This window comes from Bradyrhizobium sp. USDA 10063, assembly GCF_054063735.1.
On sequence record NZ_JBSSGP010000002.1, the window covers coordinates 1,523,049 to 1,577,633 of the forward strand.

Here is a 54,585-nt window from a genome sequence, read left to right on the forward strand (position 1 = left end):
GGGCCTATGATCACTGCCTGGCCACCCTGCGCAAGATGGAAGCCGACGCGGCCGGCGTGCCGGTGCCGGTGCGACCGATCCGTAAAATAGCCAAGGCCGGTACCATTGCCAAGGCGGTCGACATCTATCGGGCGTCGGATACCTTCGATCGCCTCAAGCCGAAGACGCAGCGGGTCTACGTCACGATCCTGGACGTCATCAAGCGGGAGATCGGCGACAACGAATTGCGCCACCTCGACCGCGACGCGCTGGAGGATTTTACCGGCCTGGTCTTTCAGGACGGCACCCCGACGTTCACCGATCCCAATCAGCGCATGCACCAGGGCAGCGATTCGATGGCGGATCTTTACGTCACCGTGGTCAACAACATCTGGAAGGAGGTCCGCAAGGATGAGCAGTTCGGGGTCCGCAAGCTCGCCAACCCGACCATCGAGATCGAGCGTCGCCACAAAGACCGCAATGCCAAGCCGCATTTGAAATGGAGCGAGGAAGTGCAGGACGAGTTCGTCGCCACCGCGCCGCCATATCTTCAACTCGCCAAGCATGTGCTGCACTTCACGGCGCAGCGCGGCGGCGACGCGGTCCGCATCAAGTGGACACATTACGACGGCAAGGGAATCAAGATCTGGCCGGAAAAGACCACCGCCAAGGGCGCGGTGCTCGACCCGCAATACCATCTGCTGCCGCGCCCACTGATCAAGCTGCTCGACGCGGCCAAGGAGACCGCGCAGTCCGACTTCATCCTGGTCAACCAGTGGGGCAAGCCATGGGCGTCGTCGAACACGCTGAGTCAGGCGATCCGCCGCCACCTGGAAGCGATTGGCGTGCGTCAGAAGGGCGTCAAGGGTCCGTCGATGCATGGGCTGCGTCATACCGCCGGCAGCGACGTCGCGGCACTGCCTGGCGTCGGGATCAAGGGCATCATGTCGGCCGGCGGCTGGAGGTCGGAACGGCAGGCGATGAAGTACGCCGCGCAAGCCGACAAGGAGCGGATCAACGCCCACATGGTGGCGACGTGGAGCGACGAGCTGGAAGCCAAGGAGAAGGCGCGCACCGCCAAGCGGCGCGCGAAGCGGGCGTCGCTCAAGGTGGTGAAGTAACCGTTAACGCGGCGACGTGCGTAACCGCTCCGGCGCGGATCAGCGTGGACAACAGTGGAAAAAGTGGGAAATTTTGCCGCGGGAAGCCATTGAAATTGCTGCGTTGCCTTTTACCCAATCATTAACCACAAGTTACCCACGTAACCGTTTGTTCCGATTTCTCCCCTAATCCGTGACGCGGGGCAATTCCGCAGCGGCCTCTGCATCCCCATGTGCGGCCGCAAAAGCATGATCCGGAAAAGTGGGCACCGGTTTTCCGAAAAGATCATGCTCAGACAACGGACGTGACGACGTGGAACCGATGAACGCACGCTCGATGCTGGATGCGGCAGCGACCGCCGGTGGCGGCCATCCGCCCGTTGAACGGCGCCGCAGGCTGTCGCCCGCAGCGCTCGCCATTGCCAATGACAAGGTCCGCGGCGCCTATTCGCCGGTCGTCATCACCGGCATCGTTCGCCTCGTCGATTTCACCCTGCTGAGCCTGGTCGGCGTCGCGCTGTATCTTTGGTACGTGATGCCACTCTCCGGCTTTCGCTGGGAATATGTCGCGGCGATCCTCGCCATGACGATATCGGCGGTGGTCTGCTTTCAGGCCGCGGATCTCTACGAAGTCCAGATGTTCCGCGGACAGTTGCGGCAGACGACGCGGATGATCTCGTCCTGGGCGATCGTGTTCCTGCTGTTCATCGGCGTGTCGTTCCTGGTCAAGCTCGGCAGCGAGGTCTCGCGGGTATGGCTGACGGCCTTCTTCTTCGTGGGGCTTGCGGCCTTGATCGTCGAGCGACTGATCCTGCGCGGCCTGGTGCGGCGCTGGGCGCGCGACGGCCGGCTCGACCGCCGCACCGTGATCGTCGGCGCAGACGAGAATGGCGAGCAGCTCGTCGAAGCGCTCAAGGCACAGTCCGACACCGATATCCGCGTGCTCGGCGTGTTCGACGACCGTAACGATGATCGCGCGCTCGCCACCTGCGCCGGCAGCCCGAAGCTCGGCAAGGTCGACGACATCGTCGAGTTTGCCCGCCGCACCCGCATCGACCTCGTGCTGTTCGCGCTGCCGATCTCGGCGGAGACCCGTATTCTTGAAATGTTGAAGAAGCTCTGGGTGCTGCCGGTCGATATCCGCCTGTCGGCGCACACCAACAGGCTGCGCTTCCGCCCACGCTCCTATTCCTATCTCGGCAAGGTGCCGACACTCGACGTGTTCGAGGCGCCGATCACCGACTGGGACCTGGTGATGAAATGGCTGTTCGACCGAATCGTCGGCGGCCTGATCCTCATCGCCGCGCTGCCGGTGATGGGGCTGGTCGCGCTCGCGGTGAAGCTCGACAGTCCGGGCCCGGTGCTGTTCCGCCAGAAGCGCTTCGGCTTCAACAATGAGCGGATCGACGTCTACAAGTTCCGCTCGCTCTACCACCATCAGGCCGATCCCACTGCCTCGAAGGTCGTCACCAAGGGCGATCCTCGCGTTACCCGTGTCGGCCGCTTCATCCGCAAGAGCAGCCTCGACGAACTGCCGCAGCTCTTCAACGTCGTGCTGAAGGGCAATCTCTCCCTGGTCGGCCCGCGCCCGCATGCGGTGCAGGGCAAATTGCAGAACCGCCTGTTTGACGAGGCCGTCGACGGCTATTTCGCCCGCCACCGCGTCAAGCCCGGCATCACCGGCTGGGCGCAGATCAACGGCTGGCGCGGCGAAGTCGACACCGACGAGAAGATCCAGAAGCGCGTCGAGTTCGATCTCTATTACATCGAGAACTGGTCGGTGCTGTTCGACCTCTACATCCTCCTGAAGACGCCGTTCTCGCTGCTGACCAAGAACGAGAACGCGTATTGATGATCAAGTCGCCGCCACGACGGAGCTCGGCCCCCTCTCCCGCTTGCGGGGGAGGGCTGGGGTGGGGGTGCCTCCGCGATTCATGCTGTCCGAGCGTGGGGAGAGAGCCCCCACCCGGCGCGTACGCGCCGACCTCCCCCGCAAGCGGGAGAGGTGAAACGCGTTTGCGGACGGACTGTTCGTGATGGCCTACGCCGCAACAGCAGGCACCTCCCTACCGCAAGCCGCGGCCCCGCCCGGCGTGCTGGCGCTGCAGCGCGCGATGGTGTGGCTGGCGGGTGCCTCCGGCGCCATCGTCTTCATCGAGCCGAGCCCTTACGAGCTGGTCACGCTGACGGCCGCCGTGATCTTCTTCGCCACCGGCCTGCGGATGCGGCTCGCCTTCATGCCGCTGCTTCTGATGCTCGTCGTGCTCAATGTCGGCTACAGCATCGGCGCCATCCCGGTCCTCGACAGGCCGGAGATCGCGACCTGGATCGCGACATCCTGGTACATGGCGGTCACCGTAGTGTTCTTCGCCATGGTCATCTGCGAGGATACCGAGGCGCGGCTCGACATGCTTCGGCGCGGCCTGGTCGTCGGCGGGATGATCGCATCGCTCGCGGCGATCGGCGGCTATTTCCATCTCGTGCCCGGCGGCTACGATCTCCTGACCCTGTATGGCCGTGCCCGCGGCACGTTCAAGGATCCGAACGTGCTCGGCGCCTTCCTGATCCTGCCGGCGCTGTTCTCGCTGCAGAGCGTCGTCTCGGATCCTTTCGGCAAGGCATTCCGCAACGTCGTCGCCTTCGGCATCATGTCGCTGGCGATTCTGCTCGCGTTCTCGCGCGCGGCTTGGGGCGGCCTCGTCATCACGGCGGCCTTCATGCTGGCGCTGATGGTGTTGACCAGCCGCTCGCAGTCGGAGCGCTCGCGCATCATCGTGATGGCGCTCGTTGCCGCCGTCCTCGCGGTCGCGCTGGTCGCGATCCTGTTGTCGTTCGACTCGACCGCGCAGATGTTCAAGCAGCGCGCGAGCTTCGACCAGAGCTATGACGAAGGCCGCTTCGGCCGGTTCGGGCGCCACATCCTCGGCGCCCAGATGGCACTCGATCTGCCCTTCGGAATCGGGCCGCTGCAGTTCCGCAACTACTTCCCCGAAGATACCCACAATTCCTACCTGAATGCGTTCATGTCAGGCGGCTGGATCTCCGGCCTCGTCTATCCGGCGCTGGTCTTCGTCACGGTCATGACGGGCTTCCGCTACATCTTTCTTCCCCTGCCCTGGCAGCGGACTTATCTCGCGATCTTCTCGGCCTTCCTCGGCACCGTCGGCGAGAGCTTCATCATCGACACCGACCACTGGCGGCACTTCTGGATGATGCTGGGGGCGATGTGGGGCATGTATGCCGCCGCGGCGCGTTACCGCGCGACTTCCGAACCGGCGCTCACCGCCGAGGCGGCCGCCCGCGCTTCTTAGCCGGTTTCTCCTCGGGCATATCGAGCAGCCCCTTGAGCTTCTCGGTCGCTTCCAGAACGGCCCCGTAGCCTTCGCTGGCGAAGCGCAGCAGCAGTTGCAGTTCCGCTTCCGAATACGTGCTCCAAAGCCGGTGCATCGCCTCCTGCATCGGTACGTAGTAGCGCCCGATCCTGGCGGTGTTCTCGGGCACAGTCACGATGAAGACCTTGCGGCGGTCAATCTCATCACGCTCGCGACGGACGAAACCGGCCTTCTCCAGGCGGTCGACCACGCCGGTGATGGCGCCGGTGGTGAGCCCGGTGACCTCCGCGAGCCGGCCCGCCGTCACGCGGCCTTCGAGGATCAGGAAGTCGAGGCATTCGAGATCGGAACCGGAAATTCCCGCCACGTTGGCAACGGCTTGCCCATACAGCACGCCCTGTGCGGACGACCGCCGCATTGCCTCTTCCAGTTCCTGCATCAACGCCACGCGCGGTTTCAACCTTGACAAGGCCTCTCCTGTCTCTTACCAGATATATATCTTACCGTCTAAGATAATTAGCAACTGATCTTTCGTAACCCACGCAACCGAACGGAGCAAGGCATGCCCCGCCGTCCCCGCAAGGCCCTGATCATTGGCGGCGGCATCGCTGGCCCGGTCGCTGCGATCTTCCTCAAGCGTACCGGCTATGACGTCGAGATCTACGAGGGCCGGCCGCATGCGAGCGGCATCGGCGGCGGCCTGCAGATCGCGCCGAACGGCATGCATGTGATGGCCGAGCTCGGCCTCGCCGACGAACTGATCCGTCAGGGCTCGATCGCCGAATCCTTCGATTTCTATTCGCAGTCGGGCAGGAAGCTCGGCTCGATCAACCGTGACATGGAGAAGCGCTTTGGCCAGCCGGCTGTGAATCTGCGTCGCGCCACACTGCAGGAGATCCTCTTCAACAAAGCCTGGTGCTCGAATGCCGAGCTCTATTTCGAGAAGCGCCTGGTCAAGATCATCGACCGGCCCGACCAGCCGATCGTCGCCTATTTCGCCGACGGCACGACCGCCGAAGGCGATTTCCTGATCGGCGCCGACGGCGTGCACTCGAAGGTGCGGCGCCATGTGGTTCCCGACGGGCCAGAACCCTTTGACACTGGCCTGATCGGTTTCGGCGGCTTCGTGCCCCGCTCTGCGCTCGAAGCCAGATCGATCGGCGGGCGGGTCGAGACCACGTTCGGCCAAAGCGGCTTCTTCGGTTACGGCTTCTGCAGCTCCGATCCCGCCGACGGCGCGATGTGGTGGAGCACGCAGCCTTCGCATGGTGTCGACGCCGCGACGTTCCGCGCCATGGATCATGCGGCGCTGAAGCAGCATTTGCACGACTTCCATAGCGGGTGGCACGACCCAATCCCGCGCATCATCGAGGCCGCCGACAACATCGTGGTGACCGATACGCTCGACGTCGCGAGCTTGCCGACCTGGTCGCGCAAGCGCTCGCTCCTGATCGGCGACGCCGCGCATGCCACCAGCCCGCATGCCGGCCAGGGAGCTTCGCTGGCGCTGGAAGACGCGATGCGGCTCGGCAAGCTCATGCTGGACGGGCAGGAACTCGGCCTCACCTTCCAGAATTTCGAGCACGAGCGCCGCCCGCGCGCGGAAAAGATCGTCGCGATCGCCCGCCGCAACGGCAACAGCAAGCGCGAATTCAGCGCCGCGGGAGCGTGGGTTCGCGATCACGTACTGAGTCTGCTACTGCCGGTGACCTCGCGATGCATGGACTTCATGTACGTCTACGATCCACGGGCGGCGTAAATCGTAGGGTGGGCAAAGCGCAGCGTGCCCACCTTTCTTGCACCGATCGTGGATGGTGGGCACGCTGGGCTTTGCCCACCCTACAATCCGAGATTAATTCTCCACCGCAAACGTCAGGCCGGCGTGATCGACCAATCGCTTGATGAGCTTGTCCTTCATCGCAGCGCCCGGCGTCCAGATGCCGGCGGGAACGTCCGGCGCATCGCGCAACAGACAGATCGCGCATTCCGAGATCATCTTCGACGTCGATCCATAGCCGGGATCGCGGTCGCCCTTCACCGAGGCGCGCACCTGGCGGCCGTCGGGTGCAATCGCGACGTACAATAGATCATAGCGACCGTTTTCGCGTTCTTCCTTCGAGGGCCCCTCGCCCGGCTTCGGCGCGTTCGGACCGGTCTTCTCGGTATTCGCCGCCATCACCCGCTTGGCGTTGGCTTCGCCTTTTTCGCCGGGACCGGTCAGCACCATTTCGTCGTAGATGAATTCCTTACCGTAAGGAAAACCCATCAGCATGTTGGAGCGATGGACGTTGCGCGTGTTGATCAGCGCCATCATGAACGGCGCCGCCCAGGACTGCAGGTCTTCCTCGTAAGCCGGCCTGTTGCCTCGCGGTTGCTTTGGCCCCGCAAATCCTGGCGTCAGCGCAAACGGATCGTTCAGGATGGCCACCAGGCTGAGATCCTTGGCGACTGCATCGAAGGTCGCCTTGGCGCTGGCCGCGGTGCCGCCGGAGAGCGTGCCGCGCATGTCGCGCACGCGCCCCTTGACGCGCGATGCCGGTGCACCGAACACGCGCTTCGCTTCCTCCTGCACGAAGAACGCGCCGAGCTCGAACGGCAGCGAGTCGAACCCGCATGAAAACACAATCCGCGCGCCGCTCGCCTTCGCCGCGGCCTCGTGCTTGTCGATGATCTGCCGCATCCAGACCGGCTCGCCGCAGAGATCGAAATAATCGACACCCGCTTCCACGCAAGCTGCGACGAGGTCGTTGCCATAGAGCTGATACGGGCCGACCGTGCTGATCACGGACTTGGCCTGCCCAACCATGGCTTTCAGCGACGCGACGTCATTTGAATCGGCGACGATCAGCGGCGTGTCCGCGGGCGCGCCGATGGCGTCGCGCACCGAGGCAAGCTTCTCCTTGCTACGCCCGGCCATCGCCCATTTCAGGCTATCGCCCTTGTAATGATCGGCGAGATATTCGGCGACGAGCTGGCCGGTGAAGCCGGTTGCGCCATAAACAACGATGTCGAATTTCGACGACATAGGATGAGTTTCCCTGCAACGAACCATTGGCCCTTCTTGTCATTGCGAGCGCAGCGAAGCAATCCATTTCACCACTTGTGGAGACATGGATTGCTTCGTCGCTTTCGCTCCTCGCAATGACGGCAGGAGTTCCTATTTCTTGGCATACGAGACGCCCATGCCAGCGCGCACGTCGGCCTGGATGCCGTACGGCGCGATCGGATAGCGTAGGCCGTTCTTCGCGAGTTGCTTCATGCCGGCAATCGCCTTGGCGAGATCGGCCGGCGGCAGCGCCATCAGCATCTCCTCATCGGGCACGCCGCCATAGCGCCGCTCGGCAAAGCAAGGCAGCGACAGCGACGGCTCGCGCGTCTTCAGCGCCCTTCCCCAGGAATCAGCACACGCTGTTTCGCCGACCACGCCCCATTCGAACTTCCTGTAGCCGGTATATTGCAGGCCGTTGATCAGGATGATCATCTGCCCCGGCGTCGCATAAACGAGGCAGATGTCAGGCGGGTTGAGCCGGCCGCTCGCCAGCGGGCTCGCCACGAACGCCTTGTATTGGCCATAGGGCACCACATCCAGCGCCTCCTGCCGCTTGCGCGCATCTTCCGCCGTGCCATGCCAGACACCGACATAGGATTCACCCGCAAGCCATTTCTCGTCTTGTGGCGCGAGCCCGATCACGGCGCGACATTGCGCGCCGACGAGATCGTCAGCAGTGACGCCGACGGTCCAACCGAGGCGCGAAGCCATGCTGACGATCTGATCGGTGGTGTGGATCGCGGTCGGGCGCCGGATCTTCGGAATCGCCATCATGTCCTCGACCTGCTCGAACAGCTTCAAGCCGATCACGGTCGTCTTCAGCCGGAGCAGGCTGTTGAGATCGGCCACCATCGTGGCCGGATCGAATTGTTCCGGCGGTGTCTGCTGCTGCATGGCGTAAGCTCCCGGGCTTGTTTTGCCCGATCTTAGCCCGATCGACAGCCGGTTGCGACCCGCGTTCTAGGGCGGGGCCTCATTGAGACGCGGCCACCGCCGTATCGACACGAGAGCGGCAGCGATGCGGGCGGACATCGCCGACTTACATGACATCACTACGGCGGATAGACGAGTGATACGCCGTCCTCGCGCGCCGCGGCGGTCATCCGGGCAATTTCAGCGTGCGCCGCCCCCATCAAGTGGAAGACATCTCGTCGTCCATGGTGGAGCAGGTGATCGGCGACGAACCGTCGATGGCAACGCCACCAGACGGCTTCCGATCGGCATCATGCAAACGGAGATCGGACGGCGTTGCTTCACACGATGAAGATAGACCGCTAGAATGCGTTTGGTAGTGGCCTGTACTGTTCGCCAGACAAGGAGGCTGCGGATGGCTGAACGATTCAAGGTCGGCGATCGAGTCCGGTGGAACTCGGAAGCTGGACATGTCAGCGGCACGATCATCCGGGTTCATGTCAAGGATTTCAACTACAAGGGCCATACGCATCACGCGAGCCCGGAATCACCGCAGTACGAGATCAAGAGCAGCAAGACAGACCATATCGCCGCTCATAAGGGGGAGGCACTTACCAAGCTGTCTGAGTAAGCGGCTTGGCGTGCACGGCCCAGAGCGCGATGCCTAACAATGGGATCGTGGCACAAGTTTCGCGTCTCTCCCGGATTTGCGAGCATGCGCCCTAGTTGGCTGACGGCCCCGGCAGCAAATCCTCGGTTCGGCCTACGGCGCGATAGGCGATCAGGCCCATCCACTCGCGCACCGCAAGATCGGTCCGCGACAATCCATCGAGTGCGATGTTGGTGAACCAGAAGATATCGTTGCCCGTCCCGACCCGCCAGTCGACAGGATAAGGTTCAACCGGAAATCCCACTTTCCGGAACAGTCCAACGGATCGCGGCATGTGGAACGCCGAAGTCACCAGCAGCCAGCGCTCGCCCGGTTTCGGCGCCACCAGTGCCTTGGAAAATTGGGCGTTCTCCCACGTGTTGCGCGATTGCCGCTCCATGATCAGCCGCGATTTCGCGATGCCGAGGCCCTCGAAGATTGCCGCAACGTAATCGGCCTCCTTGGCGTCATTGGAAATCAGGTTGGCGCTGCCGCCGGAAAACACCACGCGCGCGTTCGGATATTTTCGCGCGAGTTCAGCCGCGGCGATGATGCGGTCGGCTGCATTGCGCACGATCGGCGTATCGTGTGAGGCCGAAACATCGGAATCGACCGAGCCGCCAAGCACGATGATGCCGTCGGGCGTGCCTTGCGCCGGATTCCATGGCGGAAAGCGCGCCTCTAGCGGATAGAGCAACAGATTCCCGAGCGGCGAGAACCCGGCCACGACAAGCAGCACCATGACTGCGACCAGAAGCTTGCGGCCGAGCGCGGCAAACCGCGTCGCGAGCAGCATGGCGCCGAGCACGCCGATGCCGATCAGGAAATTGGCCGGCAGCAGCATGATGCCGAGCGTCTTCGACAGCACAAAAAACACCCGAGGCGGCCTCCGATCCGTTCAAGCTGGGGAGCGCCATAGCAGCAAACGGGCCGGCGTTCCATCTCGCGTGGATCCGGATGGCACCGATCCGCTTCATCGCCCGCGGGCACATGCAACGATTTCCGCTGGATGTGATCCGGCGACGATTGATCTGACTGCAAAAGCCCCTTCAAAATGCGACGCACGTCACACATTACATGCTCGCCCGAGAATCCCATGACACATCATCATCTTCCTGCGAGCCCCGAGACCTGCCACTGGGGCTTCTTCGAGGCAAAACTCAAGCCGGTGCTCGCGATCGCAAGCGGCGATGAGGTCACCATCGACACCGTCAGCGGCGGGCCCGATGTGGTGCCTGACAGAGCCAAGTTTCACGTCCCGCCGGAGCTTGCCGACATCCATGCGAGGTCCGAGCGGATGCTGCCCGGTCACATCCTCACCGGCCCGATCGCTGTCGAGGGGGCCGAGCCCGGCGATGTGCTGGAGGTCGATATCCTCGATGTCGGGCTGCGGCAGGACTGGGGCTATAACCTGATCCGCCCGCTCTCCGGCACCCTGCCCGACGACTTCCACGAACCGCGCATCCTCAACATCCCGCTCGACCGCGAACGCATGATCGGCCGCCTACCCTGGGGATTGGAGCTGCCGCTAAAACCGTTCTTCGGCGTGATGGGCGTGGCACCGCCGCCGGCCTGGGGCCGCATCACCTCGCTGATTCCACGCGCCATGGGTGGCAATCTCGACAACAAGGAGCTCGGCCCCGGCGCCAAGCTGTATTTGCCGGTGTTCGTGCCCGGCGCGCTGTTCTCCTGCGGCGACGGCCATGGCGTGCAGGGAGACGGCGAGGTCTGCGTCACCGCGATCGAGACCGCGCTGCAGGGCCGCTTCAAATTGACGCTGCGGAAAGACCTGCGTCTCAACTATCCCCGCGCCGAGACATCAGATCACTACATGACGATGGCGATGGACCCGGACCTCGACCAATGCGTGGTGCGCGCGCTCCGCGACATGATCGCATTGCTCGGGGAGAAGCGGAATCTGTCGCGCGAGGATGCTTACACGCTGTGCAGCCTCGCGGCCGATCTGCGCGTGACGCAAACCGTGAACGGCTCAAAAGGCATCCACTGCATGATCGCAAAGGCCATCGTGCACGGCTAACAAGCGGTCGTGACGCCGCACTTGTGTTTGATAACGACCGCTCGATACAATCTCCCTCAACAAAAAGGAGAGGGAGAGACATGCTCAAGGAAAGACTATCGCCGGCGGAAGAAGCCGCCCGCGAACAGGAAATGCGGGAAGAGCTCGCCGCCTGCCCGCGCATCCTCGATTTGATCGCCCGCGGTCCGCTCGGCGATCCCAACGCGGAAGGCGTCATCTATCTGCGCTCGCCGCTCGATCCCAATCCGGTGATCCTGTCGAACGATCAGCTCATGGGCGCGGTCAAGGCGGCGGAGAACTTCTTCCGCCGCGAGGGCATCGGCAAGGAGGATGCGGTCGCGATCCTGTTGCCGAGTTGCCCCGCTGCGGTCGCCGCGATCTGGGGCGCGGCCGCCTGCGGTATCGCCGAGCCGCTCAATCTGTTGTTCACGCGCGAAGCCATCATCGCCCAGCTCAATGCCATCAAGGCGAAACTGTTGCTGGCGCCGCCACCGGGCATGCCGGGCGGGCTTTACGAGAAGATCGAAGGCCTGCAGCGCGATGTGCCGTCGCTGAAGCGCATCGTGATCGTGCCGCTCGACGGCACCATCTCGTTCGATGGTGAAACCTTGAAACCCGATCCGGCCTGGCGCGGCGATTACGGCCGGTCGAAGGATTTTTCCGAAGCCGACCGCGTCGCCGTGATGCTGCCGACCGGCGGCACCACCGGCCATCCCAAGGTGGCGCGGCTCACCAACCGCGCGATGGTCGCCTCCACCGTCTCCTCGCGCATGGCGCTGGACTTCCGAAAGGGCGAGCGCTGCATGATCACGCTGCCGCTGTTCCATGTCGGCGGCCTGTTCTGCACCGTCGCCAACTGCCTGTCGGCCGGCGCGACCATGTTCATCCCCGGCCCCGCCGGCGCGCGCGATCCGGCGCTGATCACGAATTTCTGGAAGATCGTCGAGAAATACCGGGTCAACATCAACGGTAATGTGCCGACGGCACTCGGCGCCATCGCCGGCGTCCCGGTCGGCGACGCCGATATCTCGTCCTTGCGCGTGACCGCCACCGGCGCCTCGATCTGCCCGCTGGAGATCGAGCGTCGCTATCTTGCAACCTGGGGCGGCCCCTGCATCCAGCAGCTCTACGGCATGACCGAACTTGCCGGCGCCATCACCCACGACGTTCACGGCATCAAGCCGCGTCCCGAAGCCGTCGGCATCCGCAATCCGCTGGTCGAGCTTGCGATCCTCGCGGGTGGCAAGCTGCACACAGGCCCGTGGCCCTCACCGGTCGGCGAACTCTTGACCCGTGGGCCGCAGGTCTTCGCGGGCTATGTCGACAAGAAGCAGACCGACGACGCCTTCCACGACGGCTGGCTGCGCACCGGCGACATCTGCCGGATCGACGCCGACGGTTTCGTCTACATCATGGGCCGAGCGAAGGACGTCATCATCCGCGGCGGCCACAATATCGATCCGCGCGCGATCGAGGATGCGGCGCTGCAATTTCCCGGCGTCGCGCTCGCCGCGGCGGTCGGGCGACCCGATGCTTACGCGGGCGAGGTGCCGATGCTGTTCGTCTCGACCCAGCCCGGGGTCCACGTCGATCCGCAGGCGCTCGCCGCTTTCGTGCAGGAGAACATCCCGGAGCCTCCGGCGCGGCCACGCGCAGTCTCGGTGATCCCGGAAATGCCGGTGACGCCGGTCGGCAAGATCTTCAAGCCGAAGCTGCGCGAGATCGCTGCCGGAGACGCCGCGCGCGAATTGCTGGCCGCGGAAGGCCTTGCCAAGGAGGTGGACGTGGAAGCGATCACCGATCCGTCGCGCGGGCTCTATCTGCGCGTCAACGCCGCGCCCGACAAGGCGGAGACGGCCGGTCGGCTGCTGCAGAAATTCCCTGTGAAGGTCGAAGTCGAGGCGTCCCGCGCCTCATAGCTTCGATCGCAGCATCAGCCGGGCGACGAACATGACGCTGGTCTTTCCGACCAGCGCCGTTCCGCTCACCTGCGCGCTGTCGGCCGAATAGAGCCCGGTGAAGCCGCAGGTCACATCGCGCCCGCCGAACAGCGGCAATACGCCGGCGGACTTGGTGTGCTCGCTGGTGGTGAGCTCGCCGCGCCATTTGCCGCGATCGGCGCTGTAGGAGCCCGAATAGTAGAAATACGAATCTCCGCCCGCGATCCTGCCGTCGTGCAGCACGATGACGCCGTTGGCACGGCCCTGCCCGCCCTCGGTCATCTCGATCTGAATGGTGTAGAGCCCGTTCGTTACTGCCATCGCGCCCGCATTTCCTGGCGCATCATCGTCGGCCCAGGCGGCAGCAAGCAATCCCATAAATCGCGCAATCCTTGCGCGTTTCGCCGCGCCCTCGCCGCCGGCAGACCGAGCGTTGTACTGGGGTGGCGCGCGTTATCCCCAAGGCGAAGGACTGCTTTCCTATGACTTTCCAAAGGGATAGCGCATGAAAAGCGAATCAATTTGACTCACTGGTGCAAAACTAAATAGAGTCTGAATAGATACTTTTCTGTACACGCGTAAAAGGCTAGCGTTTTGCATGGCCACGGAGAAAGCCGAGACCGATCGCATTCCCGTCACTTTGGCGCTCTCGACCATCGCTTACATGGAGAAGCTGGTGAGACAGGGCACCCATGGCACCAGCGTCCCCGGCGTCGCCCGGACCCTGATCGAGGAAGGCATCCGCCTCGCGATCAAGGATGGGCTGTTGTCGATCCGCGACAACGGCAAGCCGTGAAGCGAGGCGTCTGACGGTCCGGCTGAAGGGTGGTCAAGCCAACCCGGACACCATCCGGCAACCTGGGACCACCGCCATGACCGCCATCCTATCGATCTGGACTCCCGAGCGCGTCGAACAGTTGAAGCGCTGCTTCGATGCCGGACTGACCTGCCGCGAGATCGCCGCCGACATCGGCATCAGCCGCAACGCCGTGATCGGCAAGCTCTCGCGCCTCAACCTGACACGGGAACCGCGCGACGACGCCGCCCGGCCGGCGCGAAAGGCCTCTCCCCGCTCGCCGCGCGGAAGGACAGTGAGGCATCAGATCCGGATGCTGCAGGCCGAGTACGGCGAGGCGCCGCCGGAGGAGCCGATCGCGAACGGCCATTGCTGTTCGCTGCTCGAGCTCGACGAGCAGCGTTGCCGCTGGCCGGTCGAGACGCCTGACGCCAGCGACTTCCGCTTCTGCGGCAACCGGCCGGTCGACGGCCTGCCCTATTGCGCAGGCCACGCCCGGCTCGCTTATCAGCCCAACTCTCGTCCGCGCGTGGCGCGGGGATAAGACCACATCTAGCCGAGACGCCAGCCGACGTCCGCCTTGATGCGCTCGAAGAATTCCGGCGTGTAGGCCTGTTCCGGCGTCTGGCGCACGCGCTCGTCCAGCAGATGAGCGTCGTCGCCTACCAGGATGCGCCAGCGATCGGCCTTGACGCCGTCGAGGATGATCCTGGCCGCGGCGGCCGCCGTGGTCGGCGCATCATCGTGGAACGTCCGCGCGCGATCGAGCGCGGCCTGCTGGATCTCCTCGTCCGCCATCGCGTCGACATCGATGCCTGCGCCCTTCATGCGCTGTCGTGCCTGCAGGATCTCCTGTTCCGTCAGCCGGTCGGACTCCGTGCCGATCTGCACCTTCCGCGAATTGGAGACGATCGAGGTGCCGATATGGCCGGGCATCACGACCGAGCACTTGATATGCGGCGCGTTCAGCCGGAGGTCGTTGATCAGCGCCTCGGTGAATCCTTTCACCGCGAATTTCGCCGCGCTGTAGGCAGTGTGCGACACGCCCATGCCGACGCTCGCCCAGAATCCGTTGACGCTGGAGGTATTGACGATATGCGCCTCGTCCGCCTTCACGAGCAGCGGCAGGAAAGTGCGGACGCCGAGATAGACGCCGCCCCAGCAGATGTTGAAGGTGCGCTCCCATTGCTCGCGCGTGTTGGTGAATAGGCTGCCACCGCCGCCGATGCCGGCATTGTTGAACAGGAGGTGGATCTTGTCGGTCGCCTGCTGCTCGATCACCTCGTCGCGAAAGCGCTTGAAATGATCCTCGATCGAGACGTCGGCAACATGGGTGGTGACGCGTAGTCCCTGCGGCAGCTTCTCCGTCTCGCACAGCCGCTTCGTCTCCGCCATCGCCTCGAGCGAGACGTCGCACATCGCGACGTTGCATCCCTCGGCCACGAGCTGCCGCGCCAGCTCCCGCCCCATGCCCGTGCCGCCGCCCGTGATCACGGCAATCTTTCCGGCAAATTCCTTCATTGGAGACGCTGCCCCCTTGTTCTTTTTGTTGGCTGATGCGCCCCATTCCACAAGGCGGGAAATCGACGCCCCGGCGTTTCCTGTGCCGGTGGCGGCGAGGCTAGCGAATGTCGAAGCCGTGATCCAGTGGCGGCGTGTCTGCGCTCCCTCTCCCGCTTGCGGGAGAGGTGGAAGCGAGTTTGCGTCTAGCCGCTGCGGCGCCTTGAGATCAGCCTCAGCCACGGCCTCAAATGGAACGCGGTCATCAGTACGTACATCGGGACCATTCCCGCGAACGGTGACGCAGTCGAGCAGAGCGTATCGGGCGCGCCGCCGACGCCAGTAAGTAGCGCCATGACCACGAAGGTCGGCGCGGCTGCAAGCGATAGCCAGTCGGCTGCGGACATCTTCGTCACAACCGTCGAACGAGCATCAACCTCGAGCTTCGGGCAGTGTATCGTCATCACCATGCTCACCTCTCGGTATCTTCGGTCGAGTGGCCGGGGCCGACGGTCAGCACCGTGACGACGGCCTCCGCCCACTCCACCGTGGCGGTGAGGAATGTTGGGGAAAGGATCGTCCAGTCGACCATGGCTTGGCCTCCTCTTGCCGTCTCGCTGCGTACTGGTCTGTAACGGTGAGGTAGACTAGGACCTGATGCCGAAGGGGTGAGAGTGACAAGTGTGACGGGATTCCGATGGACTCGCTGATCACGGCCGCCGCGCGTGCGCTCGCGATGGGCGATCCCCTCGGCGCATTGAACCGCGTCGCGCTGCGCGAGGACGCAGCGGCGCTGGCGCTTCGCGGCATCGCGATGGCGCAGCTTGGCGATTTCATCCGCGCCAAGGCACTGCTGCGCAGCGCCGCGCGCGCCTTCGGCCCGAAGGAGGCGATCGCGCGTGCCAGATGCGTCGTCGCGGAGGCCGAGATCGCGCTCGCCTCCCGCGACCTCGGCTTCCCAGCCAAGGCGCTCGACGCCGCGCGGGCGACCCTCGAAGCACACGGCGACTTCGTCAATGCCGCGCATGCGCGCTATCTCGAGATCCGGCGCCTGCTCCTGATCGGACGCCTCGACGAAGCCGAGCGCAGGCTTGCCGACCTCGATCCAGCGCCCTTCCCGCCGGCCTCGAGGGCCGCGCACGAATTGGTCGTTGCGGGCATCGCGATGCGCCGCCTGCGTACCAAGCCGGCCCGCGCGGCGCTGGCGCGGGCCGAGGCCGCGGCGCGGCAGGCCCGCATCCCTGCGCTGACGGCCGAGGTCGAAAGCGCAGCCCTTCTGCTCGGCACGCCCGCGGCGCGCCTCATTGCGCGCGGCGAGGAACGCCCGATCCTGCTCGATGAGGTCGAAGCGTTGCTGGCGTCGACGTCGCTGGTCGTGGATGCCTGCCGCTATGTCGTGCGAGAGACGGACACGACGGTCTCGCTCGCCACGCGTCCGGTCCTGTTCGCGCTCGCCCGCGCGCTGGCCGAAGCCTGGCCCAACGACGTAACCAGGGAGACGCTGGTCGCGCGGGCGTTCCGCGGCAAGCATGCCGATGAATCGCATCGCGCCCGGCTGCGGGTCGAGATCGGGCGGCTTCGCAGCATGCTGCGCACGCTCGCCGAGGTCAGCGCGACCAGACAAGGGTTTGCGCTGGTGCCGCACCACGCACGCGACATCGTCGTGCTGGCGCGCCCGGTCGAGGAGGCGCATGCGGAGGTGCTCGCCTTTCTCGCCGACGGGGAGTCGTGGTCGAGCTCGGCGCTGGCGCTGGCGCTCGGCGCCAGTCAGCGCACCGTGCAGCGGGCGCTCGACGAGCTTGCGGCAAAGGACAAGGTGCAGTCGTTTGGTCGCGGGCGTGCGCGCCGCTGGATGACCCCGCCTTTGCCGGGATTCGCGACGACCTTGTTACTCACCGCGCCGCTGCCGAATGGCTAGGGTGCCCTCACTTTCGAGCAACGAGGAGGAACCATGATCACGTCAGAAGCCGAAATCATCCGCGAATATGGCCCGTTCCCGGGCGTCGACCACGTTCATGGGCTGACATACGACGGCAAGCTGGTCTGGTTCGCGTCCGGCGACCGGATCAACGCCATGGACCCGGCGAGCGGGGACACCGTGCGCTCGATCGACGTGCCTGCGCATGCGGGAACGGCGTTCGACGGCGAGCACCTCTTCCAGATCGCCGAGGATCGCATCCAGAAGATCGATCCGAAGAGCGGCCGCGTGCTCGCCACGATCCCCTCGCCCGGCGGCGGCGCAGACTCGGGGCTGGCCTGGGCCGAAGGCACGCTCTGGGTCGGGCAGTACCGGGAGCGGAAGATCCACCAGATCGATCCGAAAACCGGTGCGATCCTCCGCACCATCCAGTCCAACCGCTTCGTCACCGGCGTCACCTGGATCGACGGCGAGCTCTGGCACGGCACCTGGGAAGGCGACGAAGGCGATCTGAGCCGAATTGATCCCAAGACCGGCGAGGTCCTGGAGCGCCTCGCGCTGCCGTCCGGCGTCAGCGTGTCGGGGCTGGAATCCGACGGACGCGATCAGTTCTTCTGCGGCGGCGGCACCAGCGGCAAGGTCCGGGCAGTCCGCAAGCCCAAGCGGGGCTCGCGGTAGACACGGCCGCCAACTCGCGGCTTGCTTGGGGTATTCCAGCCTGGATGCGGCGCAGAACACCTGCGCCGCATTTCGCGTTTTTGAACCTTGAACCGTCTGCGGCGACCTATTTCCGGGAGGCAATGGATGGAGGCCGTCATGACGTATTGGCGCGATACCATGGTCGATCAGCCCGAGACCGACAGCGGGACGTATGTCACCGGCTGGACCATCAGCGGGCTCGCCGTGCTCGGCACCATCGTCGCCGTTTGGGTGCTGGGTATTTAAGCCGGCCTCGTCACGACGTCTTGCTGAGGCGGCGACCGCCCTGCTTCCGTCGCCTGCGCAAGCTTCAGCCATTCCTCCGAAAGCCGATGCCACTGCTCTTTCTCAACAGCGCCCACCACGCTGGCGGCGTGCCGACGGCATTCTTCGGCTTGCTTGCGGAATCTGTTTGCGTCGTCTGCCATGACCGAAGCTGCACTGCTCCAACCGTTGCTGCCTAAACGCCGCGCGTTCCGGTTCACAGGTTGTCCGGCGTCTTCAGCTCATGCTGTATCTGCTCTTCCTTGAGCTGGCGTTCCGCTTCGTGCCAGAAGCGCTCTTGTTCACCTTCGGGACTTCCCGCCGCTTCCCACAACCGATAGGCGCGCGCCCGGATCGCCTGCTCGTCTATCATCATTTGCCCAGCTCCTTCCGGACCGTGGCAGCGCTGTTGCCAACCTTGTCGACAGCCTTCTGGAGCTGTTCTCTCGTTACCCCAAGTTCTCTGGTCCAGTACTTGACCTCGAAGGCCTCGTGCATGTTGATCTTCGAGCGGTCGCGTTGATCCCTCTTGGTCAGACTATCCATGGCAAGCCCTCTTCCTGCGGATAGAACGCCGGAGCGCGTTGCATGTTCCTGGTGGATCGCGATGGCCTTTCGCCAGCATCACCGGACGCCTTTCTCCCCGCTTGATCTGTGCCTCGATTGCATCCAGCAGGATGACTGCGGACGCGTCCGGTTGATCCAGCTCGCCAGCCTTTTCGAGATAGGTCCAGGCAGTAAAGAACGCGCTGTCGACGAGCGAACGTATCGACTCCATAGGCTGCAAAACCCAGCCTGCGCAGGCGCGTTCCACCACCACTCGCGGCTGATCGTCTCCGGCTTGACAGCCGCTGCCTGCGCGCCGAGGTTGCGACGCCGAGAGATAACGCGACCGGTGGAATGCTGGCGGTTTGATTGCGGCGATCTCCAGCCGGCCCGATCGCCGCACGCCGCCATGATCCGCGCGAGGAGACCGCATGGGCCTGAAATGGTGGTTTCGACCGGCACTGGGCCCGGCAGGCACCTCCTCGCCGGGCGCCGGTATCGCAAAAACTATTCGGAACTTCATTTAGGTTAAATAATTTAATATTTTAATGTGCTATTTAATTGGCATATTTAATGAGCGGCCAGAGTTAAGGAGAAGTCAAATGAAGATCGGCTTCGGCATTGCCGCCGCGATTTTGGCCCTCGCTCTGACGACGGTCACCCCGCCTGCGCAAGCCTGCAATGACAATGGGAATTGCGCGAACGCACCCGGCCATACCAGGGGAGTCCCCAGCCCGATCGCCGGCGCGGGCCTTCCGATCCTTGCCGTTGGCTACGGGGTCTACTGGCTGATCAAGCGGCGTCGTAAGTACGACTGACATCTTTCCCGTGGACACACCGAGAAGAACCACGGGGCCTTATCCGCCGGGTCCACCCGGCTTACCGCTCATTGGAAATCTGCTGGCGCTCGGCAAGGACCCGCTGGGCTTCTTTACTGAAATCGCGCACCGGTACGGCGACTTCGTCTCACTCAATCTGGCCGGGTGGCCGGTACTTTTTGTCAGCGATTTGCCTGCGATCGAGAAGGTCCTCGTCCAGGAACATCGGAACTACATCAAGCACAAGTTCTTCTGGCGCCACGTGACGGCGGTGTTCGGGAAAGGCCTGCTCACCAGCGAAGGCGAGCTTTGGCAGCGCGAGCGGCGCTTGGCTGCGCCCGCCTTCGCCGGCCAGCAACTTCGCGACTACGACGACGCGATGGTAACCCTTACTCGCCAGATGCTTGGCGGCTGGAAGGATGGCGAGGTCATCAATATCCATCCCGAGATGATGGGATTGACGCTGCGCATCGCAGCCAAGACGCTCTTCGATTCAAGGGTGGACCGAGACATTCACGAGATGGACCGTGCGATGAACGATCTCATCGTGGAGATCGCATCACGCTACAAGCGCCCGATCCTGATTCCGGACGCGATTCCATTGCCTGGCCACCTCAGATACCGGCGGGCGATCCGGACGATTGAAAGAGTTGTTTCGTCCATGATCGCTGAGCGGCGCGCGAGCGGTCTGGAACATCGAAATGATTTTCTGTCGCGGCTGATGGCGGCGCGCGATGAGGCGGGAAGGCCTGTGTCCGACTCGTTGCTTCGGGACGAGGCGATCACGCTGCTCCTTGCGGGGCACGAGACCACCGCTCTGGCACTGTCCTGGACATGGTTCCTGCTCGGCCAGCATTCGCCCGCCCAAGCGCGCATGGCCGCCGAGATCGCGGACGTGCTCGGTGATCGCCCCGTAACAGCCGACGATCTTCCACGCCTGAAGTTCACGGAAAGCGTGGTGATGGAGGCGATGCGGCTTTATCCGCCCGCCTGGGCAATCGGCCGGGAATCCGTGCAACCTTTCGAGCTTGGCGGCTACTCTTTCCCAACGGGGACAACCATCTTCATCATGCCATGGGTCCTCCATCGCGACCCGCGTTACTTCGAGGAGCCGGGGACTTTCCGTCCCGAGCGCTGGATGGGCGACCTTGAGCGCGAGTTACCCCGCTTCGCCTATATGCCGTTCGGCGGCGGCCCGCGCGTCTGCATTGGCCAGCGTTTCGCCATGATGGAAGCCGTTCTGGTGCTGACGACGATGGCCCAACGTTTCTCGATGGAATGGCTGCCAGATCGCAAGGTGACGCCATTTCCGTCGATCACGCTGCGCCCACAGGGCGGCGTGTGGATGAAGATCAAGGAGCGTCGGACGATGAATGGTCGGAGCGGCGGGGTTTGAACCCACGACCCCGAGTCTTGCGCCAAGCCTGAACCAAGGCCTGGTCGATGAAGACAAACCTTCATCGAGCATGCATTGAGGTTCGCTCCTCAAATGTCGCTCGATACATGCCTCTTGGATATTTTACATCACTTATGGAGGTAGCCCCATGTCGATCGTGCAATTTACCCGTTTCAAAACCGACAAGGCCGAGGAAATGCTCCAGATTGCCAGGCAGGCGAAAAAGATCTTTGAAAAACACGGTGCCGAATTTCTACGGCTGTCCCGTTTCCACACTGGCACGTGGGCAGGAGAATGGCTGGTTACGACGCGCTACTCCAGTTGGGAAGTTTACGGCAAAGTGCAGGAGGCCGTGGCAAAGGACCCGGAGTTCGTGCAACTGCAGGCTGACGGAATGAAGATCGCCGAACTACAGGGCCGCAACATCGCCGTTGGCATCGATCTCTAGAAGCGTTTTCGAGCGAAGTGGACACCGGTTCGCATGAAGAAAACGCGTCAAAACAAGAATCTGGAGCCTCGGTTCTGATTCCATCAGAACCGAAAGTCAGGCGCCGCCCAGCGAACCACGTTAAGCGCGGAGGCCGCTGGACATGTGCCGGCGGCCTTTTCAATTTCGATGGACGTAGTTGGGTTACTCTGCGCCCGGCTCCTTCGCTGCCACCTCTCCAGCGATCCGATAATCTCATCATCAACGCAATAGATCGTCGCCGCGAGATGCTTGTCCGTTAACTTCGCGCCGCGCAAATCGTCGCGGCGCTTATGGGAATAGGCCTCCGCCGCCCGCTCCACGGCGACGCACGTCCGCTGCACGCTCTTCGCAGATCTCCCTCCAGAGTTCGTACGTCTCTCTCACCATCTCGTCCAACTCGTCGTACGAGAACAGGACGACGCCACGGTCCGCAAAGATCGTCGGCTTCCGTGGCCCCTTAGCCGATAGATCGAACTGAACGACGGCTAGCAAAACGTCGGCGAAATCCTGATCGGCGGCTCTGATTCTTTCGTGCATGACCGAGAACACAAAACGACGGCCCTGTTCGGTCAGCCGCTTGACACGCCGAGGATCTAAAAACGGAATGACTGCTCGTTCTTCCAGCCGCAAAATTGTCGGCTGCCAGTAGACGACCTTGGTCCCAATTCCCAATTGGAACGGGTAGATGTCGTGATGCCGCCCGACTATGCCCTTATCATCCACGAAATTGAAAAGACCGCTTGCGACCCGTAGGTTTGCCTGCTCCTCGGCATCGCTGTGAGACTTCCGCTGAATCGTTTGAGCGATCTTCTCCCATGGAGTGCGTGGCATCGGCCCGACCAAGTCAGACTGCACGTTCAAAACATCGGATAGCGTGCCACGGACCGGACCATACGAGTACGGCGGGTGTCCCAATCTCATCTGTTCAAGGTCGCGCCTTTTCTCGTCTCGTGGTTTTGGGGCAATCCGAGCGAGATCGATTTCAGGCAAAGGGCGTATCTTCACGTGGCTCTCCGGCGGACGGCTGACTGCCAACAGAAACTTTGTGATGCTTAAACCGCTCCCGAATCACATCGTCGGGAATACGCATCCCAAATGCCAGAGACGTTCTACCTTTGTCCACCACGAAATGCCACGGCGCGCCCTTCGCGTGGGAGATATCCACGAGTCTTCCCGGAGTCATACGACCGTACGATTGCACGATTCGGCTTATATGACGAACTATCTCAGGTTCGCGCGGGGTGACAATAGGCTCTCGGGTGCCATCAACCACGTTTAGCTTGGCCGCCCTAAAGCGAATCGGCTCTGCGCCAGCACTCTTAAACGCTTGATAGGCGGCGGGATGCACCGGCCCATATTCCCAAGCCTCGAAATAGCCGGACACTAACGGGCGTCCCTGTTCAATCAGGAAGATCGCGTGTGCGAAGTACAATAGCTTCTGGAGCGCCAGATTGGTTAGGGGCTGACCAATCCGCTCGCTTTCCTCTAGCATCAGATTCGCGATGCAGCGCGGGTCGTAGACCTCAGGCATTGATGCCATTTCTCGTATGACTAAGTCTGGCGCAGGGGTGCCGGTGCGTCCGGCCTTAGTTTGCCTTTAGCCTCGAAAGCGCCAACTCGATCATCCCGTCATCGAACAGTTTTAGCTTGCGCTGAGAGGCTTCGCCCCCGCCGAGCCAACTCGCGAGCCCCTTCTTTACCCCGTCTAAGGTCGGCTCCACTTTGTCATGGTCAAGTAACCAATCAACTGTCGCCAACAACTCCATTCCCAGCGGGAATTCAAAGCCGTCGATCAGGCTGGTGGTCTCGTCCAGCGCTCCGCTGAACTCCTTCGCATCGGTGGTTTTCAAGTAGGTGGCGACAACGTCCTTTTTAGCGCTTTCGAACCAAATGGTATCGAGCACACTCGCATCGGCAACGCGCTTCTCGCAGTGGAGGTAACTTCCATCCAGGCTATTCAGCAAATGCCCCAGGGTCGGAGCATACGGACCGAATTTGTCGGCCTGAAACGTAAGCTTTAGCGGGCTCGCTTGACCACTGCTCATGATCTTTCGTTGAAGCAAATAGGCCAGCTTCTGAATTTCGAGCAGCGTACATTCGAAGCCGAGAACGGAATATCGTCGAACTAGCTCAGCAACGAGTGCGCGCGCCGAAGTCAACTTCTCAACGCCAGAGGGCTTACCCACGTTTTGATACCTCTCAGTCGGCTCGTAAACGATGACTTCGATACCTTCAATGTTACCAAGCGACGACTGGATAAGTGGCCGAACATTTTTCCAATCGAGTCCTCCGTTCCCGCTTCCGAGAGGCGGAAGAGCAATAGACTTGATCTTATGTTCGCGAATGACACGCACTAGGTCCTGAAGCCCTTCCTTGATCCATTCAATTTTAGAAGGATTCCGCCAATGCTGTTTGGTGGGAAAATTGATGATCCACTTCGGTCCATCAACCCAATCCTGCCGTTCCGTCACGAAGACCCGACCGACTTTGATCTCGTTCTTCTTGCACGCAGCGGCGTACGCGCGGAAGTTATCGGGGAAGGCCTCTTTGAACATCAAGGCAATCCCTTTTCCCATCACGCCGACTGTATTCACGGTGTTGACCAGGGCCTCAGTGTTTGCCTTGAGCAAGTTACCCTCGGTGAAGGTAATCATCAGAAGTACCATCCTCGCTTGGTGTTGACTTCTAGCTTCAGCTTGCGCTGAGATACTAAGTCGTTCGTCCACGTTCTTTGTTTTTCGTCACAACATGCCACGTACAGAAGAACGTCGATCGGCATGTGCTTATGTACCAAGGCTTCTGCCATATACCGGTTCGTCTTATCGGGATCGTCGTTGTCTCGGCTGAAATCACTGTTTTGCAGTATCTTCCAATCAATCCGCTCAAGATGATCTAGCTGGTTGGAGTACTTCGTCAGAGTGGCGCACGCGTGCCTGTCCGTGATCACGAACGGCACGCCTTTCTCTTTGAGACGCCCAAGGGAAGTGACAAGAATTACGATCTGATCGTTATCCCTCTGCGGTACATTGCGGCCCGTATGAATGTTGTAGGCCATCATCGACCGAGGCGTGAAGTAGAACGGCACATAGTCGCTTAGGGTGCCATTTGGATGCACAGGAACCGCCCATGACTTCCGTTTATCGATTAGCTCCACGAGCCCGATGTTCACGAAATTGGGGTCCTGCTTATCGGAACTGCGACAGTGGAGTCCGTTGTCCAATATCCAAGGCAGGTTGTTTTTGTGCGTGATGCGAAAAATGAACGCATTTTCCGCTGTAAGCTCTGGCAACGCCAAAACTCCCTCCCGAAAGGAGCGACGAGCCACAGGTGCAGTAGAGAGCTGACGCGTCAAGGCCCCCCAGTTCGCGCCAAACTCGACAGTAGAACACAATAAGAACAAGAGCATTTTGTCAACACAAAAGTGCTGTCCGCTGCGTACGGACAGGTATGTACGGACGGCTAATGACGAAGCCTACTGGCACGCCGACAAGAAACCCAAGAGAGCCACGCCTTTGTCATGCGTCCTTGGTGAAACCGGCAACAGCGTCGGATTTGCCAAATTCCTGATGTCGCTTTGAAAAAATGGTCGGAGCGAAAGGATTTGAACCTTCGACCCCTAGTCTCCCAGACTAGTGCGCTAACCGGGCTGCGCCACGCTCCGATGCCGTTCCATTAGCTGCGATCCGGGCTTCGCGCAAGGCGCGCGAGGCACACCGTCAAGAGGGAGTGGCGGCCATTGGTTCCGGCCGCCCCCTACCCCTCCTTCATCGCCGAATCCAGCATTTCCCGGCAGTTCATCAGGTCCTGGAGCGCCCGCTGCAGGCGTTCGCGGTCGGCGGCGGGGATGCCGCGGGCGGGTGCGGCTGCCGCGGCGGGGGGCTGGGCGGGCGGTGCTTGCCGGCCCTTGAAGGGGGCGAGGATGCCGTCCTCGTCGGGGTCGACGAAGCGGTAATCGATCTCGATGGCGTTGCCGTCGTCATATTCCTCGTCCTCGGCATCGTTATCGTGGCCGGCGGCCTCCTCTTCCTCGTCGGGTTCCCGAAGGCTCTGGCCGATCGCCTCCTCGACGGCGCCGAAGGAGATCGCCGCACTCTGGTCGGAGATCGCCTGGACCGACTTGACGCCGTGCTCCTTCAGGATCCGCTGCACGCCGCGGATCGTATAGCCCTCGCCATACAAGAGGCGGCGGATGCCCTTGAGCAGGTCGACGTCGTCAGGGCGATAGTAGCGGCGGCCGCCGCTACGCTTCATCGGCTTGATCTGCGCGAACCGCGTCTCCCAGAAGCGCAGCACATGCTGCGGGATGTCGAGCTCGTCGGCTACCTCGCTGATGGTACGGAATGCATCGGGCGCCTTCTCCAAATGCCCGCTCCCTCTCCTGGAGTATGATCCGCACTGGACCATGATCCGATTATACGGAATCGGATCCTGATCTCATCTCTTTGTTTGAGCATGATCTTTTCGGAAAGCCGGTTTCCACTTTTCCGGATCATGCTCTGATGCGCTCGCGACAAACGCCATGCGTTTGCGCGGAAATTTGCTCAACAACGATAGCGCGGGATGACGATTCGAAGAAACGCCATCGCGCCCAAGCAGGACTTATCCGCGAAGGAATTATTCGCTCTTGCCTTCGCCGTTGGTCGACCCGTGGTTGCCGTTGATCCGCTGCTTCAGGATCGCCGACGGCTTGAACACCATCACCCGCCGCGGCGAGATCGGCACTTCGGTGCCGGTCTTCGGGTTGCGTCCGATGCGCTGGCCCTTCTTGCGCACCATGAAGGAGCCGAAGGACGACAGCTTCACCGTTTCGCCCTTTTCCAGGCAATCGGTGATTTCCTTCAAGACGAGTTCGACGAACGCCGACGATTCAGTGCGCGACAATCCCACCTTTTGGTAGACCGCCTCGCACAAATCGACTCGTGTGACTGTTTTACCGGTTCCGGTCATCGCCTGCCCCGCACTCTCGGCGAACAAAATTTGTCCCCTGAAATTAGGAGGTTAGCAGGCGATGGTCAACAGTGGCGATAATGCAGCAGCCTGCCGAAAAACGTCAGGGATGTGTCTTTTTTGATTGCGCGCCTCACCAGCGAACGAGCGCCGAGCCCCAGGTGAAGCCGCCGCCCATCGCTTCGAACAGCACGAGATCGCCCTTCTTCACGCGTCCATCCTTCACCGCAACGGATAGCGCCAAGGGAATCGATGCCGCCGAGGTGTTGCCGTGGCGATCGACCGTCAGCACCACCTTCTGCGGCGCAATATGAAGCTTGTGCGCCGAAGCATCGATGATCCGCTTGTTGGCCTGATGCGGGATGAACCAGTCGATATCCTCGGCGCTGGTACCGGTGGCGTTGAAGGCGTCGACGATCACGTCGGTGATCATGCCGACCGCGTGCTTGAACACTTCGCGGCCTTCCATCCGCAGATGGCCGACCGTCTGAGTCGATCCCGGGCCGCCATCGACGAACAGCTTCGCCTTGTGGCGGCCATCGGAGCGCAGATGCGTGGTCAGCACGCCGCGGTCGGACGATTTGCCCGGCTGCTCCTGCGCCTCCAGCACCACCGCGCCGGCACCGTCGCCGAACAGCACGCAGGTGCCGCGGTCGTTCCAGTCGAGGATGCGCGAGAAGGTCTCGGCCCCGATCACCAGCGCCCGCTTGTAGGCGCCCGTGCGCAGGAAGTTGTCGGCGGTCGCCAGCGCGAAGACGAAGCCGGAGCACACAGCCTGCAGGTCGAAAGCCGCGCCATGGGTGATGCCGAGCCCGTTCTGCACCGCAACCGCGGTTGCCGGAAACGTATTGTCCGGCGTCGAGGTCGCGAGCACGATCAGGTCTATATCCTGCGGATCGAGGCCGGCATTCGCCAGCGCCGCACGCGCGGCGTTGATGCCGAGATGAGAGGTGAACTCCCCTTCGGCGGCGATATGCCGCTCCCTGATGCCGGTGCGCTGTACGATCCATTCGTCCGACGTATCGACCCGGGTGGCCAGTTCGGCATTGGTCAGGACCCGCTCCGGCAGGTAAGAGCCGCAGCCGAGCACGACCGATCGTATCGCAGTCACGAGACAGCCTCCTGCGCGGTCTGCGCTGAGGCCAGCGCGCTGCCGTCGCGGTTGAGCATCTGATTGATCTTGGTGAGGAGATCGTAGTGGGCCATCTCATAGCCAACATCGACGGCATAGGCAAAGCCTTCGGCGCTGATCCCGCCGTGACTTTTCACGACCAGGCCCTTCAGGCCCAGCAGCACCCCGCCGTTGGACTTGTTGGGGTCCATCTTGTTGCGTAGCGCCTGGAAGGCGCCGCGCGCAAAGAGGTAGCCGATCCGCGACAACAGGCTCTGCGACATGGCGTTGCGCAGGAATTCGGACATCTGCCGCGCGGTGCCTTCTGCCGCCTTCAGCGCGATGTTTCCGGAGAAGCCCTCGGTCACGATGACGTCGGCCAGGCCCTTGCCGATGCCGTCGCCCTCGACGAATCCGAGATAATTGAGCTGCGGCAGGTTCATCGCCCTGAGCAGTTCGGCCGCCTCGCGGATCTCCTCGTGTCCCTTCATCTCCTCGACGCCGATATTGAGCAATCCGACCGTCGGCCGCTCGATGTTGAACAGCACGCTCGCCATCGCGCTGCCCATCACCGCGAGCGCAACCAGATGGTGCGCATCGCCGCCGATGGACGCGCCGAGGTCGAGCACGACGGAATCCCCGCGCAGCGTCGGCCACACCGCCGCGATCGCCGGGCGGTCGATCCCCGGCAGCATGCGCAGGTTGAACCGCGCCATCGCCATCAGCGCGCCGGTGTTGCCGGCGGAAACCGCGACGTCAGCCTCGCCGTGCTTCACCGCGTCGATCGCAAGCCACATCGAGGAGGTCTTGCGGCCGCGCCGGAGCGCCTGGCTCGGCTTGTCGTCCATGCTGACGGCGACATCGGTATGGATAACGCGCGAGGCCGCCTTCAGTGCAGGATGCCTGGCCAATTCCGCTTCGATCAGCTTGCTGTCGCCGAAAAGCAAGAATTCGGTACCGGGATGCCTAGCGAGCGAAATCGCCGCGCCGGGGACGACGACGGATGCGCCGACATCGCCGCCCATGGCGTCAAGCGCGATTCGAACCTTTTGAGGCATGAACGTCCCGGAAACCTGCTCTCTGGCCGCCTTGAAGCAGACTGGCCACCCGTTTGAAAGCCACCGCCGTCAGCGATGTCCATCGCGCTCAGCGATGTCTATCGCGGTCAGCGATGTCCATCGCAGTCGCGATGCCCGGCCGGAGGCAACGGCGCCCGGCCGGGCGCGACAATAACCTGTCCCCGTTCTGACACAACCTCTTCACCATGCTTTGCCAGCCGGCCGGGGGTTGGTGGGAACGGGGAGGCAGATACGCAAGATACATCAAGCGATTCAATATCTTATCTTATATCTACGAGATTGCAACGGATCGGCTTCACACGATGGTTCGGGCTCACAATCCACTTTAGCCGGCGCCTATTTCCCCTTGGATTTCCCTTTGGGCTGGCTTCCACCGGGCGCTTTCGGCGCAGGCTGCAGCGCTTTCAGCGCGGCAAACGGGTGATCCTCGGGGTCGGCGGCCTCGACCACCGGCTCGAACACGGCATCCGCCTTGCGCGGATAAGGATCGATCCCCAGGAACAGCGCGTCGGTCGCGAGCCGGCCGAGATCGATCATGCCGTTCTCGATCGGCTCCGGCGGGTCGGGAATCTCGGCGTCGCTGCGCTCGGCCTCCTCCGCCAGCGCGGCCATCTGCGGGATCTGCTCCGGCGGGGCGAAGATCAGGTCGATCTCCTCGTCGATGTCGTTCTCGATCTCCTCGAGCGTCACCACGCAGGTCTGCCCGACCCGGGCGCGCACCGAGCCGGCGACATGGAAGCGACCGCCGCTCTTCGGCGTGACGTCGAACGAGGCCTGCGCAGAAAGAATCTCGCGCAGGCCCGCGATATCGGCCAGGGCCTGGCGCTGGCGCGGATCGGCGACGATGTCGCGGTGCATGCCGGTGTCCGGCACCTGCGCCACCGCGACCAGCGCGCGCCAAGGATCACGCGAAGGATGCGGCCTGTCTGTCTCGGTCGTCCTGTTCATTGAGCCGCGCCCACCTGCTCCGGCACTGGAAACTTCCACGATCCGCCCGACAGCGCCGGCGCGTCGAGTTCGTCAAGCACGGCCGCCACGCGCTCGGCATAGGTCGCGAGCAGCCGTGCGTTCTCGATCTTGTCCCCGTTGAAGATATTCTTGCAGAATGCGTTTGCCAGCGCCTCGTGACCATCAGTGAGCGCAAGGTCGTAGGCCACGGAGCGGCCGTAGAAGGCTTCGCCGAACGCCTTCATCCGCTTCGGCACCGTGAGGTCGCCGACCCCCATTTCGCGCAGATTGTCGTCCATATCCTCGCAAAAGCGGTCGAACAGCGCCTGCGACAGGCCCGATTCGCCTTCCACCGCCCGGAGGCGCCGCAGCACCAGCCACAAATGCATCAACAGCAGGTCGAATCGGCCGTTAACCGTGTCCGCGACTGCGAACTCACGGTAAAACACCGGTTCTCGCGCCTGCGTCACGATCATGCCATAGATGGTCTCGATGGTGCCGCGCGGGGGTAGCCGGGGTTTCTTGAAGTGATTGAACGGCCAAAGCATTGTGGGTTCCGCCCGCGGGCCCAAAGCGCCCGCCTCTGTTGCAATCCTCAGCCGTGCCCGGTACGTCAACGCCTCGCGCGACGCAAGGGGACGGATCAGTTCCGCCAATGACCGAAGCCAACAAGACCAGCCCACGCGTGTCGTTCTCACGCGGCGTGCTAGCGCGCTGCCGCGGCGCGGCGGCCATCGGCCTCGTCTGCGTGCTGCTTGCCGCCTGCACCGGCGAACAATTCCAGAAGGGCTACATCCTGCCGCAGGGCGCGCTGGAGCAGATCCCGATCGGCGCGAGCCAGGACCAGGTGCTGATCGTGATGGGCACTCCCTCCACCGTCGCGACGCTGGACGGCGAGGTGTTCTATTACATCTCCCAGCGCACCGAGCGCCCGGTCGCCTTCATGAACCAGCGGGTGGTCGACCAGCGCGTGATCGCTGTTTATTTCGACAAGAACCGCACCGTCCGCCGCATCGCCAATTACGGCCTGCAGGACGGCAAGATCTTTGACTTCGTCAGCCGCACCACGCCGACCTCGGGCCAGGAGCTCAGCTACCTGACGCCGCTGTTCAAGCTGCTGAGCTTCAACTAGCCAAAGCGTTTTCGAGCGAAGTGGATACCGGTTCGCATAGCAATCAAGTTTACGCAGATTGCGTAGACTTATCTGCGCAGAAAACGCGTCAAAACAAGAATCCAAGGCTGCGCCAAGTCGTCGCTTAAGTCGTCGCTTGCAGGATCGCCCTGCGGTCCCCTACGCTCCCTGAAAACAAGGTCAAATCAGGGAGTGAATACGTGAGCCGAACCTTGCTTTCCCGCCGCCGCCTGCTGACGGGCACCGCGGCCGTCTCCGCCGCCGCCATCGTGCCGCGCGCGAGCCTCGGGGCCGGCGACTGGCGGCCGACCGAGACCGTCCGCCTGATCGTGCCGGCCGCCGCCGGCGGCTCCACCGACGTGATGGGCCGCCTGCTCGCGGCGCATCTGCAGACCGCCTGGGGACAGTCGGCGATCGTGGAGAACCGCTCCGGCGCCGGCGGCACCATCGGCACCGCCGAAGTCGTCCGCAACAAGGGCGACGGCCACACCATCCTGGTCGGCAATCCCGGTCCCAACGCGATCGCCTATTCGATCTTCAAGAACCTCAGCTACAAGCAGGATCAGCTACAGCCGGTCTCCAATATGATCCGGATCCCGAACATCGTCTCGGCGCATCCGTCGACCGGCATCAAGTCGATCCCCGAACTGATCGCCTATCTGAAGGCCAATCCGGACAAGCTCACCTATGGCTCCTCAGGGACCGGCCAGAGCCCGCATCTGACCGGCGCCTGGTTCCTGCAGCTCACGGGGCTGAAGATGACGCATGTGCCGTTCCGCGGCGCCGGCCCCGCGCTGCAGGCGGGACTTGCGGGCGACATCCAGGTCCTGTTCGACAACCTCTATCCGTCGCTGCCGCAGGTGCTGGACGGCAAGCTCAACGGGCTTTGCGTCACCACGACCGAGCGCAGCGACTCCGCGCCAAAACTGCCGACCATGCGCGAGAGCGCGCCGGAGCTTTCGAAATTCGAAGTCTCGTCCTGGTTCGGCGTGTTCCTGCCCAAGGCCACGCCCGCGCCGATCGTGGACGAACTCAACCGCCAGATAAAGGCGATGCTGGAGCGCGACGACGTCAAGAAGAACATCGCCGGCATGGGCGCCCGCTCCGACTACGGCACGCCGCAGCAGTTCACCGATTTCGTCGACGCCGAGACCAAGAAATTCGCCGCCATCATCGAGAAGGAAGGCCTGCAGATGGAGGTGAAGTAACTTCCGCCGCCGTCATTGCGAGGAGCGTTAGCGACGAAGCAATCCATCTCCCCGCTCGTTGCGACATGGATTGCTTCGCTCCGCTCGCAATGACGCGGTGAGAGCGGTTGACGCTCTCGAAACAGAAACCCCGCGGCCAACGCCGCGGGGTTTTCGCTCCGCTCGCGCCGCTCAGTGCGCCAGGATCGCCAAGAGCAGCAGCGCCACGATGTTGGTGATCTTGATCATCGGGTTCACTGCCGGTCCCGCCGTGTCCTTGTAGGGATCGCCGACGGTGTCGCCGGTCACGGCGGACTTATGGGCATCGGAGCCCTTGCCGCCATAATGGCCGTCCTCGATGTACTTCTTGGCGTTGTCCCAGGCGCCGCCGCCCGAGGTCATGGAGATCGCCACGAACAGCCCGGTGACGATGACGCCGAGCAGCATCGCGCCGACCGCGGAGAATGCCGCCGACTTGCCGGCCGCACCGCCGCCCGCGATCGCGTAGATCAGGAAGTAGACCACGATCGGCGACAGCACCGGCAGCAGCGATGGGATGATCATCTCCTTGATCGCCGCCTTGGTCAGCAGGTCGACCGCCTTGCCGTAGTCCGGCTTGTCGGTGCCCTGCATGATGCCGGGCTTCTCGCGGAACTGGCGCCGCACCTCTTCCACGATCGCGCCGGCAGCGCGGCCGACAGCGGTCATGCCCATCGCACCGAACAGATACGGCAACAGGCCGCCGAACAGCAGGCCGACCACCACATAGGGATTGTTGAGGGAGAAGTCCGGATTGACGCCGTTGAAATAAGCGTGGTTCGCGGAGTCACTGGTGAAGAATTTGAGGTCCTGGTTATAGGCCGCAAACAGCACCAGCGCGCCGAGACCGGCGGAGCCGATTGCATAGCCCTTGGTCACCGCCTTGGTGGTGTTGCCGACCGCGTCCAGCGCGTCGGTCGACTTGCGCACCTCTTTCGGCAGCCCGGCCATCTCGGCGATGCCGCCGGCATTGTCGGTGACCGGGCCGAAGGCATCGAGCGCGACGATCATGCCGGCCAGCGCCAGCATGGTCGCGGTCGCGATCGCAATACCGAACAGGCCGGCAAGGCTGTAGGTGATGAGGATGCCGGCGATGATGACCATCGCGGGCAGCGCGGTCGCCTCCATCGAGATCGCCAGCCCCTGGATCACGTTGGTACCGTGGCCGGTCACCGAGGCGGAGGCGATCGACTTCACCGGGCGATAGTCGGTGCCGGTGTAGTATTCGGTGATCCAGATGATCAGCGCGGTGACGATGAGACCGACCACGCCGCATTCGAACAGCGCCAGGCCGGAATAGTCCACGCCCGGCAGCTTGTCGAAGCCGATCAGGGTGTAGATCACGCCGGCGATGCCGATCAGCGACAGGACGCCGGTCGCGATCAGGCCCTTGTAGAGCGCGCCCATGATCGACTGGCTGGCACCGAGCTTGACGAAGAAGGTGCCGATGATCGAGGTGATGATGCAGATGCCGCCGATCGCGAGCGGCAGCGTCATCATGTTCACCAGGATCGGCGACTTCGCGAAGAAGATTGCCGCGAGCACCATGGTGGCGACCGCGGTCACCGCATAGGTCTCGAACAGGTCGGCGGCCATGCCGGCACAGTCGCCGACATTGTCGCCGACGTTATCGGCGATGGTCGCCGGGTTGCGCGGATCGTCCTCGGGGATGCCGGCCTCGACCTTGCCGACGAGGTCGCCGCCGACGTCGGCGCCCTTGGTGAAGATGCCGCCGCCGAGACGGGCGAAGATCGAGATCAGCGAGGCGCCGAAGCCGAGCGCCACCATGGCGTCGATCACGGTGCGGCTATCCGCCGCGAACCCCGCAACCTTGGTCAGGTAGGCGAAGTAGATGGTGACGCCGAGCAGCGCCAGGCCCGCGACCAGGAGCCCGGTGATCGCGCCGGCCTTGAAGGCCAGCTCCAAACCGCCAGCGAGCGACTTCGTCGCCGCCTGCGCGGTGCGGACGTTGGCGCGGACCGAGACGTTCATACCGATGAAGCCGGCCGCGCCCGACAGGATCGCGCCGATCGCAAAGCCGATCGCGACCAGGAGCCCAAGGAAGTAGGCCAGCAGGATGAAGATCACCACGCCGACGATGCCGATCGTCGTGTATTGGCGCCGCAGATACGCCTGCGCGCCTTCGCGCACCGCCGCGGCAATCTCCTGCATACGCGGGCTGCCCGCGTCTGCGTTCAGAACGGAAGAAGTAGCCCAGACCGCGTAGACAACGGAAAGTATCCCGCAGAGCACGATCAACCATAATGCTGTCATTGGAATTCTGCCTCAGATCCTTGATGTATCCCCACGCCCTGGTTTTTTCCGCGGGATGCGGCAGGCGCTTATTAAGCGGTCCACCCTGCCCAAAAGGGTAGCCACAATCGGTCGCGACCTTGCCAAAATCGCTTTCGCAGCGCAACGCCGCGCGACGCCAAAACGGACGATTCCGGACAGCTATTTAGTCTGAGGGGTGGCTTTCTCGGCCTATTCTAGAAATGGCTGTAGGACAGGCGCTTGAGGGCCAGTTCCCGGCCCTGCGAGTCGAGGAAGCTCGGAGGTGCGGAGCCTGCGATGATACCGCCGATCGCGGTCACGGCCACGCCTGCGCGCTTGGCCTCTTGCACGAAGGCCGCCATGCGATCCCCGGGGATCGCGCAGAGGATCTCGTAGTCATCGCCGCCCGAGATCAGGGCCTCGATGCCGACGACCTTGCGCGCCAGCAGTGCCGCCGCCGGCGTCGAAAGTGGAATGCTCTGGACGTCGATCACGGCCGAGACGGCGGAAGCCGCACAGAGCTTTGCGAGATCGCCGGCGAGCCCGTCGGATACGTCCATCGCGGCGCTGGCGTAGTCGCGCACCGCCTTGGCGAGCGCATTGCGCGGCTGCGGCACGCGATAGCGGCCGGTCAGCATCTCGCGCCCGGCCTCGTCGCTCGCAAGCGCTGAAGCGGCCGGCCCGGCCTTCAGCAGGTTCAACCCGAGCGCGGCATCGCCGATCGTGCCCGTGACCACGACGCGGTCCCCTGCCCGCGCGCCGCTGCGGTGGATCATCTTACTGTGCGGCACGCGCCCGAACGCGGTGACCGAGATCATCACCGGCCCGGGCGTGGAGACCGTATCGCCGCCGAGCAGCGGACAGCCGAATTGTGCTGCGTCTTCGCCAAGCGCGTGCGCGAACGGTTTGAGCCAGGCATCGTCAGCGGCACGCAGCGCCAGCGTCAGCACGAAACCGGCAGGCGTAGCCCCCTTGGCCGCCAGATCGGAGAGATTGACCCGCAGCGCCTTGCGCGCCACCGTTGCGGGCGGGTCGCCTGCCAGAAAATGCACGCCCTCGACGATCGCATCTGTTGTGACGACGATATCGTCACCCCCTGCCCGCAACGCCGCCGCATCGTCATCGAGATTGAACGCGCCCGGATCCTTCGCGAGCGGCTTGAAGTAGCGCGCGATCAGCGAGTCCTCGCCGGATGGGTTGCTCGGTCCGCTTGCCATGCCGCCCGACGTCTCCTCAGCCGTCATCGCCCGGCTTGACCGGGCGATCCAGTATTCCGCGCCGCCCGTGATCCAGCACAACCGCCGCCGTTTACTGGATCATCCGCATTCGCGGATGATGACGGCAGAGTGCGTGGGCTACCCACGCACGAACTCGTCGGCCCGGAACTGGCGGGCAATCTGGTCGAGCACCGCATTCACCATGCCGGTCTCGTCCTTCTCCACAAACGCATGCGCGACGTCGACATATTCTGACACGACGACGCGGCCCGGCACGTCCTTGCGATGCTCGAGCTCGTAGGAGCCCGCCCGCAGCACCGCGCGCAGGATTGCGTCGATCCGCTTCAGCGGCCAGCCCTTGGACAGCGCCTCGTCGATCAGCGGATCGAGCCTGGCCTGGTCGCGCACCACGCCGGAAACGACGTCGCGGAAGAACGCCGCTTCCGCCGGCAGATACTTCTCACCCTCGACCTCGTTGCCGAGCCAGTGGCTCTCGAACTCCGCGAACACATCGTTGAGCCCGGCACCGGCGATGTCCATCTGGTAGAGCGCCTGCACGGCCGCCAGCCGCGCGGCGCCGCGGCGGTTGGCCTTCCTGTCCGATGGCTTCTTGATCTCCGCCATGGTCAGCCCTTCGCCAGCCGGCGCTTGATCCGCAGCATCGCGAGTGCCGCGCGCGCGGCGTCGCCGCCCTTGTTCAGGTCATTGGCGCGCGCCCGCGCCCAGGCCTGTTCCTCGGTGTTGACGGTGATGATGCCGTTGCCGAGCGGAAACTTCCTGTTCACCGCGAGGTCCATCAGGCCGCGCGACGACTCCATCGACACGATCTCGAAATGGATGGTCTCACCGCGCACCACGCAGCCGAGCGCGACCGCCGCATCATAAGGCTTGCCGTTCTTCTCGGCGGCATCGATCGCGATCGCGATCGCCGCCGGAATTTCCAGCGCGCCGGGAACCGTGATGACGTCGTAGCCGACGCCCGCAGCCTTCAATTCCGCGACCGCGCCCTCCAGAAGCGCATCCTGAATATCGTCATAGAACCGCGCCTCGACGATCAGCGCACGCGCGCCGGAAATGTCGGTCTGGTCCTTCAGCGGTGCACGCCGTGCGTCTGCCATAACATCTTTCCATTCACACCTGGCCCTCATCCTGAGGAGCGGCCGGAGGCCGCGTCTCGAAGGATGAGATGCGTCCGGGCCTCATGGTTCGAGACGGCGCTTCGCGCCTCCTCACCATGAGGAATTAGCCGGGCGTTTTAGGCGCAGGCGCCGCCTGTGCCAAGGGCCGCCGTCACTTCATCTCCGTCAGCCGCGCCGCGTAGCGGGCCATCAGGTCGACCTCGATATTGACCTCGCTGCCCGCATGCCAACCGCCGATTGTCGTGACCGTGAGAGTATGCGGGATGATCAGCACCGAAAATGTGACGTCATCGACCGTATTCACCGTCAACGACACACCATCCAGCGTGATCGAACCCTTGACCGCGATGAAACGCGCCAGATCCCGCGTGGTTCGCAGCACGAACCGCGCCATGTCAGGCAGATCCTCGCGCAAGGTGACGGTGGCGATGCCATCGGCGTGGCCGGCCACGATATGGCCGCCGAGTTCGTCGCCGATCTTCAGCGCCCGCTCCAGATTGAGCCTGGTTCCAGCACGCCAGTGCTTGGCGGTGGTTAGCCCAAGCGTTTCGGCGGCCGCATCGACATCGAACCAGGTCTTGCCGCTGTCGATGCCGGAGGCGACCACCGTCAGGCACACGCCATTGCAGGCGATCGAGGCGCCGTCGGCGATGGTCGCGCGATCGTAACGGCAGGCGATCCGCAGCCGGTGCAACTGCCCCTGCGCCGTGGGTGTCAGGCTCGTGATCTCGCCGACATCTGTGACTATGCCCGTGAACATCAAGCGCGCTCGTAAATGGTAAGAGTATCTTTTCCGAGCGTCTCGCTAGCACGAACCTTGAAGGCGTGCGACCGCGTGATCGCGGCGAGCGGCAATGCGTCCAGCGCGGGCACGCCGTCGGCGCCCACGGCCTCTGGTGCACGCAACAGCCAGGCTTCGTCGACCAGATCAGCCGCGACCAAGGATGACGCCACCCGCGCCCCGCCCTCGACCATCACTTTCGTGATGCCCTTCTCGGCCAGCGCATGCAGTACCGCGAGCAGATCCAGTCCCGGCGGCGAGATCGCGTCCGCGACGCGGATCACCTGGGCGCCGGCGGCACCCAGCTTCATCGCAGCCGGTGCTTCGGCAAGCTCTGACGTCATCACCCATAGCGGCGTCTCGCGCGCCGAATGCACCAGGCGGCTGTCGCCCGGCAGGCGTAGCGCGCGGTCGAGCACCACCCGCACCGGCGAACGCGCCTCCATGCCCGGCAGGCGGCAGGTCAAAACCGGATCGTCGGCCAGCGCCGTGCCGATCCCGATCAGGATCGCATCGCTCTCCGCCCGGAGCAGATGCACCCGCGTCCGGACCACGTCTCCGGTGATCGCCAGCGGCCGGTGGCCGGCGGCGCCGATCTTGTCGTCGGCGGAGACCGCGAGCTTGAGCAGCACATGCGGGCGCTTGTCACGGACGCGGCGGAAATGACCGGCATGGTGGCGCGCCGCCTCCGCCGCGCATAGTCCGACATCGACCGCGATGCCCGCCGCGCGCAAGCGCGCGTGGCCCTGGCCGCCGACATCCGGATTGGAATCCTCGATCGCCGACACCACGCGCGCGATGCCTGCGGCGATCACCGCATCGGCGCACGGCGGCGAGCGGCCGAAATGCGAGCACGGTTCGAGCGTCACATAGAGCGTGGCGCCGCGCGCCGCTTCGCCCGCGCGCCGGAGCGCCTCCGGCTCGGCATGCGGCCGGCCGCCTGCCTGCGTCCAGCCCCGTCCGACGATGACACCATCCTTGACCACGACCGCGCCGACCGCCGGATTCGGCCAGGTGCGGCCCTGCCCGCGCCGGCCGAGCATCAGCGCGAGCTGCATGAACCGCAGATCGGCGGCCTTCGACTGTTCGGCTTGCGCGGCGAGCTTGTCTTCCAGAATGCGGAAGATCATTTTCGGAACTGCGCGATGCGCGGGTCGTCTTCGCTGGTGAGCTCGCCGAGCACCGCCTCGAAATCCTTGGCCTCGCGGAAGTTGCGGTAGACGGAGGCGAAGCGCACATAGGCGACATCGTCGAGCTGGCGCAGATGCTCCATCACGATCTCGCCAATGGCCTCGGAGGAAACCTCGGCCTCGCCGCTGCTTTCGAGCTCCCGCACGATGGTGGACACCATCTTCTCCAAACGTTCGGTCTCCACCGGCCGTTTCCGCAACGAGATCTGCAGCGAGCGCACCAGCTTGTCGCGGTCGAACGGCACGCGACGGCCGTTGCGCTTGATGACCGTCAATTCGCGGAGCTGCACCCGCTCAAATGTCGTGAAGCGGAAATTGCAGGTGATGCAGACGCGCCGCCGCCGGATCACAGCCGAATCCTCGGTCGGACGCGAGTCCTTGACCTGCGTATCCAGACTGTTGCAGCTCGGGCAGCGCATCTGCCGATTTCCTTATTGATAGATCGGGAAGCGGTCGGTCAGTGCCTTCACGCGTTCCTTGATCGCGGCTTCCACCAGCGGCGCCTTGCCGTCCTCCGACTGCTGCAGCGCGCTCAGGACTTCCGCGATCATGCCGCCGACTTCCTTGAACTCGGCGATGCCGAAGCCGCGCGTCGTGGTCGCCGGCGTGCCGAGCCTGAGGCCCGAGGTGACGAACGGCGTCTCCGGATCAAAGGGAATACCGTTCTTGTTGCAGGTGATGGCGGCGCGAACCAGGGCCTTCTCGGACACGTTGCCCTTCAGCCCCTTGGGCCGCAAGTCGACCAGCATCAGATGGTTGTCGGTGCCGCCGGAGACGATGTCGAGCCCATGGCCGCGCAGCGTTTCCGCCAGCGCCTTGGCATTCTCGACCACGTTCTTGGCGTAGACCTTGAAGTCCGGCCGCAGCGCCTCGCCGAACGCGACCGCCTTGGCCGCGATCACGTGCATCAGGGGACCGCCCTGCAGGCCCGGGAAGATCGCCGAGTTGAGCTTCTTGGTCAGCGTCTCGTCATTCCACAGCATCAGGCCGCCGCGCGGGCCGCGCAGCGACTTGTGCGTCGTCGTGGTCGTGACGTGCGCATGCGGCACCGGTGAAGCATGCACGCCGCCGGCAACGAGGCCCGCGAAATGCGCCATGTCGACCATGAGATAGGCGCCGACACTGTCGGCGATCTCGCGGAAGCGCTTGAAGTCCCAGGCGCGCGAATACGCCGAACCACCCGCAACGATCAGCTTCGGCTTGACCTGTTCGGCCTGCTTGGCCACCGCATCCATGTCGATGAGCTGGTCCTCGCGCCGCACCGTGTAGTGCACGGCCTTGAACCATTTGCCGGACATGTTGACGGGCGAGCCGTGGGTGAGATGGCCGCCGGCTGCGAGGTCAAGGCCCATGAAGGTGTCGCCGGGCTGCAGCAGCGCCAGGAACACCGCCTGGTTCATCTGGCTGCCGGAGTTCGGCTGCACGTTGGCGAACTTCGCGCCGAACAGTTTCTTGGCGCGCTCGATCGCCAGCGTCTCGGCAACGTCGACCCACTCGCAACCGCCATAGTAGCGCGCGCCCGGATAGCCTTCCGCGTATTTGTTGGTCATCACCGAGCCCTGCGCTTCCAGCACCGCGCGGCTGACGATGTTCTCGGAAGCGATCAGCTCGATCTCGTGGCGCTGCCGGCCCAGTTCGCCCTTGATCGCATCGGCGATCTCGGGATCGGCCTCGGCAAGGGACGCCCTGAAGAAGGAATCAGGCGCGGAACCGGATTTGGCGCTCGTGGAGGAAGAGGTCATCGGCGAAATATCTCCACCGCCGCAAGCCTTTAGAGGATGCGGTCGGTCAATTGTGGGCGGTCGAAGCTGGTCGGTGAGCGTTACCACATCGCCGGGTGCCGGCCAAGCGGTTGCGGTAGGCGCCCGATAATTATGCCAGATATGGTGGCCCCACCGCGGTTTGCCAGTTCCGCGGTTGGCCATCGTTCGCCCGCCGCCACCTCTGTCATTCCGGGGCGCATGAGCGCGAGCCCGGAATCCATCGAGCCGCAAGCACAGGACACGGATTCCTCATCCCGAGGAGCCGCGTAAGCGGCGTCTCGAGGGATAGGCCACGGGCGAGACGGAGGCCTCATGGTTCTCAAGGCGATGCGAAGCATCGTCCGGAGACGCGCGAAGACCGACCCGGCGACCGGCAAGCAGCGCACAGGGTGGCTGGGCGTCTACAACCCCGAGACCTTCACGGTTGGTAACGGACTCTGTCATCGCGTTCGCTGTGTTCGCTGCGGTTGCGTCGCGGTAGGATAGCTCACTTCCGCTTCTAGCGGCATATGGGACGATACCCCGGCTTGCCGCTGGCTCACCCCGTCGCGAATGACCCACACCGGAATCCATCTGGTGCCGGATCGCTTTGCAGATACGCTGTTTGCCGGTCAGGTCCCGCTTGGTACGATAGGGGCTGCAAATGGGGGCGTGCATGACACTCGATTCGAGCACCCACCGGTCTAACCCAAACGCTGCTTCAGCACGGCCGCGATTTGCCTCTGCCTTCACCTTGATGCTGCTGGTGGGCTCGCTGGTGGCAGCAACACCGGCACTCGCGCAATCGGATGCTCCTCGCCCCAACATCATTTACATCCTGGCGGACGATCTTGGTTGGAAAGACGTCGGATTTCGCGGTTCCGAGATCAAGACGCCGAATATCGATCAACTCGCACGGACCGGGGCGATACTCGATCAGTTCTATGTCCGGCCGATGTGCACCCCTACGCGGGCAGCGATGCTGACAGGTCGCTATCCCCTGCGCTACGGCTTGCAAACCTTGGTCATCCCGGCAGCACAAACATGGGGCCTTCCAACCGACGAGTGGCTGCTGCCGCAAGCCCTCAAGGAGGCGGGTTACACGACCGCAATCCTGGGCAAGTGGCACCTTGGGCACGCCAAGCGCGAGTTCTGGCCGATGCAGCGCGGGTTCGACTATCAATATGGCGCGCAGCTCGGAGAGATCGACTACTTCACCCATTCGGTTCACGGTGTAAAGGATTGGTATCGGAACAATAGACCGGTGGCGGAGAAGGGCTATGTAACCACCCTGATTGGAGACGACGCCGTTCGTTTGATCAACAGACAGGATCCGAAAAAACCCCTCTTCCTCGACCTCGCCTTCACGGCACCGCACACCCCGTATCAGGCCCCGCAAGAATACGTCGACCAGTACCGGGATATCAGTGATCCCAACCGCCGCACTTACGCGGCGATGGTGACGGCCATGGACGATCAGATCGGAAGGGTCGTGCAAGCGCTGGAGAAGCGCGGCATGCGCGAGAATACGATTATCATCTTCCACAGCGACAACGGCGGCAACCAGTCGGCCGCGTTGGCCGGTGAGACCGAGGTGAAGGGGCGCCTTCCCGCCGACAACGGGCCGTACCGCGGGGGCAAGGGGTCGCTGTACGAAGGGGGCACGCGCGTCGTCTCCATTATCAACTGGCCCGGCAAGATCAAGCCAGGGACCGTCGTGGATGAGATGATCCACGTCGTGGATTACTACCCGACCCTGCTCAAGCTTGCCGGTGCGAGCCACAGCAAGAGCAAGCCCCTCGATGGCCTCGACGTTTGGCCGACGATCCGTGACGGTAAACCGTCGCCGCGCGACGAGATCGTGTACAACGTCGAGATGTTCCGCGGGGCGGTTCGCAAAGGGGATTGGAAGCTGGTCTGGCGAGCGACGCTTCCGTCGAAGCTGGAGCTATTCAATCTGGGCCAAGACCCGTCGGAGAAATTCAACGTCGCAGACCAGCATCCGGACAAAGTCCAGGACCTGCGGAAGCGGATCGACGAATTGGCTGCCGGAATGGCCAAGTCGCTGTTCCTGCAAGAAACCTTCAAAGGTGTTGCCAAGAGCCTGACTGGCCAACCTCCCACCTTACCCGACGAGGAGAGTTTTTACGAGCAGGCTGATTGATCGATTGATCAACCAATCCGAGACCGCCGCTTGGGTCACTAGCACAAGCATGATCTCGATGTTATGAGCCGCTGACGACTATGAACGGGCAACATCACGCCATGTCACGTCTGTCCACCCCGCAGCTTGCCGCGCTGCGTCACGTCGAGGCCGTCGCGCGCCGGGCACAAGGAGGCGCTCGAGCACGCATAGCCGATGTACTTGCTCGCTCTGGCTGTCATCCCAACCAATATGTCCAGGCACTGGAGTGCATTCGCGAGCATGCACGCATCGTGCTGCATTTCCATCCAGATCGCCTTGGCTCGAAGTCCATGACGGTGGCCGAGGCGCTGCTCGAAGACGGTACATATCGAAACCAGTTCGAGACCGGAATATCGAGCGGTAGTCTCTCAGCGTTTCCGGGTGGTGAACGGGATGTCTGGGAGAAAAAGTTGTTCGCGAGTGCTTACCATGCTGAGGAGGTGAACAATTCAGATCGCCCGAAATATGGCGCGCTCGAACTTGTTCGCTTTCCAGACGGTCCGATCCCCCGTTTCGGATCATGTTATTTCATCTTGCGGCGGAGCGTGGCGGAGCGCACCTCGTTTACGTTCATGGGCAGCGAGGATCCGCACGCGACAGAACGCCTCGGCACCTTCAACCATATGGATAGCATTATGGAGGCGCTATTCGTGGAGATCGAGAAAGGCGGCATGGCGCGTCCGCCATGGCCGCCCTATCGCACGCCAACGCTTGGCGTTACGGAGCTCACCGTTCACCGGCTGCTGAACATTCTTCTTGAGCTCGCACACCCCCGCAAAGACCCGGCCTCCGAGAAACCAGGGCGCGTGCTTGATACGGGGATCGAAGCGCAAGTACACGGGCCGATCGATTTGCGGTGCGATCTGGAATTGTTGGTTGCGGATCCATCATTCGCGTTGACTGACACGGGAGCGGTATTGGGCGAGATCGCCCGACGATATGACATTCCGCTACGATGGCACTGCGGATTTCAACTTGCCGTGCTCGACGTGCCGGACAATTTTCGCGGAGAAGCGATGCCGCGTCTCGCGCGGCGCATTGCCGCCATAAACGGCACCCTGGATGCCGCAGTGATCGGCTGCGCGGCAGCATCTTTGCATCGACATCCCGAGGTTTGGCAGGATTGGGGAAATCGCGAGGACACGCTGCAGCATCTGAAACAGTTATGGCATGTGCTCGTTCACTACGGGACCGCTCCCGAACGCCGCGGTATCTAAGCGCAGACGCACCTCCGACGGGCCGCTTTCGGTCCAAAAGCGGTGAGGTTCAGAACGAGCCACAGTCTTCCGGTTTGCGCCTTAAAGCAGACGCAAGGCGTTTAGACGCCCTTGAGACCGATCGCACGGTGTAGATGCCCTAGTGCTTTCGCAGGGACGACAGCGGAGCGTACGGCGACAGCGAGAGTGCGGCTGCAACTCGCGCTACACTACAGCCCCGTAAACCCCGCCTTCACATGATCGGTGGAGCCGTCGAGCTGGCGCAGATAGGTCAATCCGCAGACCGTCAAGCGGTGCGTGTCGGTCTCGCCCGCTTCGAACAAGGTGCGGACATATTCCGTCACCTTCGCCCGTGCCTCGTCGCTCGCCGCGGCGGTGCGGTTTGCGAGCAGGTCATAGGTCTGCATGATCCGGTCGATCGCGGCTTCCATCTACTTCTCCGGTTGGGAATGATCAGATCACGAGCTGTGCTGCTTCGAACTCGGCGATCGCCTTGTTGGCGAGCTTGATCTTGTTGGTTTCGCCGCGCCGGAACATCTGCACGATGATCGTGAGCAATTGCTCGTTGGTGGCATAACTATCCGGAATGGTGCCGGTCCTGCGCAGATAATTGGAGGCAATGGCGTAGGCCTCGCCGACCACTTCGACATTCATCGCCCACAATCCGCGCTCGACCAGCATCTCGCTCTCCGTGGCTTTTGATAAAGCACGAGGGCGCAACTGGTTCCCAGTTCCGCGAAACTCTTTTTGCAGTGCCAAAAACAGAAGCGCACCGACCGGGCACGGCCGATGCGCCTTGCTGGAGGATGGCGGCTTGCCGGTCTTCTTAAGGGGCCGGCTTGGCCGCTCTGGCGAAGTATCGGAAGGCGAAGTCTTGAAGGTCTTAGAGACGATAGAGGATCTGGTCGGTCCAGAACCGCTCGAGCCGGTGCAGCGACTTGTTCAGCGTCGAGAACTCCTCGTTCGAGATGCCGCCGACCTGCTCCACGGTCTTGACGTGCTTCTGGTAGAGCGCCTCGACGATGCGGCGGATTTCCTGGCCTTGCGGCGTCAGGCGAATGCGCACCGAGCGGCGATCGACGCGCGAGCGCTGGTGATCGAGGAAGCCGAGCTCGACGAGCTTCTTCAGATTGTAGGAGACGTTGGAGCCGAGATAGTAGCCGCGCGTGCGCAGTTCGCCCGCGGTCAATTCCTTGTCGCCGATATTGTAGAGCAACAGCGCCTGCACCGAATTGATGTCGGCACGACCGCGGCGGTCGAACTCGTCCTTGATGACGTCGAGCAGCCGACGATGCAGCCGCTCCACCAAAGTCAGGGCTTCGAGATAGAGCGACTGAACCGTCGGCTGGCCGGCGGCGCGATCAGCGGTTTCCACCGCCGTTGAGGCAACGGCTTTGATCATGACACTTCCCCTGTTGTCGTTTTATCGACTTATTCGACGAAACTTGTGTCCCGCCTGATAGGTTCAACTTAAGGGGGCCGTTTGAACATCAGCTTAAATAAGACAATAAAGAGATCATGAATTTAAGACAGTGAATCGCGGATTAAGCCCGTCAAACAAGGACTTTTCGCAACCCTTCATTGACGGTGGAGCGCCCCTGTTCACGCTTCGTCTGCGCGCCCTGTCACAATCGGAAACAGCTTCGCTCAAATTCGAAACGACCGCGTAATAGATATGAGGGAACCCTTTACGGTGAGCGAAGGGTTACCGGAAAATTTTCTGAAAATTCTCGAGGGTCGGCCGCGCCTCGTGCAGGCGTCCCGTTAAGGCGCGGCGCTACGGCGGACGCTCGCGTGCGGCCATCCAGGCGAGCGCGAGATAGCCGGCGAGCATCAGCGCTTCGAACGCCACCACCATCAGGCTGCCGCCATAGATGTTTGGAAACATCAATTCGATCACCGCCATCGAGACGACGGTGGTCAGCCACACCACCGCGCCCCAGGGCGTCGCGAGCCACAGCCCGACGGCGGCGACGAGTTCGATGACGGCGAAGTAGACGGTCGCGGTCTGCCAGGCCATTGACTGGTTCTCGAAGGCCTCCTCCTCTGAGCCGACGAATCCCGTCACCTGCGCCCAGTGGTAGAGACCCTTGGCGATCGAGACCACCGCCATGATGCGGAGGAAGAAGACGAGCCGTCGGGTCCAGACATTCTCGTCCCGCTGGATCCGGTCCGACGACATCGCCGCAACCGATATCGCATTGTCCCGCGATTGGTCGCGCGCAGAGGTATCAGACATCGCGGAAACTATCCGTGGAAGCGAAATGGGTCATCGGCGCAGTCTTGGCCCGCCGGGGCGCCAAAATCAATTGCACTTGCGGCAAATCAACGGCGCCGTGACGTTGCCGGGCGAGGATGCTAGAATTAGATGAAATCGAAATCAGCCTGCCGTCTTCAGGAGAACAAGCCCCATGGCGATCAAATTCGGGCGCCCGATCGAACTGCGCGATGCGCCAAAGCGGCAGACCGCCCTCGCCTCCCCATCGCTGGATTTGACCATACGGCCCCGCCGCAACCGCAAGGCGGAATGGTCCAGGCGGCTGGTGCGCGAAAACGTGCTGACCACCGACGATCTGATCTGGCCCCTGTTCGTTGTTGACGGCCACAATGTCCGCAACCCGATCGCCTCGATGCCCGGCGTCGACCGGCTCAGCGTCGACCAGGCGGTGCGCGACGCCGAGCGCGCGGCCAGGCTCAATATCCCCTGCATCGCGCTGTTTCCCTACACCGATCCGTCCCTCCGCGACGAGCAGGGCTCGGAGGCACTCAATCCCGACAATCTGGTCTGCCAGTCGGTGCGCGCGATCAAGAAGGAATTCCCCGACATCGGCGTGCTCTGCGACGTCGCGCTCGATCCTTTCACCAGCCATGGCCATGACGGGCTGCTCGAGGACGGCAGGATCCTCAACGACGAGACGGTCGCGGTGCTGGTGAAGCAGGCGCTGGTGCAGGCCGAGGCCGGCTGCGACATCATCGCGCCGTCGGACATGATGGATGGACGCGTCGGCGCCATCCGCGAGGCGCTCGACGCCGAAGGTTTTGGCGACGTGCAGATCATGGCCTATGCGGCCAAATACGCCTCTGCCTTCTACGGCCCGTTCCGCGATGCCATCGGCTCGGCCAAGACGCTGACCGGCGACAAGCGCACCTACCAGATGGACAGCGCCAACTCGGACGAGGCCCTGCGCGAGGTCGAACTCGATATCGCCGAAGGCGCCGACATGGTGATGGTGAAGCCCGGCATGCCCTATCTCGACATCGTGCGGCGGGTGAAGGACACCTTTGCGATGCCGACCTTCGTGTATCAGGTATCGGGCGAATACGCGATGCTGGCCGGCGCCGCGCGCAATGGCTGGATCGACGGCGAGCGCGCGATGATGGAGAGCCTGGTCGGCTTCAAGCGCGCCGGCGCCGACGGCATCCTCACGTATTTCGCCCCACAGGCGGCGGAGAAGCTGAAGGGGCGCGAATAGCGAATGGCGAGTAGCGAATAGTCAAAGGAATCTCCCCTATTCGCCACTCGCTACTCCCCATTCGCCGTCCCGCCGCCGAATCGCCGGAATATTTTCGTCCGCTATGGTTCCGGGCCTTGGCGCCTGGGCAGCCCGTTCCCATGTCCTGCCCGGGATAGGTCCCAGTCGGAGGGGAGATGATGTCTTACGGCGGTTCGGGTAACTATGGTGCCTGGCGTAACGATGGCGGCGTGCCGCCGCATGCGTTCGATCCGCAACTGGAGCCGGAGCTGTTCCGCGGCGTGCTGACCCGGCGGGTGTTTGCCTTCCTGATCGACCTGGTTGTGCTTTCGGTCCCCGTCATCCTCGGGTATTTGTTCATCGCGGTCTTCGGCCTGATCACCCTCGGCCTTGGTTGGGCGCTGTTCTGGCTGGCGTGGCCGGCCACGATCGTCTGGGCGATCGTCTATTACGGCGCATCGATCGCCGGCCCCTCTTCGGCGACTGTCGGCATGCGGGTGATGGATCTGGAGTTGCGCACCTGGTACGGCGCGCCTGGCTATTTCGTGCTCGGCGCCATGCATGCCGTGCTGTTCTGGCTGTCGGTCTCGTTCCTTTCGCCGCTCGTGCTGTTGTTCGGCCTCTTCAACAGCCGCCGGCGATTGCTGCACGATATCGTGCTCGGAACCGTTATCATCAACAGCTCGGTCCGCAGCCACGCGGCGTCCGCAGCGCACACGTATTGAGCCAGCCAATTGAGCCCGGCAAGGTGATTGACCGCTAGCCTCCGGGGCGCGATGCTGGGGGGTGTTTCGGAGGCCTGACGACCCGTCGTGACCCAGCATTCGCGTGATACTCCGCAGTTCTACCTGACGGCGCCGTCGCCCTGCCCCTATCTGCCGGGTCGTCATGAGCGCAAGGTGTTCACGCATCTGGTCGGCGACAAAGCGGGCGATCTCAACGATCTGCTCACCCATGGCGGGTTCCGCCGCAGCCAGTCGATCGCCTACCGGCCGGCCTGCGACCAGTGCCGGGCGTGCGTCTCGGTGCGCGTGATCGCCAACGAGTTCCGGCTCTCGCGCAGCTTCCGCAAGGTCATGGCCCGCAACGCCGATCTGATCGGCGAGCAGCGTTCCGCGGTGCCGACCTCCGAGCAATACTCCGTGTTCCGCGCCTATCTCGACAGGCGCCACCGGCACGGCGGCATGGCTGACATGACCGTGCTCGACTATGCGATGATGGTGGAAGACAGCCATGTCGAGACCAGGATCATCGAATACCGCAAGCGCGGCGTCGATAGCGGCATCACCGGTCGCGGCGAGGAACTGATCGCGGTGGCGCTGACGGACGTGCTGAGCGACGGCTTGTCGATGGTCTATTCCTTCTTCGAGCCCTCGCTCGAGGACCGCTCGCTCGGCACCTTCATGATCCTGGATCACATCGCCCGCGCGCGACGGCTCGGACTGCCCTATGTCTATCTCGGCTACTGGATCGAGGGCTCCAAGAAAATGGACTACAAGGCCCGCTTCCTGCCGCAGCAGCGCCTCGCGCCGAGCGGCTGGCTACGCGTCGATGCGGCCGGCGACATGGCCTCCGAGCCGCAGGATTGATCAGCGCTCAGCCGAAGAACGTATCAAACAACAGCTTCACGTTCAGGATGACGATAACGCTGGCCACGAACCAGGCGATCGCTGCGACCGGCATCGATATCGCGAACTTGCCCATCTTGCGCCGGTCGGACACGAACCGCACCAGCGGAATGACCGCGAACGGAAGCTGCATCGAGAGCACGACCTGGCTGAATACCAGGAGGTCGGCGGTGCCGCGCTCGCCATAAAGCGCGGTGACGACCACGACGGGAACGATCGCGATGCCGCGCGTGAGCAGCCGCCGCGCCCAGTTCGGCAGGCGCAGGTTGAGAAAGCCTTCCATCACGATCTGTCCAGCGAGCGTCGCCGTCACCGTCGAGTTCAGGCCGGAGGCAAGCAGCGCCACCGCGAACAGCGTCGAAGCAATGCTGAGCCCGAGCAGCGGCGACAGCAATTCAAAGGCCTGGCCGATCTCAGCAACATCGGAATGGCCGCTTCGATAGAAGGTCGCGGCCGCGACCACCAGAATTGCGGCGTTGATGAACAGCGCCAGCATCAGCGCGATCGTGGAGTCGGCGGTCGCCCATTTGATCGCGTCCCGCCGTCCCTCTTCGGTGCGCTCATAGGCGCGGGTCTGCACGATGGACGAATGCAGATACAGATTATGCGGCATCACGGTCGCGCCGATGATGCCGATCGCGATGTAGAGCATCTCCGTATTGGTGAAGATCTCGCTCGACGGCGCAAAGCCGCGCAGCATCGCGGCAATCGGCGGCGCCGCAGCGGCGACCTGGATCGCAAAGCAGGTCGCGATCACGATCAGAAGCGCGATCACGAAGGCTTCCAGGAAGCGGAAGCCGCGGTTCATCAGGAGCAGCAGCAGGAACGCATCGAGCGCGGTAATCAGCGCGCCGCCGATCAGTGGGATGCCGAACAGGAGTTTCAGCGCGATCGCGGTGCCGATCACCTCCGCCAGGTCGCAGGCGATGATCGCCGCTTCGCAGGCAATCCACAGCAGGAAATTCACGGGCGGCGAGTAGGTCGCCCGGCAGGCCTGCGCCAGATCGCGGTCGGTGACGATGCCGAGCCGGGCCGCGAGCGCCTGCAAAAGGATCGCCATCAGGTTGGAGAGGAGAATGACCGAAAGCAGCGTGTAGCCGAACTTCGAGCCGCCAGCGAGGTCGGTCGCCCAGTTGCCGGGATCCATATAGCCGACCGACACGAGATAGCCCGGTCCGGCGAAGGCGAGCAGCCGGCGCCACCACCGGCCCGCCGTCGGAATCTCGACCGTCGAGTTCACCTCGGGGAGACTGCGGTTATTCGGCGCGTCGGCGCGCCATCCGGTGGAGGTCGGCAGCACCTGCGGGAGGGTGTCGGGGGTTAGTTCGGGCGTTCGGGCATCCATGATGCCAGAATGCCGGAAAACAATTTTTGTTGCAATTCATTTGCAACTGCATCTGGGGAGTTGGCTGAGCACCATTCGGTGATGTCGCGGTCACAACATGAGAATCGGCACATGTTGCGTTGCGGTATGGCCACGCCGGAGCTATCGGAAAGCGGGTGGGTTTGGACGTCCTCGGGTCAGACAATGTCGACCAAACGACATTCCGAGGAATTTGCCATGTCCGCCCTCAAGGCCCCTCACCTGCCTCCGACCTTCGGCCGCCTAGCCTGGTCGAACCTGGCTGCGCAGTCGGCCGAGCAGATTGCGCTGGCCGCGGCTCCCATCGTGGCGGTGCTGCTGCTCGGCGTCGGCGAGGGCCAGACCGGCCTGCTGCAGACGGCGCTGACGCTGCCGTTCATCCTGTTCGCGATCCCCGCCGGCCTGCTCGCCGACCGCTTCTCGCGGCGGGTCCTGATGGCGGGTTCCGAGGCGTTGCGCGCGGCAGCGCTGGCTGCAACGCTGCTCCTGATCTGGCTTGGCCTGTTGACGCTGCCGCTGCTTTCGGTGCTCGGCTTCATCGCCGTGTGCGGGACTGTTGCTTACAGTGTCGCCGCGCCGGCGCTGGTACCGTCGCTGGTGACGCCGGATCAATTGCCGACGGCGAACGCGCGGATCGAACTCGCCCGCACCGTCGCTTTCGCCAGCGGGCCTGCGCTCGGCGGCGTGCTGGTCGGATGGGTCGGTGCCGCGCCCGCCTTCGGATTTGCCGCCGCGCTCTCTGTCATTGCCGTGGTGCTGCTGGCGGGCATCCACGAGCCGGCCCGCGCGCCGGCGCCGCGCCGACATCCGCTGCTGGAGATCAAGGAAGGCGCCGTCTTCGTGATCCGTCATGAGCTGCTGCGGCCGGTGTTCATCACCCAGTTCATCTTCAACACTGCCTCGTTCCTGCTGCTAGCGGTGTTCGTGCCGTATGCCATCCGACATCTCGCCCTCTCCGCAACAGGCGTCGGCACCACGCTCGCGATGTACGGCGTCGGCATGGTGGTCGGCGCGCTGGCGGCGACGCGGGTGATGCGGCGCCTTGCTTTCGGCACGGTGATCGGGCTTGGCCCGGTGACGGGCTTCGTCGCCTCCGCCATCATGGCGCTGACGACCATCGTCCCCACGCCGCTGCTCGCGGGGCTGAGCTTCTTCCTGCTCGGCGTCGGCCCGATCCTGTGGGTGATCTCAACCACCACGCTCCGGCAGTCCGTCACTCCGCCTTCGCTACTCGGCCGCGTCTCCGCCATCAACATCATGAGCTATGGCGCCCGCCCGCTCGGCTCTGCACTGGGCGCGATCGTCGGCGGGCTTTTCGGCGCGGAGACCTGCCTCTACCTCGCGGCGGGAATCTTCGGCGCGCAGGCGCTGGTGATCCTGCTGTCGCCGGCAGTCTCCCTCGTCAGGCAGCCCGATATGGTCGGCGAACCGGCGGCGTGTTGATGAGAGAAAGATTCAACTGATCTGATCCACGACCGGAGAATATTTTGCATCATGGCCGGATGTCCGGCCATGATGGCTGAGCTAGCGGCTGGTCTTTCCTGTATTGCATGATATACATCATTCAATAAACGACTGGGAACATCATGACCGACCAGACTGCGACCCTTGACGCCGCCGCATCTCGCCCGAAGTCCGCCTCCGGCGCCCTGCAGATCGCGGTTCTGGCCGCACTTGCAGCCACCGGCACGCTGGCCACCAACATCCTGCTGCCGTCGCTGCCGCAGATGGCAGCATCGCTGAAGGTGACGACCGCGGGTGTTACGTCGGCGATCACGATCTTCCTCGCCGTGTTCGCGCTCGGCCAGCTCGTGGTCGGTCCGATTTCCGATCGCCTCGGCCGTCGCTGGCCGGTCCTGATCGGTTTTGCGGTGTTCTTTGCCGGCAGCGTCTGGTGCAGCCTCGCCAACGATCTTCCTAACCTGCTGATCGGCCGCGTCGTCCAGGCCGCCGGCGCCTGCGCAACCTCGGTGCTGTCACGCGCCATTGCCCGCGATCTGTTCACGGGCGCCGCCTTGGCACGCGCGATGGCGCTTATCATGATCGCGATGGCGGCCGCGCCCGGCTTCTCGCCGCTGCTCGGCGGCGCGCTCGATCACTATTTCGGCTGGCGCTCGGAATTCGTGCTCGTCTCGGCCTTTGCGGCACTCGGCGCGATCGCCTACGGCACCGCGCTCGGAGAAACCCATCATTCGACGCGGATCCCGCTCAACCCGCTCGCCATCACGCGCACCTATCTCGGCCTGATCGCAGATCGCCGCTTCGTGGTCCCGGCGGCGACCGTCAGCCTGATCTTGGGGAGCCTGTTTGCGATGTTCTCGGCCGCGCCGCGGATCTTGATCGAGGCGCTGCATTTTTCGCCGATCCAGCTCGGCCTGTTCTTCGCCGGCACGGTTCTGATCGTATTCGCCTCCGGCTGGCTCGCGACTAGGCTTGCACCGCGCTTCGGCCTCGACCGCTCGATCAGGGGCGCATTATGGGCGGCGGCCGTAGGCGGGGCCGCCATGCTGTTTGTCTCGCTCTTTACCCCGAGCTTCCTGCCCTTCCTGGCTGCGATGAGCGTGTTCCTGCTCGGCATGGGCATCGTCAATCCACTCGGCACCGCACAGGCGCTCTCGCCATTCGGCGAGAAGGCAGGTGCAGCTTCCGCACTGCTCGGCTTCTGGCAGATGATGAACGCGGCGATCGGGGTATGGTTAGCGGCGACCGTGTCGCACGAGGCGATGTTCGGGCTCGGCGTGGTGCTGACCGCGTTCTCGCTGATGGCGGTCGCCCTCTACGCGCTGCGGACGAAACAGAGCTAGCTCGCAAGGTAACGCTCGTACTTTCCGGCCACCACCTCGTCCGCCGCAACGTCGGGATCAAGCGTATAGAGATCCTGCGCCCGGCTGATGCCGCGCAGCGCAAAGCGGCCGGTCGAAACCAGGTAGTTCCGCCCTGCCCCATCCAGGCCATCCCGGAAGGCCTGCGAGGTCAACAGCTCCCGGTCGACCGAGCTGCACATTGAAGCGATCCGGCTGACTTCGTTGACCGCAGGACCTACCACCGTGAAATCGAGCCGATCCTCGCTGCCGATATTGCCATAGAAGACCTCGCCGACATGGAGCCCGACATAGGCTGACGTGGTCGGCCGCCCCTCGCCGGCGCGGCGGGCGTTGAGCGCCTTCAAATTGCGGCGGAAACGGTGCTCGGCGCGAAGTGCGGCGCGCTTTGCGATTGCCATGTTCGCTTGCGTGAACATTGCCAGCACGCCGTCGCCGATCAGCTTCAGCACCTCGCCGCCGGCGTCATGAATCGCGTCGATCGAAGCCTGCGCGTAATCGTTGAGGAACGGGATGATCTCGTCGGGCCCGATCCGCTCGCTGATCGCTGTCGAGCCGCGAATGTCCGAATACCACAACACCGCCTTGATGCGCTCGGTGACGCCGCGCGAGATGCGGCCGCGCATCACCTGCTCGGCGGTCTCGCGCCCGAGATAGACACGCCCCAGGGTCCGCGCGATGTCGACTTGCGCCGCTGACTTCACCGCCAATCCCAGCACCGGCACCAGGTCGCGCAGCGCCGCCATGTGATGCTCGTCGAACCCTTCGGACTGGCGGGTGGTCCAGTAGGAGTAGAAGCAGTCCATCTCGCCGATCGTGCCGGCCTCGCCGAAGCGGTGCACAAAGGAGACGAAATGCTTGTGGCCCTTCTCCGCGAGTTCGTTGATCATCGAGAAATCGAGCGTGGCGCAATCGGCCAGGTCGATCGCCATCTCGTCGTGCCCGTTTTGCAGCATGTGGTAGAAGGTCGATCGCCGCCATGTCTGCCCGGCATCGCCGCTGCTGGTCGAGCCGTACTCAAAGGTGTCGCTCTCATTGGTCTCGCCGTCGTTCCAGCGGAACCCGCGGCCTTCGAAGATCGGGTGCAGCGTGTCGATGAAGACGATGGCGCGCGATAGCGGCATCCCGCCGGCGCGGCAGCGCTCGCAGAAGCCGCGCAACAGATCGTTTTCGGACAGGCCCGTCAGACCCTGGTGGACGAGCCAATTCATGAGACGCAGGCGGGGAGTAAGTTCCATGCGCTGATTATGCCGCGCAATCCCGCCGCGTGAAAGATCAGTTGGCTGCATCGGTCTCGGCTTGACGACACTTTCATGACAGGCGCAAATGCCGGAACAACGAGGCAATATAGAAACGCGATGGCCCGATGAGCGCCCGGCAGCTTCCGATCATTCTGGCGCTTGGCACCACCCAGACCCTGGCCTGGGCCTCGAGCTATTATCTGCCCGCGGTGCTCGCGGATCCCATCGCGAAGGATCTCGGCATTGCGCCCAACTGGATCTTCGCCGCCTTCTCGGCCTCGCTCGTGCTCTCGGCCCTGCTCGGCCCACGGATCGGCCGCCAGATCGACCTCGTCGGCGGCAGGTCCGTGCTGTCGATCTCCAATCTGACGCTGGCGGCAGGGCTGGTGCTGCTCGGCCTCACGCAATCCATTCCGCTGCTGCTGGTCGCATGGCTCCTGCTCGGGATCGGCATGGGATACGGCC

Annotated in this window: 59 protein-coding genes and 1 tRNA gene (2 of these 60 running past the window's edge); 25 read left to right on the plus strand and 35 right to left on the minus strand. The window is 63.4% G+C overall.

The genetic code is table 11. The annotated features are described in order from the left end of the window. From ACVJGD_RS09340 to ACVJGD_RS09350, 3 genes are all read left to right on the plus strand, one after another. A protein-coding gene (locus ACVJGD_RS09340; RefSeq protein WP_456634083.1) for a tyrosine-type recombinase/integrase crosses the window boundary here: on the plus strand, positions 1–1,100 show its 3' portion. 136 nt of this gene lie to the left of the window's left edge; 1,100 of the gene's 1,236 nt are visible here — the last part of the coding sequence; its start codon lies off the left edge, out of view; the stop codon is at positions 1,098–1,100. Positions 1,101–1,392: 292 nt separating this feature from the next. Next, positions 1,393–2,931 carry an undecaprenyl-phosphate glucose phosphotransferase gene (locus ACVJGD_RS09345; RefSeq protein ID WP_456634084.1) on the plus strand — a complete coding sequence of 513 codons (1,539 nt, stop codon included), beginning with the start codon at positions 1,393–1,395 and terminating at the stop codon, positions 2,929–2,931. Between the two features lie 184 nt (positions 2,932–3,115). After that, entirely contained in the window at positions 3,116–4,390 is a 1,275-nt protein-coding gene (locus ACVJGD_RS09350; RefSeq protein ID WP_456634085.1) for an O-antigen ligase family protein, read from the plus strand. Here ACVJGD_RS09350 and ACVJGD_RS09355 read toward each other — a convergent pair. Beyond that, positions 4,359–4,850 (minus strand): MarR family winged helix-turn-helix transcriptional regulator, encoded by a 492-nt coding sequence (locus ACVJGD_RS09355; protein WP_456640214.1) that lies wholly within the window; start codon positions 4,848–4,850, stop codon positions 4,359–4,361. The genes ACVJGD_RS09350 and ACVJGD_RS09355 overlap by 32 nt on opposite strands. 123 nt (positions 4,851–4,973) lie before the next feature. On the opposite strand from ACVJGD_RS09355, the gene ACVJGD_RS09360 reads away from it, so the two are divergent. Beyond that, the gene (locus ACVJGD_RS09360; RefSeq protein ID WP_456634086.1) at positions 4,974–6,170 is read left to right on the plus strand and encodes an FAD-dependent oxidoreductase; all 1,197 of its coding nucleotides are present in this window, start codon (positions 4,974–4,976) and stop codon (positions 6,168–6,170) included. A gap of 93 nt (positions 6,171–6,263) precedes the next feature. Here the strand turns inward: ACVJGD_RS09360 and ACVJGD_RS09365 are convergent, their stop codons facing one another. Both ACVJGD_RS09365 and ACVJGD_RS09370 read right to left on the minus strand, forming a co-directional pair. Beyond that, positions 6,264–7,436, minus strand: coding sequence for a saccharopine dehydrogenase family protein (locus ACVJGD_RS09365; protein ID WP_456634087.1), 1,173 nt, complete (start codon positions 7,434–7,436; stop codon positions 6,264–6,266). Positions 7,437–7,568: 132 nt separating this feature from the next. Further along, on the minus strand, positions 7,569–8,354 hold the full coding sequence (locus ACVJGD_RS09370) for a DUF169 domain-containing protein (RefSeq protein ID WP_456634088.1): 786 nt from the start codon (positions 8,352–8,354) through the stop codon (positions 7,569–7,571). 433 nt (positions 8,355–8,787) lie between these two features. Here ACVJGD_RS09370 and ACVJGD_RS09375 point away from each other — a divergent pair, with 433 nt between their 5' ends. After that, complete coding sequence (locus ACVJGD_RS09375) at positions 8,788–9,003, plus strand: DUF2945 domain-containing protein (protein ID WP_456634089.1); 216 nt, start codon at positions 8,788–8,790, stop codon at positions 9,001–9,003. 91 nt (positions 9,004–9,094) lie between these two features. Here the strand turns inward: ACVJGD_RS09375 and ACVJGD_RS09380 are convergent, their stop codons facing one another. Beyond that, entirely contained in the window at positions 9,095–9,898 is an 804-nt protein-coding gene (locus ACVJGD_RS09380) for a YdcF family protein (protein WP_456634090.1), read from the minus strand. A gap of 219 nt (positions 9,899–10,117) precedes the next feature. On the opposite strand from ACVJGD_RS09380, the gene ACVJGD_RS09385 reads away from it, so the two are divergent. Together ACVJGD_RS09385 and ACVJGD_RS09390 are read left to right on the plus strand one after the other, a co-directional pair. Then, entirely contained in the window at positions 10,118–11,059 is a 942-nt protein-coding gene (locus ACVJGD_RS09385; protein WP_456634091.1) for an acetamidase/formamidase family protein, read from the plus strand. Between the two features lie 80 nt (positions 11,060–11,139). Continuing rightward, positions 11,140–12,978 carry an AMP-binding protein gene (locus tag ACVJGD_RS09390; protein WP_456634092.1) on the plus strand — a complete coding sequence of 613 codons (1,839 nt, stop codon included), beginning with the start codon at positions 11,140–11,142 and terminating at the stop codon, positions 12,976–12,978. On the opposite strand, the gene ACVJGD_RS09395 is transcribed toward ACVJGD_RS09390, so the two are convergent. Next, positions 12,973–13,377 (minus strand): GrlR family regulatory protein, encoded by a 405-nt coding sequence (locus ACVJGD_RS09395; RefSeq protein ID WP_456634093.1) that lies wholly within the window; start codon positions 13,375–13,377, stop codon positions 12,973–12,975. The two genes, ACVJGD_RS09390 and ACVJGD_RS09395, sit on opposite strands and share 6 nt — an antisense overlap. 220 nt (positions 13,378–13,597) lie before the next feature. Here ACVJGD_RS09395 and ACVJGD_RS09400 point away from each other — a divergent pair, with 220 nt between their 5' ends. Together ACVJGD_RS09400 and ACVJGD_RS09405 are read left to right on the plus strand one after the other, a co-directional pair. Further along, positions 13,598–13,795 carry a hypothetical protein gene (locus tag ACVJGD_RS09400; protein WP_027580595.1) on the plus strand — a complete coding sequence of 66 codons (198 nt, stop codon included), beginning with the start codon at positions 13,598–13,600 and terminating at the stop codon, positions 13,793–13,795. Positions 13,796–13,871: 76 nt separating this feature from the next. Next, positions 13,872–14,339 carry a GcrA family cell cycle regulator gene (locus ACVJGD_RS09405; protein ID WP_456634094.1) on the plus strand — a complete coding sequence of 156 codons (468 nt, stop codon included), beginning with the start codon at positions 13,872–13,874 and terminating at the stop codon, positions 14,337–14,339. 8 nt (positions 14,340–14,347) lie between these two features. On the opposite strand, the gene ACVJGD_RS09410 is transcribed toward ACVJGD_RS09405, so the two are convergent. Both ACVJGD_RS09410 and ACVJGD_RS09415 read right to left on the minus strand, forming a co-directional pair. Next, a complete protein-coding gene (locus tag ACVJGD_RS09410) occupies positions 14,348–15,316 on the minus strand; it encodes an SDR family NAD(P)-dependent oxidoreductase (RefSeq protein WP_456634095.1) in 969 nt (322 codons plus the stop codon). Positions 15,317–15,501: 185 nt separating this feature from the next. Next, a complete protein-coding gene (locus tag ACVJGD_RS09415) occupies positions 15,502–15,765 on the minus strand; it encodes a hypothetical protein (RefSeq protein ID WP_456634096.1) in 264 nt (87 codons plus the stop codon). A 227-nt stretch (positions 15,766–15,992) separates the two neighbouring features. Here ACVJGD_RS09415 and ACVJGD_RS09420 point away from each other — a divergent pair, with 227 nt between their 5' ends. The 3 genes from ACVJGD_RS09420 to ACVJGD_RS09430 all read left to right on the plus strand — a co-directional run bounded on the left by ACVJGD_RS09420 (position 15,993) and on the right by ACVJGD_RS09430 (position 18,158). Further along, entirely contained in the window at positions 15,993–17,213 is a 1,221-nt protein-coding gene (locus ACVJGD_RS09420; RefSeq protein WP_456634097.1) for a helix-turn-helix domain-containing protein, read from the plus strand. Positions 17,214–17,246: 33 nt separating this feature from the next. Continuing rightward, positions 17,247–17,891: a Vgb family protein gene (locus ACVJGD_RS09425; protein ID WP_456634098.1), complete on the plus strand. Its 645-nt coding sequence runs from the start codon at positions 17,247–17,249 to the stop codon at positions 17,889–17,891. Positions 17,892–18,029: 138 nt separating this feature from the next. After that, positions 18,030–18,158, plus strand: a complete 129-nt coding sequence (locus ACVJGD_RS09430) for a hypothetical protein (RefSeq protein ID WP_456634099.1) — start codon at positions 18,030–18,032, stop codon at positions 18,156–18,158. A gap of 235 nt (positions 18,159–18,393) precedes the next feature. Here ACVJGD_RS09430 and ACVJGD_RS09435 read toward each other — a convergent pair whose 3' ends face one another. Genes ACVJGD_RS09435 through ACVJGD_RS09445 form a run of 3 tightly spaced genes read right to left on the minus strand, consistent with a single transcriptional unit; the run spans position 18,394 to position 18,996 of the window. Next, a complete protein-coding gene (locus ACVJGD_RS09435; protein WP_456634100.1) occupies positions 18,394–18,552 on the minus strand; it encodes a DUF2934 domain-containing protein in 159 nt (52 codons plus the stop codon). Continuing rightward, entirely contained in the window at positions 18,549–18,722 is a 174-nt protein-coding gene (locus ACVJGD_RS09440) for a DUF3606 domain-containing protein (protein WP_456634101.1), read from the minus strand. Before ACVJGD_RS09440 ends, ACVJGD_RS09435 begins: the two co-directional genes overlap by 4 nt. After that, on the minus strand, positions 18,715–18,996 hold the full coding sequence (locus ACVJGD_RS09445) for a hypothetical protein (protein WP_456634102.1): 282 nt from the start codon (positions 18,994–18,996) through the stop codon (positions 18,715–18,717). Before ACVJGD_RS09445 ends, ACVJGD_RS09440 begins: the two co-directional genes overlap by 8 nt. 328 nt (positions 18,997–19,324) lie before the next feature. Between ACVJGD_RS09445 and ACVJGD_RS09450 the strand changes: the two genes are divergently transcribed. The 3 genes from ACVJGD_RS09450 (at position 19,325) to ACVJGD_RS09460 (ending at position 21,384) form a co-directional block, all read left to right on the plus strand. Then, the gene (locus tag ACVJGD_RS09450; RefSeq protein WP_456634103.1) at positions 19,325–19,540 is read left to right on the plus strand and encodes a hypothetical protein; all 216 of its coding nucleotides are present in this window, start codon (positions 19,325–19,327) and stop codon (positions 19,538–19,540) included. A gap of 10 nt (positions 19,541–19,550) precedes the next feature. Further along, a complete protein-coding gene (locus ACVJGD_RS09455; RefSeq protein ID WP_456634104.1) occupies positions 19,551–20,936 on the plus strand; it encodes a cytochrome P450 in 1,386 nt (461 codons plus the stop codon). A gap of 148 nt (positions 20,937–21,084) precedes the next feature. Then, positions 21,085–21,384: a hypothetical protein gene (locus tag ACVJGD_RS09460; protein ID WP_456634105.1), complete on the plus strand. Its 300-nt coding sequence runs from the start codon at positions 21,085–21,087 to the stop codon at positions 21,382–21,384. A 309-nt stretch (positions 21,385–21,693) separates the two neighbouring features. On the opposite strand, the gene socB is transcribed toward ACVJGD_RS09460, so the two are convergent. The 11 genes from socB to ACVJGD_RS09515 form a co-directional block, all read right to left on the minus strand. After that, the gene (socB, locus tag ACVJGD_RS09465) at positions 21,694–22,410 is read right to left on the minus strand and encodes a type VI toxin-antitoxin system SocB family DNA replication inhibitor toxin (RefSeq protein WP_456634106.1); all 717 of its coding nucleotides are present in this window, start codon (positions 22,408–22,410) and stop codon (positions 21,694–21,696) included. Continuing rightward, a complete protein-coding gene (socA, locus tag ACVJGD_RS09470; RefSeq protein ID WP_456634107.1) occupies positions 22,388–22,936 on the minus strand; it encodes a type VI toxin-antitoxin system SocA family antitoxin in 549 nt (182 codons plus the stop codon). The genes socB and socA overlap by 23 nt, the downstream gene beginning before the upstream one ends. A gap of 55 nt (positions 22,937–22,991) precedes the next feature. Further along, entirely contained in the window at positions 22,992–24,059 is a 1,068-nt protein-coding gene (gene darG / locus ACVJGD_RS09475; protein WP_456634108.1) for a type II toxin-antitoxin system antitoxin DNA ADP-ribosyl glycohydrolase DarG, read from the minus strand. Next, positions 24,059–24,700 (minus strand): type II toxin-antitoxin system toxin DNA ADP-ribosyl transferase DarT, encoded by a 642-nt coding sequence (gene darT / locus ACVJGD_RS09480; RefSeq protein WP_456634109.1) that lies wholly within the window; start codon positions 24,698–24,700, stop codon positions 24,059–24,061. The genes darG and darT overlap by 1 nt, the downstream gene beginning before the upstream one ends. 288 nt (positions 24,701–24,988) lie before the next feature. Next, a tRNA-Pro gene (locus ACVJGD_RS09485) sits at positions 24,989–25,066 on the minus strand. Between the two features lie 92 nt (positions 25,067–25,158). Next, the gene (locus ACVJGD_RS09490; RefSeq protein ID WP_456634110.1) at positions 25,159–25,767 is read right to left on the minus strand and encodes a MerR family transcriptional regulator; all 609 of its coding nucleotides are present in this window, start codon (positions 25,765–25,767) and stop codon (positions 25,159–25,161) included. A gap of 252 nt (positions 25,768–26,019) precedes the next feature. Continuing rightward, a complete protein-coding gene (locus ACVJGD_RS09495; protein WP_456634111.1) occupies positions 26,020–26,352 on the minus strand; it encodes an integration host factor subunit alpha in 333 nt (110 codons plus the stop codon). A 133-nt stretch (positions 26,353–26,485) separates the two neighbouring features. Further along, positions 26,486–27,463 carry a beta-ketoacyl-ACP synthase III gene (locus tag ACVJGD_RS09500; protein WP_456634112.1) on the minus strand — a complete coding sequence of 326 codons (978 nt, stop codon included), beginning with the start codon at positions 27,461–27,463 and terminating at the stop codon, positions 26,486–26,488. Next, entirely contained in the window at positions 27,460–28,521 is a 1,062-nt protein-coding gene (gene plsX / locus ACVJGD_RS09505; RefSeq protein WP_456634113.1) for a phosphate acyltransferase PlsX, read from the minus strand. Before plsX ends, ACVJGD_RS09500 begins: the two co-directional genes overlap by 4 nt. Positions 28,522–28,878: 357 nt before the next feature. Next, on the minus strand, positions 28,879–29,490 hold the full coding sequence (locus ACVJGD_RS09510) for a YceD family protein (RefSeq protein ID WP_456634114.1): 612 nt from the start codon (positions 29,488–29,490) through the stop codon (positions 28,879–28,881). Then, positions 29,487–30,038, minus strand: a complete 552-nt coding sequence (locus ACVJGD_RS09515; protein WP_456634115.1) for a ubiquinol-cytochrome C chaperone family protein — start codon at positions 30,036–30,038, stop codon at positions 29,487–29,489. Before ACVJGD_RS09515 ends, ACVJGD_RS09510 begins: the two co-directional genes overlap by 4 nt. A gap of 107 nt (positions 30,039–30,145) precedes the next feature. On the opposite strand from ACVJGD_RS09515, the gene ACVJGD_RS09520 reads away from it, so the two are divergent. Together ACVJGD_RS09520 and ACVJGD_RS09525 are read left to right on the plus strand one after the other, a co-directional pair. Then, positions 30,146–30,622, plus strand: coding sequence for an outer membrane protein assembly factor BamE (locus tag ACVJGD_RS09520; protein ID WP_456634116.1), 477 nt, complete (start codon positions 30,146–30,148; stop codon positions 30,620–30,622). 200 nt (positions 30,623–30,822) lie between these two features. Next, the gene (locus tag ACVJGD_RS09525) at positions 30,823–31,830 is read left to right on the plus strand and encodes a Bug family tripartite tricarboxylate transporter substrate binding protein (RefSeq protein WP_456634117.1); all 1,008 of its coding nucleotides are present in this window, start codon (positions 30,823–30,825) and stop codon (positions 31,828–31,830) included. Between the two features lie 171 nt (positions 31,831–32,001). On the opposite strand, the gene ACVJGD_RS09530 is transcribed toward ACVJGD_RS09525, so the two are convergent. From ACVJGD_RS09530 to glyA, 8 genes are all read right to left on the minus strand, one after another. After that, on the minus strand, positions 32,002–34,122 hold the full coding sequence (locus tag ACVJGD_RS09530; RefSeq protein ID WP_456634118.1) for a sodium-translocating pyrophosphatase: 2,121 nt from the start codon (positions 34,120–34,122) through the stop codon (positions 32,002–32,004). A gap of 215 nt (positions 34,123–34,337) precedes the next feature. After that, entirely contained in the window at positions 34,338–35,339 is a 1,002-nt protein-coding gene (gene thiL, locus ACVJGD_RS09535) for a thiamine-phosphate kinase (RefSeq protein WP_456634119.1), read from the minus strand. A 138-nt stretch (positions 35,340–35,477) separates the two neighbouring features. Next, on the minus strand, positions 35,478–35,963 hold the full coding sequence (gene nusB / locus ACVJGD_RS09540) for a transcription antitermination factor NusB (RefSeq protein ID WP_456634120.1): 486 nt from the start codon (positions 35,961–35,963) through the stop codon (positions 35,478–35,480). A 2-nt stretch (positions 35,964–35,965) separates the two neighbouring features. Further along, positions 35,966–36,457, minus strand: a complete 492-nt coding sequence (gene ribH, locus ACVJGD_RS09545) for a 6,7-dimethyl-8-ribityllumazine synthase (protein ID WP_282530175.1) — start codon at positions 36,455–36,457, stop codon at positions 35,966–35,968. 172 nt (positions 36,458–36,629) lie between these two features. Next, positions 36,630–37,238, minus strand: a complete 609-nt coding sequence (locus ACVJGD_RS09550; protein ID WP_456634121.1) for a riboflavin synthase — start codon at positions 37,236–37,238, stop codon at positions 36,630–36,632. Next, positions 37,238–38,389 carry a bifunctional diaminohydroxyphosphoribosylaminopyrimidine deaminase/5-amino-6-(5-phosphoribosylamino)uracil reductase RibD gene (gene ribD, locus ACVJGD_RS09555; protein ID WP_456634122.1) on the minus strand — a complete coding sequence of 384 codons (1,152 nt, stop codon included), beginning with the start codon at positions 38,387–38,389 and terminating at the stop codon, positions 37,238–37,240. Before ribD ends, ACVJGD_RS09550 begins: the two co-directional genes overlap by 1 nt. Beyond that, positions 38,386–38,868, minus strand: coding sequence for a transcriptional regulator NrdR (nrdR, locus tag ACVJGD_RS09560; protein ID WP_027580572.1), 483 nt, complete (start codon positions 38,866–38,868; stop codon positions 38,386–38,388). Before nrdR ends, ribD begins: the two co-directional genes overlap by 4 nt. Positions 38,869–38,880: 12 nt before the next feature. Next, complete coding sequence (gene glyA, locus ACVJGD_RS09565) at positions 38,881–40,191, minus strand: serine hydroxymethyltransferase (RefSeq protein ID WP_456634123.1); 1,311 nt, start codon at positions 40,189–40,191, stop codon at positions 38,881–38,883. Positions 40,192–40,867: 676 nt separating this feature from the next. On the opposite strand from glyA, the gene ACVJGD_RS09570 reads away from it, so the two are divergent. Then, the gene (locus ACVJGD_RS09570) at positions 40,868–42,355 is read left to right on the plus strand and encodes an arylsulfatase B (RefSeq protein ID WP_456634124.1); all 1,488 of its coding nucleotides are present in this window, start codon (positions 40,868–40,870) and stop codon (positions 42,353–42,355) included. A 101-nt stretch (positions 42,356–42,456) separates the two neighbouring features. After that, positions 42,457–43,593, plus strand: a complete 1,137-nt coding sequence (locus tag ACVJGD_RS09575) for a DUF3626 domain-containing protein (protein ID WP_456634125.1) — start codon at positions 42,457–42,459, stop codon at positions 43,591–43,593. A gap of 209 nt (positions 43,594–43,802) precedes the next feature. Here ACVJGD_RS09575 and ACVJGD_RS09580 read toward each other — a convergent pair whose 3' ends face one another. From ACVJGD_RS09580 to ACVJGD_RS09595, 4 genes are all read right to left on the minus strand, one after another. Continuing rightward, entirely contained in the window at positions 43,803–44,024 is a 222-nt protein-coding gene (locus ACVJGD_RS09580) for a hypothetical protein (protein ID WP_456634126.1), read from the minus strand. A gap of 22 nt (positions 44,025–44,046) precedes the next feature. Further along, positions 44,047–44,274 carry a hypothetical protein gene (locus tag ACVJGD_RS09585; protein ID WP_456634127.1) on the minus strand — a complete coding sequence of 76 codons (228 nt, stop codon included), beginning with the start codon at positions 44,272–44,274 and terminating at the stop codon, positions 44,047–44,049. Between the two features lie 202 nt (positions 44,275–44,476). Then, a complete protein-coding gene (ldtR, locus tag ACVJGD_RS09590) occupies positions 44,477–44,995 on the minus strand; it encodes a transcriptional regulator LdtR (RefSeq protein WP_454619426.1) in 519 nt (172 codons plus the stop codon). Between the two features lie 375 nt (positions 44,996–45,370). Next, positions 45,371–45,832: a DUF6163 family protein gene (locus tag ACVJGD_RS09595; protein WP_456634128.1), complete on the minus strand. Its 462-nt coding sequence runs from the start codon at positions 45,830–45,832 to the stop codon at positions 45,371–45,373. Between the two features lie 172 nt (positions 45,833–46,004). On the opposite strand from ACVJGD_RS09595, the gene hemB reads away from it, so the two are divergent. From hemB to ACVJGD_RS09610, 3 genes are all read left to right on the plus strand, one after another. Next, entirely contained in the window at positions 46,005–47,066 is a 1,062-nt protein-coding gene (gene hemB, locus ACVJGD_RS09600) for a porphobilinogen synthase (protein ID WP_456634129.1), read from the plus strand. A gap of 179 nt (positions 47,067–47,245) precedes the next feature. Further along, positions 47,246–47,791, plus strand: a complete 546-nt coding sequence (locus ACVJGD_RS09605) for an RDD family protein (RefSeq protein WP_456640215.1) — start codon at positions 47,246–47,248, stop codon at positions 47,789–47,791. 87 nt (positions 47,792–47,878) lie between these two features. Beyond that, entirely contained in the window at positions 47,879–48,655 is a 777-nt protein-coding gene (locus tag ACVJGD_RS09610) for an arginyltransferase (protein WP_456634130.1), read from the plus strand. A gap of 7 nt (positions 48,656–48,662) precedes the next feature. On the opposite strand, the gene ACVJGD_RS09615 is transcribed toward ACVJGD_RS09610, so the two are convergent. Then, positions 48,663–50,039 carry an Nramp family divalent metal transporter gene (locus ACVJGD_RS09615; protein ID WP_456634131.1) on the minus strand — a complete coding sequence of 459 codons (1,377 nt, stop codon included), beginning with the start codon at positions 50,037–50,039 and terminating at the stop codon, positions 48,663–48,665. A gap of 216 nt (positions 50,040–50,255) precedes the next feature. On the opposite strand from ACVJGD_RS09615, the gene ACVJGD_RS09620 reads away from it, so the two are divergent. Next, the gene (locus ACVJGD_RS09620) at positions 50,256–51,500 is read left to right on the plus strand and encodes an MFS transporter (RefSeq protein ID WP_456634132.1); all 1,245 of its coding nucleotides are present in this window, start codon (positions 50,256–50,258) and stop codon (positions 51,498–51,500) included. A 143-nt stretch (positions 51,501–51,643) separates the two neighbouring features. Continuing rightward, the gene (locus ACVJGD_RS09625) at positions 51,644–52,861 is read left to right on the plus strand and encodes a multidrug effflux MFS transporter (RefSeq protein ID WP_456634133.1); all 1,218 of its coding nucleotides are present in this window, start codon (positions 51,644–51,646) and stop codon (positions 52,859–52,861) included. Here ACVJGD_RS09625 and ACVJGD_RS09630 read toward each other — a convergent pair. Beyond that, positions 52,858–54,117 (minus strand): adenylate/guanylate cyclase domain-containing protein, encoded by a 1,260-nt coding sequence (locus ACVJGD_RS09630; RefSeq protein WP_456634134.1) that lies wholly within the window; start codon positions 54,115–54,117, stop codon positions 52,858–52,860. The two genes, ACVJGD_RS09625 and ACVJGD_RS09630, sit on opposite strands and share 4 nt — an antisense overlap. 128 nt (positions 54,118–54,245) lie before the next feature. On the opposite strand from ACVJGD_RS09630, the gene ACVJGD_RS09635 reads away from it, so the two are divergent. Next, positions 54,246–54,585, plus strand: partial view of an MFS transporter gene (locus tag ACVJGD_RS09635; RefSeq protein ID WP_456634135.1) — the beginning only. 821 nt of this gene lie beyond the right edge of the window; only the first 340 of its 1,161 coding nucleotides appear in the window; the start codon lies at positions 54,246–54,248; the stop codon falls past the right edge of the window.

Excerpts from the sequence above, each read along its gene's own strand:
- ACVJGD_RS09415 (WP_456634096.1), bottom strand. The coding sequence starts at position 15,765 with ATGGTGATGACGATACACTGCCCGAAGCTCGAGGTTGATGCTCGTTCG.
- ACVJGD_RS09520 (WP_456634116.1), top strand. The coding sequence starts at position 30,146 with ATGACCGAAGCCAACAAGACCAGCCCACGCGTGTCGTTCTCACGCGGC.
- ACVJGD_RS09410 (WP_456634095.1), bottom strand. The coding sequence starts at position 15,316 with ATGAAGGAATTTGCCGGAAAGATTGCCGTGATCACGGGCGGCGGCACG.
- ACVJGD_RS09460 (WP_456634105.1), top strand. The coding sequence starts at position 21,085 with ATGTCGATCGTGCAATTTACCCGTTTCAAAACCGACAAGGCCGAGGAA.
- ACVJGD_RS09420 (WP_456634097.1), top strand. The coding sequence starts at position 15,993 with ATGGACTCGCTGATCACGGCCGCCGCGCGTGCGCTCGCGATGGGCGAT.
- ACVJGD_RS09605 (WP_456640215.1), top strand. The coding sequence starts at position 47,246 with ATGTCTTACGGCGGTTCGGGTAACTATGGTGCCTGGCGTAACGATGGC.
- socA (WP_456634107.1), bottom strand. The coding sequence starts at position 22,936 with ATGCCTGAGGTCTACGACCCGCGCTGCATCGCGAATCTGATGCTAGAG.
- ACVJGD_RS09385 (WP_456634091.1), top strand. The coding sequence starts at position 10,118 with ATGACACATCATCATCTTCCTGCGAGCCCCGAGACCTGCCACTGGGGC.
- ACVJGD_RS09435 (WP_456634100.1), bottom strand. The coding sequence starts at position 18,552 with ATGATGATAGACGAGCAGGCGATCCGGGCGCGCGCCTATCGGTTGTGG.
- ACVJGD_RS09615 (WP_456634131.1), bottom strand. The coding sequence starts at position 50,039 with ATGGATGCCCGAACGCCCGAACTAACCCCCGACACCCTCCCGCAGGTG.
- nusB (WP_456634120.1), bottom strand. The coding sequence starts at position 35,963 with ATGGCGGAGATCAAGAAGCCATCGGACAGGAAGGCCAACCGCCGCGGC.
- ACVJGD_RS09405 (WP_456634094.1), top strand. The coding sequence starts at position 13,872 with ATGACCGCCATCCTATCGATCTGGACTCCCGAGCGCGTCGAACAGTTG.
- ACVJGD_RS09350 (WP_456634085.1), top strand. The coding sequence starts at position 3,116 with ATGGCCTACGCCGCAACAGCAGGCACCTCCCTACCGCAAGCCGCGGCC.
- ACVJGD_RS09355 (WP_456640214.1), bottom strand. The coding sequence starts at position 4,850 with ATGCAGGAACTGGAAGAGGCAATGCGGCGGTCGTCCGCACAGGGCGTG.
- plsX (WP_456634113.1), bottom strand. The coding sequence starts at position 28,521 with ATGCCTCAAAAGGTTCGAATCGCGCTTGACGCCATGGGCGGCGATGTC.
- ACVJGD_RS09365 (WP_456634087.1), bottom strand. The coding sequence starts at position 7,436 with ATGTCGTCGAAATTCGACATCGTTGTTTATGGCGCAACCGGCTTCACC.
- ribD (WP_456634122.1), bottom strand. The coding sequence starts at position 38,389 with ATGATCTTCCGCATTCTGGAAGACAAGCTCGCCGCGCAAGCCGAACAG.
- ACVJGD_RS09425 (WP_456634098.1), top strand. The coding sequence starts at position 17,247 with ATGATCACGTCAGAAGCCGAAATCATCCGCGAATATGGCCCGTTCCCG.
- ldtR (WP_454619426.1), bottom strand. The coding sequence starts at position 44,995 with ATGATCAAAGCCGTTGCCTCAACGGCGGTGGAAACCGCTGATCGCGCC.
- ACVJGD_RS09440 (WP_456634101.1), bottom strand. The coding sequence starts at position 18,722 with ATGGATAGTCTGACCAAGAGGGATCAACGCGACCGCTCGAAGATCAAC.
- ACVJGD_RS09515 (WP_456634115.1), bottom strand. The coding sequence starts at position 30,038 with ATGCTTTGGCCGTTCAATCACTTCAAGAAACCCCGGCTACCCCCGCGC.
- ACVJGD_RS09495 (WP_456634111.1), bottom strand. The coding sequence starts at position 26,352 with ATGACCGGAACCGGTAAAACAGTCACACGAGTCGATTTGTGCGAGGCG.
- darG (WP_456634108.1), bottom strand. The coding sequence starts at position 24,059 with ATGATTACCTTCACCGAGGGTAACTTGCTCAAGGCAAACACTGAGGCC.
- glyA (WP_456634123.1), bottom strand. The coding sequence starts at position 40,191 with ATGACCTCTTCCTCCACGAGCGCCAAATCCGGTTCCGCGCCTGATTCC.
- ACVJGD_RS09595 (WP_456634128.1), bottom strand. The coding sequence starts at position 45,832 with ATGTCTGATACCTCTGCGCGCGACCAATCGCGGGACAATGCGATATCG.
- ACVJGD_RS09620 (WP_456634132.1), top strand. The coding sequence starts at position 50,256 with ATGTCCGCCCTCAAGGCCCCTCACCTGCCTCCGACCTTCGGCCGCCTA.
- ACVJGD_RS09510 (WP_456634114.1), bottom strand. The coding sequence starts at position 29,490 with ATGAACAGGACGACCGAGACAGACAGGCCGCATCCTTCGCGTGATCCT.
- ACVJGD_RS09430 (WP_456634099.1), top strand. The coding sequence starts at position 18,030 with ATGACGTATTGGCGCGATACCATGGTCGATCAGCCCGAGACCGACAGC.
- ACVJGD_RS09550 (WP_456634121.1), bottom strand. The coding sequence starts at position 37,238 with ATGTTCACGGGCATAGTCACAGATGTCGGCGAGATCACGAGCCTGACA.
- ACVJGD_RS09530 (WP_456634118.1), bottom strand. The coding sequence starts at position 34,122 with ATGACAGCATTATGGTTGATCGTGCTCTGCGGGATACTTTCCGTTGTC.
- ACVJGD_RS09400 (WP_027580595.1), top strand. The coding sequence starts at position 13,598 with ATGGCCACGGAGAAAGCCGAGACCGATCGCATTCCCGTCACTTTGGCG.
- ACVJGD_RS09390 (WP_456634092.1), top strand. The coding sequence starts at position 11,140 with ATGCTCAAGGAAAGACTATCGCCGGCGGAAGAAGCCGCCCGCGAACAG.
- ACVJGD_RS09580 (WP_456634126.1), bottom strand. The coding sequence starts at position 44,024 with ATGGAAGCCGCGATCGACCGGATCATGCAGACCTATGACCTGCTCGCA.
- ACVJGD_RS09630 (WP_456634134.1), bottom strand. The coding sequence starts at position 54,117 with ATGGAACTTACTCCCCGCCTGCGTCTCATGAATTGGCTCGTCCACCAG.
- ACVJGD_RS09625 (WP_456634133.1), top strand. The coding sequence starts at position 51,644 with ATGACCGACCAGACTGCGACCCTTGACGCCGCCGCATCTCGCCCGAAG.
- ACVJGD_RS09370 (WP_456634088.1), bottom strand. The coding sequence starts at position 8,354 with ATGCAGCAGCAGACACCGCCGGAACAATTCGATCCGGCCACGATGGTG.
- ACVJGD_RS09450 (WP_456634103.1), top strand. The coding sequence starts at position 19,325 with ATGAAGATCGGCTTCGGCATTGCCGCCGCGATTTTGGCCCTCGCTCTG.
- ACVJGD_RS09395 (WP_456634093.1), bottom strand. The coding sequence starts at position 13,377 with ATGGGATTGCTTGCTGCCGCCTGGGCCGACGATGATGCGCCAGGAAAT.
- ACVJGD_RS09575 (WP_456634125.1), top strand. The coding sequence starts at position 42,457 with ATGTCACGTCTGTCCACCCCGCAGCTTGCCGCGCTGCGTCACGTCGAG.
- ACVJGD_RS09585 (WP_456634127.1), bottom strand. The coding sequence starts at position 44,274 with ATGCTGGTCGAGCGCGGATTGTGGGCGATGAATGTCGAAGTGGTCGGC.
- ACVJGD_RS09570 (WP_456634124.1), top strand. The coding sequence starts at position 40,868 with ATGACACTCGATTCGAGCACCCACCGGTCTAACCCAAACGCTGCTTCA.
- ACVJGD_RS09375 (WP_456634089.1), top strand. The coding sequence starts at position 8,788 with ATGGCTGAACGATTCAAGGTCGGCGATCGAGTCCGGTGGAACTCGGAA.
- ACVJGD_RS09360 (WP_456634086.1), top strand. The coding sequence starts at position 4,974 with ATGCCCCGCCGTCCCCGCAAGGCCCTGATCATTGGCGGCGGCATCGCT.
- hemB (WP_456634129.1), top strand. The coding sequence starts at position 46,005 with ATGGCGATCAAATTCGGGCGCCCGATCGAACTGCGCGATGCGCCAAAG.
- nrdR (WP_027580572.1), bottom strand. The coding sequence starts at position 38,868 with ATGCGCTGCCCGAGCTGCAACAGTCTGGATACGCAGGTCAAGGACTCG.
- ribH (WP_282530175.1), bottom strand. The coding sequence starts at position 36,457 with ATGGCAGACGCACGGCGTGCACCGCTGAAGGACCAGACCGACATTTCC.
- thiL (WP_456634119.1), bottom strand. The coding sequence starts at position 35,339 with ATGGCAAGCGGACCGAGCAACCCATCCGGCGAGGACTCGCTGATCGCG.